At 53.8% G+C, this 57,671-nt stretch carries 50 protein-coding genes and 1 tRNA gene (2 of these 51 only partly in view); 28 read left to right on the top strand and 23 right to left on the bottom strand.

Features of this window, described 5'->3' with window-relative positions; genetic code table 11:
* The 3 genes from OK412_RS15615 to lplT form a co-directional block, all read left to right on the top strand.
* Positions 1–749 carry the 3' portion of an efflux transporter outer membrane subunit gene (locus OK412_RS15615; RefSeq protein ID WP_264353337.1) on the top strand. 637 nt of this gene lie to the left of the window's left edge, so the window shows 749 of its 1,386 coding nt (coding positions 638–1,386); its start codon lies beyond the left edge, outside the window; its stop codon occupies positions 747–749.
* A 90-nt stretch (positions 750–839) separates the two neighbouring features.
* On the top strand, positions 840–2,990 hold the full coding sequence (gene aas, locus OK412_RS15610; RefSeq protein ID WP_010671792.1) for a bifunctional acyl-ACP--phospholipid O-acyltransferase/long-chain-fatty-acid--ACP ligase: 2,151 nt from the start codon (positions 840–842) through the stop codon (positions 2,988–2,990).
* Positions 2,987–4,177, top strand: a complete 1,191-nt coding sequence (gene lplT / locus OK412_RS15605; protein WP_010251689.1) for a lysophospholipid transporter LplT — start codon at positions 2,987–2,989, stop codon at positions 4,175–4,177. Before aas ends, lplT begins: the two co-directional genes overlap by 4 nt.
* Before the next feature lie 76 nt (positions 4,178–4,253).
* On the opposite strand, the gene ridA is transcribed toward lplT, so the two are convergent.
* From ridA to argF, 4 genes are all read right to left on the bottom strand, one after another.
* Complete coding sequence (gene ridA, locus OK412_RS15600) at positions 4,254–4,640, bottom strand: 2-iminobutanoate/2-iminopropanoate deaminase (protein WP_010251687.1); 387 nt, start codon at positions 4,638–4,640, stop codon at positions 4,254–4,256.
* Between the two features lie 72 nt (positions 4,641–4,712).
* Positions 4,713–5,177 carry an aspartate carbamoyltransferase regulatory subunit gene (pyrI, locus tag OK412_RS15595; RefSeq protein ID WP_010251684.1) on the bottom strand — a complete coding sequence of 155 codons (465 nt, stop codon included), beginning with the start codon at positions 5,175–5,177 and terminating at the stop codon, positions 4,713–4,715.
* A gap of 12 nt (positions 5,178–5,189) precedes the next feature.
* Positions 5,190–6,125, bottom strand: coding sequence for an aspartate carbamoyltransferase (gene pyrB / locus OK412_RS15590; RefSeq protein ID WP_010251681.1), 936 nt, complete (start codon positions 6,123–6,125; stop codon positions 5,190–5,192).
* 313 nt (positions 6,126–6,438) lie between these two features.
* Positions 6,439–7,446, bottom strand: a complete 1,008-nt coding sequence (gene argF / locus OK412_RS15585; RefSeq protein WP_264353336.1) for an ornithine carbamoyltransferase — start codon at positions 7,444–7,446, stop codon at positions 6,439–6,441.
* Between the two features lie 160 nt (positions 7,447–7,606).
* Here argF and rraB point away from each other — a divergent pair, with 160 nt between their 5' ends.
* The 4 genes from rraB to OK412_RS15565 all read left to right on the top strand — a co-directional run bounded on the left by rraB (position 7,607) and on the right by OK412_RS15565 (position 11,334).
* A complete protein-coding gene (rraB, locus tag OK412_RS15580; protein WP_010251675.1) occupies positions 7,607–8,023 on the top strand; it encodes a ribonuclease E inhibitor RraB in 417 nt (138 codons plus the stop codon).
* A gap of 54 nt (positions 8,024–8,077) precedes the next feature.
* Entirely contained in the window at positions 8,078–8,839 is a 762-nt protein-coding gene (gene miaE, locus OK412_RS15575) for a tRNA isopentenyl-2-thiomethyl-A-37 hydroxylase MiaE (protein WP_033769520.1), read from the top strand.
* 370 nt (positions 8,840–9,209) lie between these two features.
* Positions 9,210–10,538 (top strand): hypothetical protein, encoded by a 1,329-nt coding sequence (locus OK412_RS15570; protein WP_129062743.1) that lies wholly within the window; start codon positions 9,210–9,212, stop codon positions 10,536–10,538.
* Between the two features lie 10 nt (positions 10,539–10,548).
* Positions 10,549–11,334, top strand: coding sequence for a histidine phosphatase family protein (locus OK412_RS15565; protein WP_010251666.1), 786 nt, complete (start codon positions 10,549–10,551; stop codon positions 11,332–11,334).
* Here the strand turns inward: OK412_RS15565 and OK412_RS15560 are convergent.
* Positions 11,329–11,829: a GNAT family N-acetyltransferase gene (locus tag OK412_RS15560; RefSeq protein WP_010671786.1), complete on the bottom strand. Its 501-nt coding sequence runs from the start codon at positions 11,827–11,829 to the stop codon at positions 11,329–11,331. The two genes, OK412_RS15565 and OK412_RS15560, sit on opposite strands and share 6 nt — an antisense overlap.
* 305 nt (positions 11,830–12,134) lie before the next feature.
* Here OK412_RS15560 and OK412_RS15555 point away from each other — a divergent pair, with 305 nt between their 5' ends.
* Genes OK412_RS15555 through OK412_RS15545 form a run of 3 tightly spaced genes read left to right on the top strand, consistent with a single transcriptional unit; the run spans position 12,135 to position 13,545 of the window.
* A complete protein-coding gene (locus OK412_RS15555) occupies positions 12,135–12,614 on the top strand; it encodes an Hcp family type VI secretion system effector (protein ID WP_264353335.1) in 480 nt (159 codons plus the stop codon).
* Between the two features lie 50 nt (positions 12,615–12,664).
* A complete protein-coding gene (locus OK412_RS15550; RefSeq protein WP_010671784.1) occupies positions 12,665–13,027 on the top strand; it encodes a tlde1 domain-containing protein in 363 nt (120 codons plus the stop codon).
* On the top strand, positions 13,024–13,545 hold the full coding sequence (locus OK412_RS15545; protein ID WP_264353334.1) for a hypothetical protein: 522 nt from the start codon (positions 13,024–13,026) through the stop codon (positions 13,543–13,545). Before OK412_RS15550 ends, OK412_RS15545 begins: the two co-directional genes overlap by 4 nt.
* 51 nt (positions 13,546–13,596) lie before the next feature.
* Here the strand turns inward: OK412_RS15545 and OK412_RS15540 are convergent, their stop codons facing one another.
* The 3 genes from OK412_RS15540 to pepA form a co-directional block, all read right to left on the bottom strand.
* Complete coding sequence (locus tag OK412_RS15540; RefSeq protein ID WP_010671782.1) at positions 13,597–16,452, bottom strand: valine--tRNA ligase; 2,856 nt, start codon at positions 16,450–16,452, stop codon at positions 13,597–13,599.
* 5 nt (positions 16,453–16,457) lie between these two features.
* A complete protein-coding gene (locus OK412_RS15535) occupies positions 16,458–16,916 on the bottom strand; it encodes a DNA polymerase III subunit chi (RefSeq protein ID WP_010251657.1) in 459 nt (152 codons plus the stop codon).
* Positions 16,917–16,981: 65 nt separating this feature from the next.
* Positions 16,982–18,493: a leucyl aminopeptidase gene (gene pepA, locus OK412_RS15530; RefSeq protein ID WP_010251654.1), complete on the bottom strand. Its 1,512-nt coding sequence runs from the start codon at positions 18,491–18,493 to the stop codon at positions 16,982–16,984.
* Between the two features lie 268 nt (positions 18,494–18,761).
* Here pepA and lptF point away from each other — a divergent pair, with 268 nt between their 5' ends.
* Complete coding sequence (gene lptF / locus OK412_RS15525) at positions 18,762–19,862, top strand: LPS export ABC transporter permease LptF (protein WP_264353333.1); 1,101 nt, start codon at positions 18,762–18,764, stop codon at positions 19,860–19,862.
* Complete coding sequence (gene lptG / locus OK412_RS15520; protein ID WP_010251648.1) at positions 19,862–20,938, top strand: LPS export ABC transporter permease LptG; 1,077 nt, start codon at positions 19,862–19,864, stop codon at positions 20,936–20,938. The genes lptF and lptG overlap by 1 nt, the downstream gene beginning before the upstream one ends.
* Before the next feature lie 351 nt (positions 20,939–21,289).
* On the opposite strand, the gene OK412_RS15515 is transcribed toward lptG, so the two are convergent.
* Positions 21,290–21,925, bottom strand: coding sequence for an NADPH-dependent F420 reductase (locus OK412_RS15515; protein ID WP_264353332.1), 636 nt, complete (start codon positions 21,923–21,925; stop codon positions 21,290–21,292).
* Between the two features lie 101 nt (positions 21,926–22,026).
* Here OK412_RS15515 and OK412_RS15510 point away from each other — a divergent pair, with 101 nt between their 5' ends.
* Positions 22,027–22,935 carry a LysR family transcriptional regulator gene (locus OK412_RS15510; RefSeq protein ID WP_033787469.1) on the top strand — a complete coding sequence of 303 codons (909 nt, stop codon included), beginning with the start codon at positions 22,027–22,029 and terminating at the stop codon, positions 22,933–22,935.
* 9 nt (positions 22,936–22,944) lie between these two features.
* Here the strand turns inward: OK412_RS15510 and OK412_RS15505 are convergent, their stop codons facing one another.
* The 3 genes from OK412_RS15505 to OK412_RS15495 all read right to left on the bottom strand — a co-directional run bounded on the left by OK412_RS15505 (position 22,945) and on the right by OK412_RS15495 (position 27,445).
* Entirely contained in the window at positions 22,945–24,225 is a 1,281-nt protein-coding gene (locus tag OK412_RS15505; RefSeq protein WP_132499323.1) for a DUF445 domain-containing protein, read from the bottom strand.
* A 26-nt stretch (positions 24,226–24,251) separates the two neighbouring features.
* Entirely contained in the window at positions 24,252–25,754 is a 1,503-nt protein-coding gene (locus OK412_RS15500; protein ID WP_264353331.1) for a helicase HerA-like C-terminal domain-containing protein, read from the bottom strand.
* A gap of 119 nt (positions 25,755–25,873) precedes the next feature.
* A complete protein-coding gene (locus OK412_RS15495; protein WP_264353330.1) occupies positions 25,874–27,445 on the bottom strand; it encodes an ABC transporter substrate-binding protein in 1,572 nt (523 codons plus the stop codon).
* 689 nt (positions 27,446–28,134) lie between these two features.
* Here OK412_RS15495 and OK412_RS15490 point away from each other — a divergent pair.
* Genes OK412_RS15490 through OK412_RS15480 form a run of 3 tightly spaced genes read left to right on the top strand, consistent with a single transcriptional unit; the run spans position 28,135 to position 31,936 of the window.
* Positions 28,135–28,863: a gluconate 2-dehydrogenase subunit 3 family protein gene (locus OK412_RS15490; RefSeq protein WP_010251628.1), complete on the top strand. Its 729-nt coding sequence runs from the start codon at positions 28,135–28,137 to the stop codon at positions 28,861–28,863.
* Between the two features lie 36 nt (positions 28,864–28,899).
* Positions 28,900–30,669 (top strand): GMC family oxidoreductase, encoded by a 1,770-nt coding sequence (locus OK412_RS15485; protein ID WP_010251625.1) that lies wholly within the window; start codon positions 28,900–28,902, stop codon positions 30,667–30,669.
* A 4-nt stretch (positions 30,670–30,673) separates the two neighbouring features.
* On the top strand, positions 30,674–31,936 hold the full coding sequence (locus OK412_RS15480) for a c-type cytochrome (RefSeq protein WP_264353329.1): 1,263 nt from the start codon (positions 30,674–30,676) through the stop codon (positions 31,934–31,936).
* Positions 31,937–31,985: 49 nt separating this feature from the next.
* Here OK412_RS15480 and OK412_RS15475 read toward each other — a convergent pair whose 3' ends face one another.
* From OK412_RS15475 to OK412_RS15465, 3 genes are all read right to left on the bottom strand, one after another.
* Positions 31,986–32,654, bottom strand: coding sequence for a MarC family NAAT transporter (locus OK412_RS15475; protein ID WP_022625312.1), 669 nt, complete (start codon positions 32,652–32,654; stop codon positions 31,986–31,988).
* Positions 32,655–32,678: 24 nt separating this feature from the next.
* Positions 32,679–33,314 carry a hypothetical protein gene (locus OK412_RS15470; protein WP_010251615.1) on the bottom strand — a complete coding sequence of 212 codons (636 nt, stop codon included), beginning with the start codon at positions 33,312–33,314 and terminating at the stop codon, positions 32,679–32,681.
* 132 nt (positions 33,315–33,446) lie between these two features.
* Complete coding sequence (locus OK412_RS15465; RefSeq protein WP_010251612.1) at positions 33,447–33,956, bottom strand: DUF2501 domain-containing protein; 510 nt, start codon at positions 33,954–33,956, stop codon at positions 33,447–33,449.
* Positions 33,957–34,500: 544 nt separating this feature from the next.
* Here OK412_RS15465 and OK412_RS15460 point away from each other — a divergent pair.
* A complete protein-coding gene (locus OK412_RS15460; protein WP_010251609.1) occupies positions 34,501–34,902 on the top strand; it encodes a DUF2382 domain-containing protein in 402 nt (133 codons plus the stop codon).
* A 16-nt stretch (positions 34,903–34,918) separates the two neighbouring features.
* Positions 34,919–35,914 carry a YsnF/AvaK domain-containing protein gene (locus OK412_RS15455; protein ID WP_264353328.1) on the top strand — a complete coding sequence of 332 codons (996 nt, stop codon included), beginning with the start codon at positions 34,919–34,921 and terminating at the stop codon, positions 35,912–35,914.
* Between the two features lie 301 nt (positions 35,915–36,215).
* Here OK412_RS15455 and rtcR read toward each other — a convergent pair whose 3' ends face one another.
* Positions 36,216–37,796 carry an RNA repair transcriptional activator RtcR gene (gene rtcR / locus OK412_RS15450; protein ID WP_264353327.1) on the bottom strand — a complete coding sequence of 527 codons (1,581 nt, stop codon included), beginning with the start codon at positions 37,794–37,796 and terminating at the stop codon, positions 36,216–36,218.
* 183 nt (positions 37,797–37,979) lie between these two features.
* Between rtcR and OK412_RS15445 the strand changes: the two genes are divergently transcribed.
* Both OK412_RS15445 and OK412_RS15440 read left to right on the top strand, forming a co-directional pair.
* Entirely contained in the window at positions 37,980–39,203 is a 1,224-nt protein-coding gene (locus OK412_RS15445; RefSeq protein ID WP_264353326.1) for an RtcB family protein, read from the top strand.
* Between the two features lie 4 nt (positions 39,204–39,207).
* Positions 39,208–40,029, top strand: a complete 822-nt coding sequence (locus OK412_RS15440) for a nucleotidyltransferase domain-containing protein (RefSeq protein WP_264353325.1) — start codon at positions 39,208–39,210, stop codon at positions 40,027–40,029.
* A 765-nt stretch (positions 40,030–40,794) separates the two neighbouring features.
* Here OK412_RS15440 and OK412_RS15435 read toward each other — a convergent pair.
* Both OK412_RS15435 and OK412_RS15430 read right to left on the bottom strand, forming a co-directional pair.
* Entirely contained in the window at positions 40,795–41,004 is a 210-nt protein-coding gene (locus tag OK412_RS15435; RefSeq protein ID WP_029519648.1) for a hypothetical protein, read from the bottom strand.
* On the bottom strand, positions 40,985–41,572 hold the full coding sequence (locus OK412_RS15430; RefSeq protein ID WP_264353324.1) for a hypothetical protein: 588 nt from the start codon (positions 41,570–41,572) through the stop codon (positions 40,985–40,987). Before OK412_RS15430 ends, OK412_RS15435 begins: the two co-directional genes overlap by 20 nt.
* 184 nt (positions 41,573–41,756) lie before the next feature.
* Between OK412_RS15430 and OK412_RS15425 the strand changes: the two genes are divergently transcribed.
* Positions 41,757–41,888 carry a hypothetical protein gene (locus OK412_RS15425; protein WP_264353323.1) on the top strand — a complete coding sequence of 44 codons (132 nt, stop codon included), beginning with the start codon at positions 41,757–41,759 and terminating at the stop codon, positions 41,886–41,888.
* Positions 41,889–42,029: 141 nt separating this feature from the next.
* Here OK412_RS15425 and OK412_RS15420 read toward each other — a convergent pair whose 3' ends face one another.
* On the bottom strand, positions 42,030–42,707 hold the full coding sequence (locus OK412_RS15420) for a class I SAM-dependent methyltransferase (RefSeq protein WP_264353322.1): 678 nt from the start codon (positions 42,705–42,707) through the stop codon (positions 42,030–42,032).
* Positions 42,704–43,717: an HNH endonuclease domain-containing protein gene (locus OK412_RS15415; RefSeq protein WP_264353321.1), complete on the bottom strand. Its 1,014-nt coding sequence runs from the start codon at positions 43,715–43,717 to the stop codon at positions 42,704–42,706. The genes OK412_RS15420 and OK412_RS15415 overlap by 4 nt, the downstream gene beginning before the upstream one ends.
* A 378-nt stretch (positions 43,718–44,095) precedes the next feature.
* Between OK412_RS15415 and OK412_RS15410 the strand changes: the two genes are divergently transcribed.
* From OK412_RS15410 to dbpB, 7 genes are all read left to right on the top strand, one after another.
* Positions 44,096–44,557 carry a hypothetical protein gene (locus tag OK412_RS15410; protein WP_264353320.1) on the top strand — a complete coding sequence of 154 codons (462 nt, stop codon included), beginning with the start codon at positions 44,096–44,098 and terminating at the stop codon, positions 44,555–44,557.
* A gap of 29 nt (positions 44,558–44,586) precedes the next feature.
* Positions 44,587–44,973 carry a hypothetical protein gene (locus OK412_RS15405; RefSeq protein WP_081273846.1) on the top strand — a complete coding sequence of 129 codons (387 nt, stop codon included), beginning with the start codon at positions 44,587–44,589 and terminating at the stop codon, positions 44,971–44,973.
* Between the two features lie 149 nt (positions 44,974–45,122).
* On the top strand, positions 45,123–46,154 hold the full coding sequence (locus OK412_RS15400; RefSeq protein ID WP_264353357.1) for a DUF1176 domain-containing protein: 1,032 nt from the start codon (positions 45,123–45,125) through the stop codon (positions 46,152–46,154).
* A 211-nt stretch (positions 46,155–46,365) separates the two neighbouring features.
* Positions 46,366–46,450, top strand: a tRNA-Leu gene (locus OK412_RS15395).
* A gap of 981 nt (positions 46,451–47,431) precedes the next feature.
* Positions 47,432–48,256, top strand: coding sequence for a hypothetical protein (locus OK412_RS15390; protein WP_264353319.1), 825 nt, complete (start codon positions 47,432–47,434; stop codon positions 48,254–48,256).
* 71 nt (positions 48,257–48,327) lie between these two features.
* Entirely contained in the window at positions 48,328–49,578 is a 1,251-nt protein-coding gene (gene dpdA, locus OK412_RS15385) for a tRNA-guanine transglycosylase DpdA (RefSeq protein ID WP_264353318.1), read from the top strand.
* On the top strand, positions 49,575–50,702 hold the full coding sequence (dbpB, locus tag OK412_RS15380; RefSeq protein WP_264353317.1) for a DGQHR domain-containing protein DpdB: 1,128 nt from the start codon (positions 49,575–49,577) through the stop codon (positions 50,700–50,702). Before dpdA ends, dbpB begins: the two co-directional genes overlap by 4 nt.
* Before the next feature lie 20 nt (positions 50,703–50,722).
* Here the strand turns inward: dbpB and dpdD are convergent, their stop codons facing one another.
* The 3 genes in view from dpdD to dpdJ are tightly spaced (at most 11 nt apart) and all read right to left on the bottom strand, a layout consistent with a single transcriptional unit that may run on beyond the window.
* The gene (gene dpdD / locus OK412_RS15375; RefSeq protein WP_264353316.1) at positions 50,723–52,903 is read right to left on the bottom strand and encodes a protein DpdD; all 2,181 of its coding nucleotides are present in this window, start codon (positions 52,901–52,903) and stop codon (positions 50,723–50,725) included.
* Positions 52,896–53,426, bottom strand: coding sequence for a phospholipase D-like domain-containing protein DpdK (gene dpdK, locus OK412_RS15370; protein ID WP_264353315.1), 531 nt, complete (start codon positions 53,424–53,426; stop codon positions 52,896–52,898). Before dpdK ends, dpdD begins: the two co-directional genes overlap by 8 nt.
* Positions 53,427–53,437: 11 nt before the next feature.
* Positions 53,438–57,671 carry the 3' portion of a protein DpdJ gene (gene dpdJ, locus OK412_RS15365; RefSeq protein ID WP_264353314.1) on the bottom strand. Its footprint extends 203 nt past the window's final position, so the window shows 4,234 of its 4,437 coding nt (coding positions 204–4,437); its start codon lies beyond the right edge, outside the window; its stop codon occupies positions 53,438–53,440.

Below are 57,671 nucleotides of genomic sequence, written 5' to 3'. Positions count from 1 at the left end.
CCACCCTGGCTCAGGCGCAGCTGCAGCTGGAGAGCGCCAGCGCCTCGGCGCAGGATTATCAGTGGCAGCGCGCGCAGATGGAGCACGCCATTGCGCTGCTGATCGGCAAAGCACCCGCTGAATTCAGCCTGACCGCCGCGCCGCTGACGGCCACGCTGCCCGCGATTCCGGCAGCCCTGCCGGGCGAGCTGTTGCAGCGCCGTCCCGACATTGCTTACGCCGAACGTAACATGGCCGCGGCCAATGCCGCGGTGGGCGTGGCGGTGGCCGGTTACTATCCCGACCTGACCCTGAGCGCCAGCGGTGGCGTCAGTTCTTCCGTGCTGCATTCGCTCTTCTCGCTGCCGAATCGCGTCTGGTCGCTGGGGCCGGAGCTGAGCGGCACGCTGCTGGATTTTGGTGCGACCGCAGCACAGGTCGATCAGGCACGAGCGGGCTGGGATGCCAGCGTTGCGACCTATCGTCAGACGGTGCTGACCGCAATGCAGGAGGTGGAAGATAAGCTGGTGGAGCTGAACACGCTGCAGGGTGAGATCGCCGCGCAGCAGCGCGCCACCGACGCGGCGCAGACCTCTGCGCGGGTAACCCGTTTGCAGTACGAGGCGGGCATGATTACGTATCTGGATGTGGCGACCACCGAAAACAGCCGCCTGAGTGCGCAGCAGAGTTTGCTGACGCTGCAGAGCACGCAGTGGGTCAGCAGTGTGGCGCTGATTGCGGCACTCGGCGGTGGCTGGCAGGCACCCTGAAGGCGGCGTCAGGTTACCGATAATTCTGTTGTCGAACCGCGTCAAATCCTGCATCGTGAGGGGCTATTTTCACAATGCTAAGGAGCCGGCATGGTTTTCACACTATTGCGCCTGATATTTCGCCTGTTATGGCGGGTCGAACTGCGTGGCGACGTCGCCGAACTGCATAAGCAGAAGGTATTGATCACGCCGAACCATATGTCGTTTCTCGACGGCATATTGCTGGCGCTATTTTTGCCGATTAAGCCGGTCTATGCGGTCTATTCGACCATCAGCGAAAGCTGGTTTATGCGGCTGGTTAAACCCTTTATCGACTATGTGCCGCTCGATCCGACCAAACCCATGGCGCTCAAACAGCTGGTCAGGCTGATCGACAGTGGCCGTCCGGTGGTGATCTTCCCGGAAGGACGTATTACCGTCACCGGATCGCTGATGAAGATCTACAGCGGGGCGGGTTTTGTCGCGGCGCGTTCGGGCGCGAATGTGGTGCCGATGCGCATTGAAGGCGCAGAGTACACGCCGTTTGGTCGTCTGGCGGGCGTGTTTAAACGTCGCCTGTTCCCGCGCATCACCCTGACGATTCTGCCCGCCACCCGTATTCCGATGCCGGAGGCGAAACGGGCGCGCGATCGGCGCGTGCTGGCCGGTGAGCATCTGCATCATGTGATGATGGAAGCGCGCATGGCGGTGCGTCCGCGTGAAACCCTGTTTGAGGCGTTTCTGGCGGCGCGTACGCGTTATGGCGCGTTTAAACGCTGCATCGAAGATGTCAATTTCAAACCCGACAGCTACAACGGACTGCTGAAGAAGGCGCTGGGCGTGGGCCGTATTCTGGAGCGCTACAGCCAGCCGCGCGAAGTGGTAGGGTTGCTGCTGCCCAATACCACCGTCACGGCGGCGGCGATTTTCGGGGCATCCCTGCGTGGACGCGTTCCGGCGATGCTCAACTACACGGCGGGCGTGAACGGCATGCGGGCGGCACTGACCGCCGCGCAGATCAAAACGGTCTTCACGTCGCGCCAGTTCCTGGACAAAGGCAACCTGTGGCATCTGCCGCAGGGGCTCGATGATGTGCAGTGGATCTATCTGGAAGATCTGAAAGATACCGTGACCAGTAAAGATAAACTGTGGATCGTCGCCCATCTGCTGATGCCGCATCGCGCGCAGCTGCCCCAGCAGCCGGAAGACGCCGCGATGGTACTGTTTACCTCCGGCTCGGAAGGCAACCCCAAAGGGGTGGTGCATTCGCATAAAAGCCTGCTGGCGAACGTCGAACAGATCCGCACCATCGCCGACTTCACCCCGCGCGACCGCTTTATGTCGGCGCTGCCGCTGTTCCATGCGTTTGGTCTGACCGTCGGGCTGTTTACGCCGCTGATGACCGGCGCGCAGGTGTTCCTCTATCCCAGCCCGCTGCACTATCGCATCGTGCCGGAGCTGGTCTATGACCGCAACTGCACCGTGCTGTTTGGCACCTCGACCTTCCTCGGCAACTACGCGCGCTTTGCCGCGCCCTATGATTTTGCCCGCCTGCGCTATGTGGTGGCGGGGGCGGAGAAGCTGCAGGAGAACACCCGTCAGCTCTACATGGAGAAGTATGGCATTCGCATTCTTGAAGGCTACGGCGTAACCGAATGCGCGCCAGTGGTCGCGATTAACGTGCCGATGGCGGCGAAGGCGCATACCGTCGGACGCATTCTGCCGGGTATGGATTCGCGGCTGATGTCGGTGCCGGGCATTGAGCAGGGCGGACGGCTGCAGCTGCGCGGACCGAACGTGATGAAGGGCTATCTGCGCGTCGAGAATCCAGGCGTGCTGGAAGTGCCGGTCGCCGACGATGGCGAAGGCAATCAGGAAGCGGGCTGGTATGACACGGGTGATATCGTCAGCTTTGATGACGGCGGTTTCTGCCAGATTCAGGGGCGCGCCAAACGCTTCGCGAAGATTGCCGGTGAGATGGTGTCGCTGGAGATCGTCGAGCAGATCGCTCTGAAAGCGTCGCCGGACAAACAACATGCCGCCTCGCTGCGCCCGGATGGTCAGCGTGGTGAGGCGCTGGTGCTGTTCACCACCGACGCTGAACTGGCGCGCGACAGCCTGCAGAAAGCGGCCCGCGAGCTGGGTGCGCCAGAACTGGCGCTTCCGCGTGATATCCGGGTGATGAAGCAGTTGCCGCAGCTGGGCAGCGGTAAACCCGATTACGTTACGCTGAAAAAAATGGCGGAAGAGGAGCAGGCATGAGCCTTGATCGTAATGCGCCGCTGATGTCACGCGGCATGATCGCCGTGATTATCGCCCAGTTCTTTTCGGCCTTCGGCGATAACGCGCTGCTGTTTGCCACGCTGGCCGTGCTGAAAAGCCAGTTCTATCCCGACTGGAGCCAGCCGGTGCTGCAGATGCTCTTTGTCGCGGCTTACATTCTGCTGGCACCCTTTGTCGGTCAGGTCGCGGACAGCATGGCAAAAGGGCGGGTGATGATGCTCGCCAACAGCCTGAAGCTGCTGGGCGCGCTGGTGATCTGCTTCGGCTTCAACCCCTTCCTCGGTTATACCCTGGTGGGCGCGGGCGCAGCCGCTTACTCTCCGGCTAAATATGGCATCCTCGGTGAGATCACCCACGGTGAGAAGCTGGTGAAAGCCAACGGGCTGATGGAGGGATCGACCATCGCCGCCATTCTGCTCGGCTCAGTGGCGGGCGGGATGCTGGCTGACTGGCATCTGCTGGCGGCGCTGGGGATCTGTGCGCTGACCTACGGCATTGCCGTGGTAGCCAACCTGTTCATCCCGAAACTGCAGGCGGCGCGTCCTGGTCAGAGCTGGCAGCTGGGTATGATGGTACGCAGTTTTTTCAGTGCTGCCGCGCTGCTATGGCGTGATGCGGAGACGCGCTTCTCGCTGCTCGGCACCAGCCTGTTCTGGGGCGCAGGCGTGACGCTGCGTTTTCTGCTGGTGCTGTGGGTGCCGGTGGCGCTGGGCATCAGTGACAACACCACACCAACGACCCTGAATGCCATGGTGGCGATCGGGATTGTGATTGGGGCGGCGGCGGCGGCGAAGCTGGTGACGCTTGAAACGGTGCGTCGCTGTATGCCAGCCGGTGTGCTGATTGGTGTGATGGTCGTCGTCTTCGCGCTGCAGCATTCTCTGCTGAATGCCTATCTGGTGCTGATGCTGATTGGCGCGCTGGGCGGTTTCTTTGTGGTGCCGCTGAATGCGCTGTTGCAGGCGCGGGGCAAAGAGAGCGTCGGTTCAGGTAATGCGATTGCGGTGCAGAATCTGGGTGAGAACAGCGCCATGCTGATTATGCTGGGGCTCTATACGCTGGCGATCAAGGCGGGTGCACCTGCGGTGGCGACGGGCGTCGGTTTTGGCGTGCTGTTTGCGCTGGCGATAGCGCTGCTGTGGCTGTGGCGTCCGGCTAAGCGTTAAGCGATTCACCGCCTCTCTCCGGGATAGCCGGAGAGAGGCGGGCGCCCTCGTTAACAATAGATGTTAACAACGTAGATTAGCGACGAAGGGCAATCGCTTCGATTTCGATCTTCACATCTTTTGGCAGACGCGCCACTTCGACACAGGAACGCGCCGGGAAGTGCGCTTCATGCTCGGTGAAAAACGCCTCATAAGCCGCATTGACCGTGGCGAAGTCATTTAAATCCTTTACGAACACCGTGGTCTTCACGATGTCGCCGACCTTCAGACCCGCTGCTTCAACAATCGCCTTCACATTTTCCAGTGACTGACGCGCCTGTGCGGCAACGTCATCCGCCACCTGGCCGGTCGCCGGATCCACCGGGATCTGGCCAGAGGTGATGATCATGCTGCCCAGATCGACACCCTGAACATAGGGGCCGATAGCGGCAGGGGCTTTTTCAGTACTGATTTCACGAGACATCATTGCTCCTTTGATTACGTCGTCAGGCGGCGATGCCGCCGGTGTTGCCCATTATAAGGTCGGGTAGGGCGATTACCAGTGACCCAGCACCACATGGCGGGCGAACTCTTTTTCGCAATATTTGCACTTCAGATGCACATCGTCGGCGCGCTGCTTCACGGCAAAGCTGGAGAAGACCGGCTCGCTGCGGCTGATGCAGTTGCTGTTGGGGCAGGTCAGCACCCGTTCAACGTGGTCCGGCAGCGTCGGGGCGATCTTCGCGACCACTTCATAGTCGTCGATGCGGTTGACCGTAGCATGGGGCGCATAGACCGCCAGCTGATTGACCTGATCGTCGGTGAGAAAGGTATTCTCAATCTTGATCAGATCTTTGCGGCCCATCTCGCCTGAGGGCAGATTCAGGCCAATGGTAATGCGCTGATCGGTTTCGGTCAGCCGGAACAGAGAGAGCAATTTAAAGCCGATCTGCGCCGGAATATGGTCGATGACCGTGCCGCGTTTGATCGCTTCGACCTGCAGTTTGTTGTCCTGCGTCATGGGGGTATCTCCTTACAGGGCGAGTTCGCTGTTTAAAACCAGTGCCAGCAGAGCCTGGCGCGCATAGATGCCGTTACCCGCCTGCTGGAAATACCAGGCATACGGGGTTTTATCGACATCGGTGGTGATTTCGTCGATGCGCGGCAGCGGGTGCAGCACCTTCATATTGTCGCGCGCTGTAGCGAGATCGGCAGCGCGCAGAATGAACTGCGCTTTGACGTTGGCATATTCTGACGGATCGAGCCGCTCTTTCTGCACCCGCGTCATGTAGAGGATATCGAGCTGCGGCATCACCTCTTCAAAGCTGTCGTGACGTGACCAGCTGATATTCTTCTCATCCAGCATATCGGTGATATAGGCCGGCATCGCCAGCGCATCGGGCGCGATAAAGAAGAAGCGGTTGCCGTCAAACTTCGCCAGCGCCTGGGTCAGGGAGTGGACGGTGCGGCCATACTTCAGGTCGCCGACCATCGCCACATTCAGCTGATTAAGACGGCTCTGCGTCTCCTGAATGGTGAAGAGATCAAGCAGCGTCTGGGTCGGATGCTGGTTCGCGCCGTCACCGGCGTTGAGAATCGGGATGCCGCCGGAGAACTCGGTCGCCAGCCGCGCCGCGCCTTCCTGCGGGTGACGCATCACGATCGCATCGACGTAGGTGCTGATCACTGAAATGGTGTCGGCCAGGGTTTCGCCTTTTTTGCCCAGCGACGTATTACTGCCGTCAGCAAAGCCCACCGCTGACGCGCCGAGGCGATGAATGGCGGTTTCAAACGACAGGCGGGTACGGGTAGACGCCTCAAAGAAGCAGCTGGCGATAACCTTGTGCTTCAGCAGTTCCGGCTGCGGATGGGCTTTCAGCTTCGCGGCGGTGTGTAGCGCCAGTTCCAGCTCTTCACGACTGAGGTCGTTGATTGAAATAATGTGCTTGCGATATAGCGGGTTAGCCATAGCTGTCTCCTCTGCGCGGCCGGATTGCGGACAAAAAAAAGCCCCTGCTTAAGGGGCTTTTTTAAGATCGGGTCGATGACCGAAAGAAACAGTAGCACCGCCTGCGGTCAGGCGTGATTGAGCGTCAAATTGTCCGCTGTGCTGTAGCATATTTCCTCCGGCAAATTGGGCCGCATTATACCCGTTCGCGGTGGGGCAGCAAGAGGAAAACGTTTGCGCCTGCTTAGCCGCTCGGAGGCCGGGACAGGTCAGGCGGATGAATCGCTAAGTATCCGCGCTCCCTGGCAGCATTAGCCCGTGTCACATCCGTCGGTCAGCGCTGGCCCAGCGTGGCCACCATCACCGCTTTAATCGTGTGCATCCGGTTCTCAGCCTGGTCGAACACAATGCTGTGTGGTGACTCAAATACCTCGTTACTCACTTCCATACCGTTGGGCAGATCGTACTGTTCCGCCATCTGCTGGCCCAGCGTGGTCTGATCGTCGTGGAAGGCGGGCAGACAGTGCAGAAATTTAACCTGCGGGTTGCCGGTCAGATCGAGCATCGCGCGGTTCACCTGATAGTCACGCAGCAGCGCGATACGCTCGGCCCACACCGCTTTGGCTTCGCCCATCGACACCCAGACATCGGTGTAGATAAAGTCAGCGCCTTTCACGCCGTCGGCAATATGTTCGGTGAGGGTAATTTTCCCGCCGGTCTGCTGCGCGGCTTCACGGCACTGCGCCACCAGTTGCTCCTCTGGCCAGCAGCTCTTTGGTGCCACCAGACGCAGATCCAGCCCCACCTGTGCGGCGGCTTCCAGCATGGTGTTGCCCATGTTGTTGCGCGCATCACCCACATAAACCAGCGTCATCTCGCTGAGTTTTTTGCCCGGCAGATGCTCCTGCATGGTCAGCAGATCGGCCAGCAGCTGGGTCGGATGAAACTCGGTGGTCAGGCCGTTCCACACCGGCACACCGGCATGTTCCGCCAGCGTTTCCACCAGTTCCTGACCGTAACCGCGATACTGAATGCCATCGTACATCCGGCCCAGCACCCGCGCGGTGTCGCGCATCGACTCTTTATGGCCGATCTGGCTGCCACTCGGGCCAAGATAGGTGACGTTCGCACCCTGATCGTAAGCGGCAACTTCGAAAGAGCATCGGGTACGGGTCGAGTCTTTTTCGAAGATGAGCGCGATGTTTTTACCTTTCAGATGCTGTACTTCCTTGGCGCTTTTTTTCGCCCGTTTCAATTCAGCGGAAAGGGTAAGCAGGTGATCAATCTCGGCGGGCGTAAAATCCAGAAGCCTGAGGAAATGGCGCTGATACAGCTGACTCATACAACACTCCGGTAATCATTAAAGTGAATTAAAATTCAATCTAACCGTATGAATATGCATTTTCAAGTGCGGGCCTAATAAACTTTTCGTTTTGTGTAGTGGCGCGACGGGCAGTATGGGAAAATAATTGATTATTGCCGAACTCAGAGAGGATATCGTCATGGCATATGAAGCATTACTGGAAGAGCAGCAGGAAGAGACGCGGCAGATTATCGAAGAGCTGCTGGAGGATGGCAGCGATCCTGATGCGCTCTATACCATCGAGCACCATCTCTCATGCAATAATTTTGATTCGCTGGAAAAAGCGGCCGTTGATGCGTTCAAGCTGGGTTATGAAGTGACCGAGCCGGAAGAGCTGGAGCTGGAAGATGGCACCACCGTGATGTGCGTCGACATCATCAGCGAATCCGCCCTGAAGCCTGAACTGATCGATGTGCAGGTTGAGCAGCTGGTGAACCTGATTGGTAAGTACAACGTCGATTACGACGGCTGGGGCACCTATTTTGAAGATCCCGATGCCGAAGATGAAGATGACGACGCCATCGAAGATGAAGATGATGATGGTATTCGCCACTAAGTAGCCGGGGCGGAGAGTTCTCCGCCTATCACCCCTGCCACCTGTTTTAACATCATGAACTACGCACCCTTACTTGAACCGATCTATCAGTTTCTGCACTGCCGCACGCCACAGGCCTGGATTGATGAGGCGCGCAAGCCGGAAAATCTGACCCTGCTGTTAACCGACCATCTGGTGTGCGAACTGAAAGCCGCGCAGACCGCGGTGTGGTTGATCCGCAAATATGTTGCCGACAAACCCAGCGGCGACGCCATTCTGGCGTGGCTGAAACCTTATGAAGATTTTATCTTCCGCGAAGATGGCGACAGCGACTTTATCAACGCCCATAAGAACCTGACAAAACGTATCATCGTGCGCAATGCGCTGCCGTGGGCGGATGAGCTGGTGGAGAAGATGGTGCTGCTGATTAAAGAGGAGCTGCATCACTTCTATCAGGTGTGGGAAATTATGCAGTCGCGCGGGCTGGTCTATCAGAAGATCACTTCCAGCCGCTATGCCAAATCGCTGCTGCGCGAAGTCACCACCCATGAACCGGAAACGCTGGTGGATAAGCTGATATGCGGCGCTTACATCGAGGCGCGCTCCTGCGAACGTTTCGCCAGTCTGGCTCCTTATCTTGATGACGAACTGGCGAAGTTCTATCTGTCGCTGCTGCGCTCAGAGGCGCGGCATTATCAGGACTATTTAACCCTGGCGGCGCAGATTGCCACCAGAGACATCACGCCGCGGGTGCAGGCGATTGGGGCAACAGAAGGGCGGTTAATTAGCGAACCCGACAACGAATTACGCTTTCACAGCGGCGTACCGGCGTTCTGATTAGAGTAAACGGCGCTCTTACGATGGCCGTTTATTTTTTATATTGAACCGGGTTGATTTTATTAATAATAAAAAGATAAGTATTAACTGTTAATCTAATATGAACGCGTTACCTCCGAAAAATATAATTTGAGTGACCCCTCACAAAATATTTTATCTCTTCTGTTTTTTCTTTGCGGAATAACTATAGTGCTCTTGCCGGATTAGGATTGTTATTTTTCAAGCAAAACCTGATTCATAACGCCTCTTTGCCAGAGAGGGTTGTGAATCAGGTTTTTTTTTGCACCGGGTATAGCCGGGGAAAAGAATCAGCGACTTTTTTTTGGCGTCCAGTTTTGCTAATAAGCATTTAATGGAAGGAGTCATTAACATGAGGGGAAAGCGCGGTATTCCGTTATTTATTTTACTGTTTTTGCAGCCACCTGGCGCATGGGCTGACTTTTCCGACGCATTATCATTCTCTGACAATGCTTTCCTGCGTGATTCGCAACTCGATCTCAGACTGCGTAATCACTGGAAGTATCTCAAGGAAAATGAAGCGCAGCCTGCCACCGTTCATAATGCCTGGGGACAGGCGTCAAGCCTGAATTTTCGTTCCGGCTATCAGTGGGACTGGCTGGGTTTTGATGCAACTTATACCCGAGCGATCAGGCTGGGAGCCAGCGACTACTTTGCCACGCGCGGCCTGCTTTACGACAGCGGCGGTCATCAGCAAAAAGCTGACGCGCACGGCTTCAGCAAGTTTGGTGAACGCTATCTGAAAGTGAAGCTGGGGGACGCGAATGCGGGATTTAAAGGAAAAGCGGGCTGGCAGGAGTTAAAAAACATCGGCGTGCTGACCACCACGGACCGCTTGTCACGCAACAGTTACTCAGGCTATAGCGGCGCGCTGAACGTGCAGAAGATACGGCTGGATTTGGCTTACGTGACCAAAACGCTTCGCCACGACTCGCCGGAGAGTCTTGCCCTGCAAACCCAGGACCGACGAAAAATTAATGCGATCTATACCGGCGCACTGAGCTATACCGGTGATCGCGGACGTCTCGCCTACGCATTTGGCGAAGCGGAAGCCTACCAGCGGCGTCATGTTATCGAAGCGAATTATTCGCTCTCGCCGGACTGGCGCTTGTCCTCTCAAATTTATGGCAGTCAGGGGCTGGAAAATTATAAAAGCATGGCGGCCAGCAAAAGATCGTACGATAACCACGCGTGGCACTATGTCGGTGAAGCAGACTGGATTAACGACAGATGGACACAGAAATTCGCTGCCGCCTGGACTTCGGCACCCAAACATAATGCGGTGGGATATTATGTGCGCCCGCTGACAAAAAATACCCGTGGGCGTTTCAACGCCCTGACCTCTGCCGGAAAAGATTATACCCGTGATAAAGAACTGGCGCTGGTGTCGCAGACGGAATTTGAAATTTCAAAAGGCATTTTTAGCGGATTTCAGATTAACTATGGACAGTTTAATTATCGTAATACGCGTATGCGTTCGGGGGAAGTCGCGCTCATAAACCGCTTCATCGAACCCCATCCGGTCCTGAAGGATTTATCGGTCTTTACGCTATTCGGTTATGGCTGGTCATATAAGAATAATAAAGAAACCCCGGTTTTTAATGCGCAAGGGAAATATATGCGTTCTCCCAGCCTTTCTGCAGAGATCGCGGTTGAATATAAATTAAATCTGTTCAGATAAGGAAAATACGATGAAAAGAATTTTTAAAGCGTTGCTGATTCTTATTGTGGTTGGGGCTGTCGCAGGCGAAGCCTTTGCCGCCGATGTCACTCTCTACGTTACGCGGCATGGTAAAACGATGTTCAACACGGTGCATCGCGCGCAGGGATGGGCAGATACTCCGCTAACGCCAGCGGGGGTAGAGGTGGCGCAAAAGCTGGGACGCGGTCTGCAGACGATCCCGTTTATCGCCGTCTGGTCCAGCGATGCTGGCAGAGCGAGAGAAACCGCGCAGCTTGTGATGCAGGCATGGAAAACGCCGCTGCCGCTGAACGAACGCCGGGAATTGCGGGAAGTGGGCTTTGGCCTGTATGAGGGCGATCTGAATAATAATATGTTGAACGATGCCGCCCATCAGTTGGGATTTGCATCCGATACGGCGCTAATGGAGGCCTATGGCAAAGGCAAGGTTCATGTCGACAGGATCATAGACGCTATCCGGCAGGCGGAAGCGTCAGGCACGCCGGCACTGAGAGGCATTAAATCAGCAGGCATGGCCGAAAGCTATCAGCAGGTTGCGAAGCGAATGGTCGATAGTCTGACTGAGATAGCGCAGCAGGCCCGGCAGCAGGGCGGCGGTAACGTTCTGGTGGTCACGCATGGCCTGGCGATTACAGCGCTACTGCAGGCGCTTGGCGATACGTCGTTAAACCAGACGCTGGACAATGCGAGCGTAACCCGGCTGCGCTATACCGACAGCGGAGAGTTCGTGATTGAATCCATCAACGATATGAGTTACGTAGAGCGCGGCTTATAACTTCCGCAACATACGCACTTCGCAGTCGACATGGCCGGTGCAGCCCATCGCGCTGTCGATATGCTCAAAGCCGAGTGACTCATAAAGTTTAATGGCCCGCGTCAGGCTGGCGGTGGTTTCCAGATAGCAGCGACGGAAACCGTGGCTGCGTGCATGTTCTATCGCCCGCAGCGCCAGTTCGCGTGCCAGACCCTGACCGCGCACCTCCGGCAGAAAGTACATCTTTTGCAGTTCGCAGATATCGGGTGCGCTGCAGGCGAGCGGCGCAACACCGCCGCCGCCGACCACCTTGCCCTGATACTCAACAATCCAGTAGGCGCTCTGTTCGGCACTGTAGAGCTCAAACAGCTGGTCGAGCTGCGGATCGGAAACGGTGTAGCCCTTGTCAGCCGTCAGGCCGAACTCCGCGGAAACGTCGCGGATCACCTGGGCGATATGCGGATTATCGGCGGCAGTAATCGGCCGCACCTGGAGGTGCTGAGAGTCAGAAATCATGTGGGAGTTGAGCTATGTAAATCGGTTAGACATTTACCAGAAGTAACATTATCGTCATGTAAAAGCAATATTCCTGACAATGCAGGGAGGCTTTAAAAGCGTCATGTTTTTTAATGTCACTTGAAAATCTGTTTTATCATTTACACCTTACTATGTTCAGTAATAAGGGATTGTTTCTATCTTCTGGTCTTAATAGTGCTGATTACTTCACAATCAATTTGTTTGTCTTAATTGATGTGAATCAAAAATGCTGACTGCTACTCCTGTAAGTTAATACCTTTAACGCTAATTAAAGGATTAATTTCATGGCAATTCCAGCTTACCTATGGCTGAAAGATGATGGTGGTGCAGATATCAAAGGATCAGTTGACGTCCAACATCGAGAAGGAAGTATTGAAGTACTTAGTTTCATGCATGGGTTGAGCATACCAGTTGATCCTCACACCGGTAAACTCACAGGGACGCGTGTTCATAGTGCATTAGAATTCGAAAAAGAATTCGACTCATCCAGCCCTTATCTTTATAAAGCAGTCTCCTCCGGGCAAACACTCAGGTCAGCTGAAATAAAATGGTACCGTATTAATCACGCTGGCCAGGAAGAGGAGTACTTCAATATGTTCATTGAAGGAGTGAAAGTGGTGTCGGTTAATCCATTCATGCATAACATCAAATCCATTGAAAATATGAACCATCTTGAGTCAGTAACGCTGCGCTACGAAAAAATCACCTGGAAGTACTGTGATGGCAATATTCAGCACTCCGATTCATGGAAGGAACGCACATAATTCAACTATCAATGGTGCAGCAATTCTGTGAGTCATTTTAAGGAGCGTGTATGACATGGGTCTATGACGTCAGAAAGCGATCTTTTACACGAGATGGTGTCTATAAATTCGATGCGTTATATGCCGGGGCTGAAGGATATAAAGACGATCCTGCATTAGCATGTGAGGTGAACAAAGGTCCTTTGCCAGCAGGAAAGTATAAGATTGCCAGTCCTATGGCAAAGCATCCTACAGCCGGACGATTTGTTCTCCGTCTGATACCTTATGCGGGTAACAATATGTGTGGTCGCGCCGGATTTCTTATTCATGGAGATAACGGCTTTGGTACCGCTTCGAATGGCTGTATTGTCGCTTCTTTCAATGTAAGAAAAAGTATTGCGGATAGCGGCGACAGGGAGTTAATAGTGAAATGAAATGGCTCATTATTGTGCTATTAGCATTGTTTTCCGTCTCCTGTTCATCAGGAAGGTTCAATTCTGTAGAACATGTTTTGTCAGATAAAGTGATTACGGCATCCCGCAATAACGACAGCAGTTCACTTTCAGATGCTGATTATGACAAGATAACAGAATATCTTTCTCAGGGCCGGACACGCTGGATTGAACTTTACCCCATTCTTAATCGATCGCCATTCTTAGGCGCAACCTCTTTTCAGGAAGGTCTGGACATCGCGATGGCCTATGCCTTACCTGAAAATCCTGGCGCGGTAATGAAATACGTTAATCAAGGCAATGTTAATAAGCTATGCGGCATGCCATTTATTGAGCCGACTCCGGATGAAACAGATGCGTACTTTTTAAAAGCCCGCACGGCGCTTACTCAGTTAACGTCAGAAAGTGACCGTGAAAAAAGATGCCTGTCTGTATTAGAAAAGAGTCATGATCATCTTGCTGCTGAAACAAGGACGGGAAGGGTGTCATCGAAAAAATGATATAAAAAACCCCGCGCCAGAGCGCGGGGTTTTTTCAGAGCGAGGAATCAATCAGAGCGCCGCAATGACCGCCTGCTGTTCAATCAGTTTTGCTTTTGATTGTTGCAGGTCCGCTACGCGTTCGCGCTCTTTCGCCACCACCGCTTCCGGGGCACGCGAAACAAAGCCTTCGTTCGCCAGCTTGGTCTCGATCTTCTCGATTTCCACATCCAGCTTAACCAGCTCTTTCGCCAGACGCTCCAGTTCGGCGGTTTTATCCACCAGATCCGCCATCGGGATCAACAGCTCTGCGCCTTCAACCAGTTTGGTCACCGACACCGGACCTTTCTCGCCCGCAGGCAGAATGGTCAGGCTTTCCAGACGCGCCAGGCGCGACAGGAAGTTGCGGTTAGCTTCAACGCGACGCAGTGCCGCAGGCGAGCAGTCACGCAGCAGCACATCCAGCGGCTTGCTCAGTGCGATGTTCATCTCGGCACGGATATTACGCACCGCCACGATCGCCTGTTTCATCCACTCGATGTCCGCTTTCGCTTCGGCATCTTCTTTCGCCGCATCGTACTGCGGGAAAGGCTGCAGCATGATGGTGTCGTCGCTGATATTTTTCAGCCCCTTCACGCGCTGCCAGATGGTTTCAGTGATAAACGGAATGATCGGATGCGCCAGACGCAGCAGCGCCTCCAGTACGTGAACCAGCGTATGACGGGTGCCACGCAGTTCAGATTCACTGCCGCTGTTCATGACCGGCTTGGTCAGCTCCAGATACCAGTCGCAGAACTGGTTCCAGGTGAAGTCATACAGCAGGTTAGCCGCGATATCGAAACGGTAGCTATCCAGCGCTTCACGGTACGCTTTCACCGTGTTGTTGAACTCGGTCAGGATCCAGCGATCTGCCAGCGACAGCGTCATTTCGCCGCCATTCTGTCCGCAATCCTGCTCTTCGGTGTTCATCAGCACAAAGCGGCTGGCGTTCCACAGCTTGTTACAGAAGTTGCGATAGCCTTCCAGGCGCTTCATGTCCCAGTTGATGTCGCGACCGGTAGAGGCCAGCGCCGCCAGAGTGAAACGCAGCGCATCGGTGCCTGATGGCTCGATGCCGTCCGGGAACTGCTTCTCGGTACGTTTGCGGATTTTCTCCGCCAGCTGTGGCTGCATCATGTTGCCGGTGCGTTTTTCCAGCAGCGCTTCCAGTGAAATGCCGTCGACCATATCCAGCGGGTCAATCACGTTGCCCTTGGATTTCGACATCTTCTGACCTTCTTCATCACGGATCAGACCGGTCATGTAGACGGTTTTAAACGGTACCTGTGGTTTGCCGTTTTCATCTTTGATGAAGTGCATGGTCAGCATGATCATGCGGGCAATCCAGAAGAAGATGATGTCGAAGCCGCTGACCAGCACGCTGGTCGGATGGAAAGTACGCAGCGCTTCGGTGTTTTCCGGCCAGCCCAGGGTGGAGAAGGTCCACAGACCTGAGGAGAACCAGGTATCCAGCACGTCATCATCCTGACGCAGCGCGACGTCGGCGGCCAGGTTGTTCTCAGCCCGCACTTCGTCTTCGGTGCGGCCGACGTAGACGTTACCGTTGTCGTCATACCACGCCGGGATGCGGTGACCCCACCAGAGCTGACGGGAGATACACCAGTCCTGAATATCGCGCATCCAGGAGAAGTACATGTTTTCGTACTGCTTCGGTACAAACTGGATGTCGCCGTTTTCAACGGCTTCAACCGCGACTTTCGCCAGCGGTGCGGTACGCACATACCACTGGTCAGTCAGCATCGGCTCGATAACCACGCCGCCACGGTCGCCGTAAGGCACGGTCAGATCGTGAGGTTTGATCTCTTCAAGCAGGCCGAGTTCATCGACAGCGGCAACAATCGCTTTACGCGCCGCGAAGCGTTCCATGTTCTGGAAAGCCGCCGGGATCTCATCGGAACAGGCATCGCTGGCTTCGCCATTGGTGTCATACACCTGAGCACGGTCGCGGATATCGCCGTCGAAGGTCAGGATGTTGATCATCGGCAGTTTGTGACGACGGCCGACTTCATAGTCGTTGAAGTCATGCGCCGGGGTGATCTTGACGCAGCCGGTGCCTTTTTCCATGTCGGCATGTTCGTCGCCAACGATAGGGATCAGGCGGCCAACCAGCGGCAGCATCACAAATTTGCCGATCAGATCTTTGTAACGTGGATCTTCCGGGTTAACGGCGACGCCGGTATCGCCCAGCAGGGTTTCCGGACGGGTGGTGGCGACCACCAGATAATCTTTACCGTCGGCGGTTTTTGCGCCGTCAGCCAGAGGATAGCGGATATGCCACATGGAGCCTTTGCTCTCGCGGTTTTCCACTTCCAGATCGGAGATTGCGGTACGCAGTTTTGGATCCCAGTTCACCAGGCGTTTGCCACGGTAGATCAGGTTCTCTTTATAGAGGCGAACAAACACCTCTTTCACGGCGTTGGAAAGGCCATCGTCCATGGTGAAGCGCTCGCGCTCCCAGTCGACGGAGTTGCCCAGACGGCGCATCTGGCGGGTAATGGTGCCGCCGGATTCTGCTTTCCACTGCCAGATTTTGTCGATGAACGCATCACGGCCATAGTCCTGGCGCGTCTTGCCCTCTTCAGCCGCAATTTTGCGCTCAACCACCATCTGCGTGGCGATGCCCGCGTGGTCCGTACCCGCCTGCCACAGGGTATTTTTCCCCTGCATGCGCTGGTAACGGATCATGGTGTCCATGATGGTTTGCTGGAAGGCGTGACCCATGTGCAAGCTACCGGTGACGTTCGGCGGCGGGATCATGATGCAAAAGCTTTCCTGGCTGGTATCGCCATTCGGTTTGAAGTAGCCCTGCTTTTCCCAATGCTCGTAAAGCGGCTGCTCGATATCTTGCGGGTTATATGTCTTTTCCATTTCTGCTATGTCGTTTGCGGCTGTGGTGGCGCTGCCGTATTCAATTGGAATCCAACGCTGCGATACGCTTTATAGCGGTCGCGCGCCAGTTGTTTGAGCGTGTCTTCGTAAGGAACGAAGTCTATCACTTCATGGAAAGCAGTAGCAAAATCTGCGAAGTGGGGCAGCAGGCTAATCAGCAGGTCGCGCGGTGAACTGCCGCGACGCTGTGGCCAGGCCAGCTCAACCGGCGCACCGTAGCGCGGGCCTTCACCCGCCAGGTTGTGTGGCACGAAGGCGTTTGCCGGTCGTTGCCACAGCGCTTCGTCGAGACGAATGGCTTGCTGTTCATCTTCGCAGGCGATCAACACCCGCTTTCCGGCCCGCCAGCGTGTTTCCGCCAGATTGCACACCAGCGCTTCAACGGCGCTAAGGCCATCGCTCGTTGCATCGGTTTCCAGCACGTAGAAGGTTGCGTTTTTCATCGGTTTGCTCATCAGAAGATCAAGGGCGGAATGATATCCGCCCTTGCTGTCAGAAAAGAGGGCGCTTAATCGTCGCCGTTCAATCCTGCCCGATTCAACAGAAATTGCGACAGCATCGGCACCGGACGTCCGGTGGCGCCTTTGGCCTTGCCGGAGCGCCAGGCGGTACCGGCGATATCCAGGTGTGCCCAGTTATATTTGCGGGCAAAGCGTGCCAGGAAGCAGGCGGCGGTAATCGCGCCGCCGGGACGGCCACCAATGTTCGCCATATCGGCAAAGTTGGACTCCAGCTGCTCCTGGAACTCATCCGCCATCGGCAGACGCCAGGCGCGATCGCCTGACTGCTCTGAGGCGCTAATCAGCTCATGCGCCAGCGGATTGTGGTTCGACAGCAGGCCACTGATGTGATGACCCAGCGCAATCACGCAGGCACCGGTCAGCGTCGCCACGTCAATCACCACTTCCGGATCGAAACGTTCAACATAGGTCAGCGCATCGCACAGGACCAGGCGGCCTTCAGCGTCGGTGTTCAGCACCTCAACCGTCTGGCCAGACATGGTGGTCAGCACGTCGCCTGGACGCATCGACCGGCCATCCGGCATGTTTTCACAGCCTGCCAGCACGCCGACTACGTTCAGCGGCAGATTCAGCTCTGCCACCATACGCATCACGCCATAGACGGCGGCCGCGCCGCACATGTCATACTTCATTTCGTCCATGCTGTCGGCAGGCTTGATGGAGATGCCGCCGGAGTCAAAGGTCAGCCCTTTGCCCACCAGCACAATCGGACGTGCTTCCGCATCCGGATTGCCTTTGTATTCAATTACCGACATCAGCGATTCGTTTTGCGATCCGGCCCCGACAGCGAGATAGGCGTTCATGCCCAGCTCTTTCATCTGCTGTTCGCCGATGACGCGGGTGGTGACATTTTTGCTGAAGGCATCCGCCAGCTGACGCGCCTGTGACGCCAGATAGGCGGCGTTACAGATATTAGGTGGCATGTTGCCGAGATCTTTAGCCGCTTTCATACCGGCAGCGACCGCTAATCCATGCTGGATCGCCCGTTCGCCGCTGGTCAGTTCACGGCGGGTCGGTACGTTAAAGACCAGCTTGCGCAGCGGACGACGTGGCTCCGCTTTGTTACTTTTCAGCTGGTCAAAGTTGTAGAGCGCCTCTTTAGAGGTCTCTACTGCCTGGCGCACTTTCCAGTAGGTGTTGCGGCCTTTGACATGCAGTTCGGTCAGGAAGCAGACTGCTTCCATTGAGCCGGTGTCGTTGAGCGTGTTAATGGTTTTCTGAATGACCTGCTTGTACTGGCGTTCATCCAGCTCACGCTCTTTACCGCAGCCAATCAGCAGAATACGCTCGGACAGGATATTTGGCACATGATGCAGCAGCAGTGTCTGGCCCACTTTTCCTTCCAGCTCGCCGCGGCGCAGCAGGGCGCTGATGTAGCCGTCGCTGATTTTATCCAGCTGCTCGGCAATCGGTGACAGACGACGCGGTTCGAAAACGCCAACGACAATGCAGGCACTGCGCTGTTTTTCCGGGCTTCCGCTTTTTACACTGAACTCCATGCACTCTCCTGAATCTTAAAGACAACGGCCGCTGCTGCCGCTAGAATGTAGCGCGCTCATGACCCATTTATTCATCGTCGCAGCATGACATTCTGCTGCTGGAGGTCATAATGAATCAGGGTGACAAGATGTTGTTTTTTCACCACCCGGACGCGTTTTTCATACAAATTTAGCTACGGCGACGGCCATTGATGAAGAAAAATGGCTGATAAGCGTTGAAACTAGCGATTTTCCTGCAAAAAGACAAGTTTTCACAGGCGTACTAAGCGTGATCATCATTAGATATCTGGTTCGGGAAACGCTCAAAAGCCAGCTGGCTATCCTGTTTATCCTGCTACTCATCTTCTTTTGTCAGAAGTTAGTCAGGATCCTGGGTGCCGCGGTGGATGGCGAAGTGCCGACAAACCTCGTTCTGACCTTGTTAGGACTCGGTGTGCCTCAAATGGCACAACTTATACTGCCCTTAAGTCTGTTTCTGGCGATCCTGATGACGCTGGGGCGTCTCTACACGGAAAGTGAAATTACCGTGATGCACGCCTGCGGCCTGAGTAAGGCCGTCCTGGTGAAAGCGGCGATGGTGCTGATGCTGTTTACCTCGATAGTGGCGGCAGTAAACGTCATCTGGCTGGGGCCATGGTCATCCCGCTATCAGGATGAGGTGACACAGAACGCCAAAGCAAACCCGGGTGCGGCGGCAATGGCCGCCGGGCAGTTCCAGACCTCCAGCGACGGCAGCGCCGTGCTGTTTGTCGAGGATGTAAAGGGCAACAACTTTGGTAACGTGTTCCTGGCGCAGTTACGGCCAAAGGGCAACGCGCGGCCTTCAGTGGTGCTGGCTGACAGCGGTCACATGGAGCAGCATAAAGATGGCTCGCAGGTGGTGACGCTGGATAAAGGCACCCGTTTTGAGGGCACCGCTCTGCTGCGTGATTTCCGTATCACCGACTTCACCAATTATCAGGCCATTGTGGGTTATAAAGCGGCAACGCTCGATCCTAACGATGCAGAACAGGCGAGTCTGACTGACCTGTTCGCGAATAAGACACCTGATTTTCAGGCTGAGCTGCACTGGCGTCTGACGCTGGTGTTCGCGGTGCTGGTGATGGCGTTGATGGTGGTGCCGCTCAGCGTGGTGAACCCACGTCAGGGGCGCGTGCTGTCGATGCTGCCCGCCATGATGCTCTATCTGATTTTCTTCCTGTTGCAGAGCTCGCTGAAGTCGAGCGGCGCGAAAGGGCGGCTCGATCCGGCGCTCTGGATGTGGGTGGTGAATATCAGCTATCTGGTGCTGGCGGTGCTCCTTAACCTGTGGGATACGGTGCCGATGCGTCGGATTCGCGCCCGCTTTACCCGCGGAGGGTCGGTCTGATGTTTCGCGTACTTGACCGCTATATCGGTAAAACCATTTTCAATACCATTATGCTGACGCTGTTCATGCTGGTGTCGCTTTCCGGCATCATCAAGTTCGTCGATCAGCTGCGCAAGACCGGCCAGGGCAGCTACAACGCGCTGAGCGCCGGTTACTACACGCTTCTTAGCGTTCCCAAAGATATTGAGATCTTTTTCCCGATGGCGGCCCTGTTGGGCGCACTGCTGGGACTGGGCGCGCTGGCGCAGCGCAGTGAACTGGTGGTGATGCAGGCGGCGGGCTTTACCCGCATGCAGGTTGCGCTGTCAGTGATGAAAACAGCGATTCCGCTGGTGCTGCTGACCATGGCGATTGGCGAGTTTGTTGCGCCGTCGGGCGAGCAGATGGCGCGTAATTACCGGGCGCAGCAGCTTTACGGCGGTGCGCTGGTCTCAACACAGAACGGTCTGTGGGCGAAAGATGGCAATAGCTTTATCTTTATCGAGCGCATTAAAGGCGACAACGAAATTGATGGCGTGAGCATCTACAGTTTTAACGATCAGCGTCGTCTGCAGAGCGTGCGTTACGCGGCGACGGCGACCTGGGATGCGGCTAAGAAGCGCTGGATACTGTCGCAGGTTGATGAGTCTAACCTGACCGATCCGAAGCAGATTACCGGTTCACAGAGCCTGAGTGGCGAGTGGAAAACCAATCTGACGCCGGACAAGCTGGGTGTGGTTGCGCTGGATCCAGACGCGTTATCGATTCGCGGTCTGCATAGCTACAGCAAATATCTGAAGCAGAGCGGCCAGGAATCGGGACGTTATCAGCTGAATATGTGGAGCAAAATCTTCCAGCCGTTGTCGGTGGCGGTGATGATGCTGATGGCGCTGTCGTTTATCTTTGGTCCGCTGCGTAGCGTGTCGATGGGTGTGCGTGTCGTAACCGGTATCAGCTTTGGCTTCCTGTTCTACGTGCTGGACCAGATTTTCGGTCCGCTGAGTCTGGTTTACGGTCTGCCGCCGATTCTGGGAGCGATTCTGCCGAGTTTTGCGTTCTTCGCTATCAGTATGTTTATGTTGATTAAGCGGCGCTAAGCGCAATGAATGCAGTAAAAGAAAAGGCCGCGCAAGCGGCCTTTTTTGTGACCGGTGTTCAGGCTCAGGGCAGGCTCCCATCGCTTTACGTTTTGCAGCCGTGTGGGAGTAACGGTTTCAGCGGCCTGATTGTCTGTACGTAAAGCCGATGGTCTGTTTGAGTGAAGGCTCAGGGAGCATACGCCTTCCACAAAGACGCAAAAGCGCCATCCGTGGCGGCTCAGCGCGGGCCATCCCTGGCCCGCGATGCTTTGCTACAGGCGTATGCTCCCATCGCTTTACGTTTAGCTGTCGTCTGGAAGAGGCGGTTTCAGCGACGGTGAGCGGCTTTATTCTGCGCTGACGGCCTGTTTATGAGGAGTGCCGGGTCGTCTCTTTCAGTGTCCTGATAAGTTGCTCTCTGTTCAGGGCTACGCAATAGGCGGGCGTCCCACGCTCGAAACGCCAGCCTTCCGCTAACGATCCCGCATCCACCGCATCAAATCCAAAGGCCTCATATAAAGCCGTGGCGGTCGCTTTCCCTTCGCTATCATCCCCCGCCAGCGGTAACGCCTGCCGGTTGGCATCGCCCGGCGGCAGGCCCTGCGTTTCAAGATCGGTCATGCGGATGGCATTGAATGCCTTGGTGACGCGGCTGTCAGGAAGCAGGCGGGCAAGCCGTTCACTGGTGCTGATGCGGCCATTGAGCAGCTCTTCAATTTCGCCATCGCGGTCGGGATAGTAATTGACCGCATCAAGTACGATTTTTCCCCGCAATTCTGTGGCCGGAAGTTGTTCCGTTGCCGTGAGCGGCACGGCAATCACCACCACGTCACCGAACTCTGCGGCCTCGGTGGCGGTGCCGGTTTCACAGCCAATCATCGGCTTCAGGCTGAACAGCGTTCGTGGATCGCGCGAGTTGCTGAGCATCACCTGATGTCCCGCCTGAATCGCCAGTTTTGCAATCGCCCGGCCAACAAAGCCTGCGCCAATAATGCCTATTTTCATACGTTTCTCCTCGATGAGTTTCACGCACTGACCTTAATTAAAAACAGGAGGTGAATAAATCGACAAACAGACGCAATATAAACAACCAACAGGAGGGAATCATGGATCGGCTTACCAGCATGAACGTGTTTGTTACCGTCGCGGAATCGGGCTCGTTTGCCGCCGCAGCCGGGCATTTGCAAATCTCACCGCAGATGGTGGCGAAGCATATCGCCATGCTGGAGAAGCATCTCGGTACGCTGCTTCTGCATCGCACCACCCGACGACAAAGTCTGACGGATGTGGGCCGCAACTATTTCGAACGCTGCAAAATCGTGCTGGCAGAGGTGCAGGAAGCGGATGCGATCGCGCTGGATATGCAGCAGCGGCCGTCCGGTACGCTGAAGGTCAGCGCCCCGGTCACGTTTGGTTCTTTTAGCCTGGCGCCGTTTGTGACCCGCTATCTTGACCGGTTTCCGGAAACGCAGGTCGATCTTGAACTCAGCGATCGGCTGGTCGATCCGTTTGAAGAGGGTTATGAGGTGGTGATCCGGATTGGTGCGCTGGCGGACAGTTCGATCATCGCCCATCCACTGCAGCCCTACCGGCTGATAGCCTGCGCGTCACCAGCCTATCTGGCGCGGCACGGTGTGCCCGCCACGCCAGCGGAGCTGGTGAACCACGCCTGTCTCGTTTATGGCATCTGGTCGCCCTCAAAACCCTGCCGCTGGGTATTCAGCCAGGCCGGTAAGGTTGAAGAGGTGCATCCGCAGGGGCGCATGCGATCGAATGACTGGAAAGCGCTGCTGCATGCGGCGCTGGAGGGTTATGGCATTACCCTGGGACCGGCCACCATTCTCTCTGAAGAGATCAGACAGGGCCGGCTGGTCCAGGTGCTGCCCGATTATGCCGGGCCAGCACGACCCATGCATGTGCTGATCCCGGCGGGCCGCCGCCAGACGGTGAAAATCCGCAGCTTTGTTAGCGCCATTATCACCGAGTTTGGGCTCTATCCACCCCAATCCGGCTAAACCAGGTGGTTATCGGCTCAGCAGCGGCAGTAACTGGGGCAACTGCGACAGCAGGTAGAGAATCAGCCCGATGGTGCCGCCAACCAGCGTGCCGTTGATGCGGATAAACTGCAGGTCTTTACCGATATTGAGTTCGATCTGCTGCGACATGTCGCGTGCATCCCAGCTCTTCACGGTGTCGCTGATGTGACGCGTCAGGAAGCCAGCAAACTCTGGCGCAACGCTGCGTGCGGCCTGTTCCAGATGCTGATTCATCGAGTCACGCAGCGCCGGGTCGGCCGCCAGGGTTTCGCCCAGCCACAATGCTGCACCACGCACTTTCTCCTGCACCCGTGAGTCATCACTGCTGAGATCCGCCTTAAGCCAGTTGCGCATATCATTCCACAGCTCGCCGATGTAACGATTGAATGAGGCATCTTCTTTCAGCCAGCCTTTGATCTCTTCGGCACGCTCTGCCATTTCCGGGTCGTTCTGCAGTTTAACGATCAGTTTGTCGACCGCCCGATTGAAGCCGAGGCGCAGCTCATGCCCCTGATCCAGCGCCACATCATCCAGCAGTGAATCGACCGCGTTTGCCACCAGTTCGGCGCTGTGCTCGCCCAGCCATTCGGTCGGCAACATTTTGGCTTTGATCGGATGCTCGCGTTTGAGCCAGCGCACCAGCTGCATGGCAATAAACTCGCGGGTACTGGGCTTGTGCAGCAGCTTCAGCAGCTGTTCGATTGCCGCGTCCAGCAGCGCCTGATGACGGTTGTTTTTCGTCAGGCTCTCCAGCAGCAGGGCGCTGGTCTGGCTGAGATCGACCTTGTCGATGGCGCGATGTACTGCGCGGCGCATGAAATTCTGGATCCGTGTGTCATCGGTCAGATCAAGGAAGCCGCGCATGACCTGCAGCAGATGGCGGCCAATGCGGTCAGCATTGCCCGGCGCATTCAGCCATTGCGCCAGCAGGTTGGAAGGATCGTGACGGCGAATAAGATTCAGCAGCGAGTCGGTATCAAGAAACTTCTCCTGCACAAAGCGACCGAGGTTTTCACCGATACGATCTTTGTTGCGCGGAATGATGGCGGTATGACGCGAGATAAAGGGCACCGGCACGCGCCGGAACAGTGCGACCACCGCGAACCAGTCCGCCAGCGCGCCGACCATCGCAGCTTCCGCAATCGCTTTTATGCCGCTGACCCAGAAGCCGGGCGGCAGAAAAAGCGTAACGATAAAGGTAATTGCAGCCAGCAGTAACAGCAGCAGCGCCAGACGTTTCGTCCGTTTCAGTTCGTGTTGTTTATCCATATCCTGATCTTAGCAGAGAGCCGGTTTCATCGGCGACGACCACCCAGCAGGCTGCCGAGTACGCCGCGGATGATCTGATTGGTAATCTGGCGCGTGGCGCTTTTCGCCATGGTCTGTACCACGCCATCGTGCTTGCCGCCGCGCGGGCCGGTTCGGCCAAACAGGATCTCTTTCAGCCCGCCGAGAATGCCGTTATCTACCGCGACGTCGTCGCCTTTCGCCGGAGGCGCACTGGCCTGATCGCTGGCGGCCTGAAACCCTTTTTGCAGCTTCTCAAATGCCGATTCGCGATCAACTTCGCTGTCATATTTGCCATAGAGCGGTGAATGATTGATCAGGCCGTTGCGCTCATCGCCTGTGACCGGACCCATACGTGAGCCGGGGGCGATCACCATGGCCCGTTCCACCACCGACGGACTGCCTTTGGTATCCAGGAAGGAGATCAAGGCTTCGCCGGTGCCCAGCGCCTGAATCGCCTCGACGCTGTCAAACGCCGGATTGGCGCGCAGGGTATCGGCGGCGGTTTTTACCGCTTTCTGATCTTTAGGGGTGAAGGCGCGCAGGGCGTGCTGAACGCGGTTGCCGAGCTGGCCCAGCACCCGATCGGGAATATCTGCCGGGTTCTGGGTGACGAACCAGACGCCGACCCCTTTGGAGCGGATCAGCCGCATGACCTGTTCTATTTTCTCCAGCAGCACCGGCGGCGCGTCGGTAAACAGCAGGTGCGCCTCATCAAAGAAGAACACCAGCTTTGGCTGATCGAGATCGCCCGCTTCCGGCAGATGCTCATAAAGCTCCGACAGCAGCCACAGCAGGCTGGTGGCGTAGAGTTTCGGCATCTGATAGAGCTTTTCGGCAGAGAGGATGTTGATGACGCCTTTGCCGTTGCTGTCGACGCGCATCCAGTCGGCGATATCCAGCATCGGTTCACCAAAGAAGTGCTCCGCGCCCTGTTGCTCCAGCGTCAGTAACCCGCGCTGGATGGCGCCGACCGAGGCGCTGTTGATGTTGCCGTAGTGGGTCTGGAAGCTTTTGGCGTTGTCACCGATGTACTGGGTCATGGCGCGCAGATCTTTGAAGTCCAGCAGCAGCAAACCCTGGTCATCGGCGATGCGGAAAATAATCTGCAATACGCCGCTCTGCACCTCATTCAGATTCAGCAGTCGCGCCAGCAGCAGCGGCCCGAGATCGGAGACGGTAGCGCGAACCGGATGGCCTTTCTCGCCGAAGATATCCCACAGCACCACCGGATTACTCTGCGGCTGCCAGTCGGTGACGCCGATTTTCTCCAGCCTCTCCTGCAGTTTTTCGCTGGACTGGCCAGCCATCGCCACGCCGGTCAAATCGCCTTTAACGTCAGCCATAAAGACCGGCACGCCGCTGGCGGAGAACGATTCAGCCAGTTTCTGCAGCGTAACGGTTTTACCGGTGCCGGTCGCGCCGGTGATCAGGCCATGGCGGTTGGTCATTTGCGGCAACAGATGAAGTTCGACGTCTGGCGTACGGGCAATCAGTAGCGGGGAAGTCATGATTTCCACTCTCAGGCATTGGGTTATGCCTGAAGGATAGCAAGCCGGAGCGGCACAGGAGGAGAACTATTCACCAAAAAAAGGCCGCTGCCCGGGGAGCAGCGGCCTGCAACAGTGGTTTACTTCTGCACCTCTTCAAAATTGAGCAGGCTGACCCCGATGCCCTGCTGCAGGTGACTGAGGTTGCTGCGCACCGCCACCTGGGTTGCGCCCTGTAACAGCATGACAAACGGCGAATCCTGCTGGATGCGGGTTTGCAGCCCGGTGTAGAGGTTGCGACGTTTCACCGCATCGCTCTCTCCTGCGGCGGCGCGGGTCTGTGCACTCAGCTCCGGAATCGTCCAGCCGACGCGCCACGCCAGGGTTTTGCCGCCGCCCGGCACGTTATAGGCAAAGGTGCTGGCATTGGTGTTGGGATCGATGTAGTCCGCGCCCCAGTAAGTAAAGATGGCCTGGAAGTCACGGCTGCGCATTTTGCTCCACAGCTCCGATTCCGCCACCGGCTGGATATCAAGCTGCACATCCGCTTTGGCAAAACTGGCCTGCAGTGCCTGCGCCACGTCAATGTAAGGCGGCTGGTTCACCACCGTCAGCGCGATATGGGTGCCAGGTTTAATGCCGCCTTTTTGCAGAATCGCCTGTGCCTTTTTCAGATCGTAATGGAACGGTGTCGTGTTCAGCGCACCATCGAAGCCATCCGGCAGGAAGCTCTGATGAATGCGGTACTGACCTTTCAGCAGCTGGTTCGCCAGGCTGTCATAGTCAACCAGCCAGCGTGCCGCCTGCCACAGCGCCGGATTCCCCAGCGCCGGTTGCTGCGGGCTTTGGGTGTTAAAGCCGATGTAATAAACCAGGCTGGACGGGAAAGCATCAATACGCACATTGGCGGTGTTCTTCAGCGCGGTAATCTGATCCGGACCGAGCTGATAGGCGACATCCACATCGCCCTGCTGGATCAGCAGACGGCGGCTGCCCGGATCGGCCACACCTTTCAGCAATACCCGCTTCAGATGCGGCTTCCGGATGCTATTGGGATTGGCTTCCAGCACCAGCGCCTGCAGCGGCACAAACTGTTTTATGGCATAGGCGGCGCTACCGGCGGAGTGCACCTTCAGCCAGCTATTGCCGTAATCGTTGTTGCTGGCGTGCTCTTGTGCCAGTTTGCTGTCGACGATGGAGGAGACTGGCGCGGTCAGCAGGCGCAGCGCCAGATCGCTGCCGATCTCCGCTGGCCAGCGCAGTTCAAGCTGGTGGTCATTAATTACCGTGAACTGCTGATCGATGTTTTCTGGCGTCCAGCCAAATTCACCCAGAATAAAAGAGGGCGCTTTATTGAGTTTTACTGCACGGGTTAATGAGAAGACCACATCCTGTGCGGTCACGGGATGACCACTGGCGAAGCGGGCCTGCGGATTAAGATCAAACACCAGGCTGTGAGGCGTTTTGCCTGCCTGCCAGCGCGTGGCCGCCAGCGGCGAGAGCTGCTGCGGATTCTGATGGTCCGGCTCCAGCAGCGTCTGGTAGATATTGCGCAGGCTGCTGTTGCTGACGGTCTCAAAACTTTCAGCCGGGTCGAAACTGATGATGCCATCAAGCGGAACGGCAATCACCAGGGTGTCGTCAGGCGTGGCGGCGTGTGCCGGGTGAACCAGTGCCAGAGCCGTAAACAGGGACAAGAGTGTTTTTCGCATGGAGGGTTATCCTGAGTCGTTGATAGCTCTACTCTATCGGGCGCCGGATAATCTCCAAATGCGGGTTTCTTATGAGCTTTGCACAATTATTAGCGTAGTCGTTCAGGCAAAGAGACAAAATAAGATAATGACGGTCAGTAATTATTTCGTTGTCATTTTACAGCGGGCGGAATAAAGCCGGTTTTACTCCGGCGATCACAAATTGCGCACAGTCTGATTGTATGACTATCAAAGTCACTATAGTGTTAACGATGAGAATCATTCTCTTGTATGGAAGTATGATATTTTTTTATCGGTTATTTGGCGTGATGATGTCAGGGCGAAAATAATAACCCTCATTCCTGCGTTAAAAGAGTTAAATACCCGATGTTTATGCGGTTTTACCCCCGATTTCCGCGCTGTAAATCTTTTACCTCTCCGCAACCCTTTCGCAACACCATGATAAACTTTCACTAAGACACATCTTAAATTCAATTTTTACATTCAGACATATCTATATCCCTAAGATTGCCAGGTTATTAACCGATAAGTTCCGTTAGTCACCGAACCATAATTCTACCTGCCCTTGTCTGTTCTGCCGTCGTCTGTGCCGCGTGCGTTGATCTCTGCGGGGAGTTTTCCGCCTGCACTCAGCCTTTCAGCTTCATAACAAATAAAGCGGGTATTTAGCAGATGAGAGTCGTGCGGATATGCTTTTAGAAAAACCCACCACCAGGCGTAAATTTTTGCTCGGTTCACTGCTGGCGTTGCCATTAAGTGAACTGGTCTTCAAAGGCATTACTGCGGCACAGGCGGCAGAGATGGCCGCACCGGAGTTAGCCGATTACAAACCGATCTTTTTTAGTGCCGATGAGTGGCAGTTTATCCTGGCCGCCACTGACCGTTTGATTCCGGCAGGCGGCAAAGGCAAAGCGCCGGGCGCGCTGGAAACTAACGTGCCGATCTTTATCGATCAGCAGCTGCACAGCGAAGCGTTTGGCAGCGAAATCTACATGCAGGGGCCGTTCAATACGCAGGCGCCCGCAACCATGGGTTACCAGATCCCGTTCCGCCCACAGCAGATGTATCAGACCGGTATCCGGCTGATTAATCAGTGGTCGCAGAACACCCATCAGAAAGCGTTTCATGCGCTGACGCTGGAAGAGAAAGATGCGGTACTGACCCAGGTAAACAAAAACGAGATCGACTTTGCTGCACTGGGCGAAGCCGATCTTAAGCCTGCGCATTTTTTCAGCCAGCTGCTTTCCGATACCAAGCATGGCTACCTTGCTGACCCGATGTACGGCGGTAATAAAGGCATGAAAGCCTGGATCGCCATCGGCTTCCCCGGCGCGCGTGCCAGCTTCACCGAATGGGTGAAACAGCACAACGTTCCTTATCCGCTGGGTCCGGTCAGTGTGAAGGGCGAACGCGCGTAGGGCGCGTCCACATCAGGTATTTGAAACAGGATTATCATGGCACAGGTTACTAAAAAAGAAGTCGACGTCGTGGTCTGCGGCCTCGGCTGGGCAGGCTCGCTGATGAGCATCGAGCTGGCACTGGCAGGTCTGGACGTACGCGCCCTTGAGCGCGGCGGCGATCGCGATTATGACGAGTTCGCCTACCCGAAACCGGCGGATGAATACGCCTATGCGGTGCGCAATAAAGTGTTTGCCACCCCCGCCGAAGTGGCGGTCACCGTCCGCTACAACAGCAGCCAGACGGCATTGCCAACCCGTAAATGGGGTGCGTTTGCACCGGGCACCGGCGTAGGCGGTTCCGGCCTGCACTGGACCGCAGTACTGATCCGTCCGACACCGACTGATATCAAACTGAAGACTTATGTCGATGAGGCTTACAAGCCGGGCATTCTGCAGGATGATATGCGGGTGATGGACTTCCCGTTCAGCTGGGAAGAGATCGAGCCTTACTACTATAAATTCGAACTGATTTGCGGCCAGTCGGGCAACACCGGCAACCTGCGCGGCAAAATTCTGGAAGGTGGCGATCCGTTTGAAGGCCCGCGTTCTGAGCCTTATCCGCTGCCTGCGCTGGATGACACGCTGAACAACGTGATGTTCAAAGAGGTGGCGACCAAACTCGGTTACCATCCGTTCCCGAACCCGTCGGCCTGTGTGTCGCGTGCGTGGAAAAACCCGTACGGCAACCAGATCGCGCCGTGCAACTACTGCGGCTACTGCAGTAAATATCCCTGCCTGAACTACTCCAAAGCGTCGCCGCAGACCGCCGTAATGGATTCACTGAAGCGTATGCCGAACTTCTCCTATGAAGTGAATGCGGAAGTGATCAAGGTCGTGCTGAACGATGATAAGAAAACCGCTAAAGGCGTGATCTACATCGATGCACAGGGCAACGAGTGTTTCCAGCCAGCGAAAATCGTGGTGCTGAGCAGCTTCCAGCTCTACAACGTGCGACTGATGCTGCTCTCCGGCATCGGCAAGCCTTACAACCCGATTACCGAAGAGGGTGTGGTAGGGCGTAACTACGCGTTCCTGTCCAACGGCGGCGCGACGCTGTTCTTCAAAGATAAAAACTTCAATCCGTACGCTACGGCGGGCGCGACCGGCCAGATGTTCAACGATATCTCGCCAGGCAACTTCGACGGCCCATCCCTCGGCTTCCTCGGCGGCGCGAAGATCCACAGCTCACAGGCGACCGGTACGCCGATCAGCACCGCGCTGCCAAAAGGCACGCCGACCTGGGGCATGGGATACAAGGAAGGTCTGGAGGAGTGGTACGGTCATTCGATGAAGATCAGCATCACCACCACCTGTCAGTCTTACCGCGATATCTATCTGGATCTCGATCCGAACTACAACGATCACCGTGGCCTGCCACTGCTGCGCATGACCTTCAACTGGAAAGAGAATGAGCTGAAGCTGCAGCAGCACCTGAAAGGCATCGTCGGCAATATCGCGAAAGAGCTGAACCCTGACAGCATGAGCATGAGCTTCCTGCCAATGGGCGCGGATTTCGATCTGACCAAATATGTCTCTACCCACAACGTGGGCGGTGCCGTAATGGGCGATAACCCGAAAACCTCGGCGCTGAACAAGTATCTGCAGAGCTGGGACGTGCATAACGTCTTTGTGCCGGGCGGCAACGCTTTCCCGCAGAACTTCCAGGCGAACCCGACCGATACCATCGGTGCGATCACCCTGATGGCGGCTCAGGCGATCAAAGATCAGTATCTGAAAAATCCCGGCCCACTGGTACAGGCATAAGCGCATGAATAAGCTGAAACTGAAATCTTTTATCTTTGCCAACGCGGTGCTGTTAGCCAGCGGATTTGCGCTGCCGGTTCACGCCGAAGATGAAGCGCAACTGATCAAGCAGGGCGAATATCTCTCGCGGCTGGGCGACTGCATGGCGTGCCACTCACTGCCTGGCAAGCCTGACTATTCGGGCGGGCTGGCGATTGAGTCGAACCTTGGCACCATCTTCTCCACCAACATCACGCCCGATAAGCAGCACGGTATTGGCAACTACAGCGAGCAGCAGTTCTCGGACGCGGTGCGCAAAGGGGTATTACCGGACGGTTCGCATCTCTATCCGGCGATGCCTTATCCTGATTACGCCAAAATCAGTGATGCCGACATCCACGCGCTTTACGTCTACTTCATGAAAGGCGTGCAGCCAAGCGCAGAACAGCCGCCGGAAACCGATCTGAGCTTCCCGTTCAGCCAGCGCTGGGGCATGCGTTTCTGGAACTGGGCGTTCGCCTCGGATAAGCCGTTCCAGCCGATTGGTGGAGCTTCTGAAGAGGTCAACCGCGGTGCCTATATCGTGGAGAGTCTGGGCCACTGCGGCAGCTGCCATACGCCGCGCGGTCTGGGCATGAACGAGAAAGCGCTGGATAGCGGTGACGATAAATTCCTGGCAGGCGGCAGCCTGAATAACTGGGATGTGCCGTCACTGCGTGGCCTGCCACGCTGGAGCGAGCAGGAAGTGGTGGACTACCTGCAGACCGGCCGTAACGATAAAGCGGCGGTGGGCGGCGAGATGACCTCGGTGATTGAGCACAGCAGCTCACACATGACCGACGCCGATCTGAAAGCCATCGCGGCCTACCTGAAGTTCCTGGGCGGCAACCCGCCATTGCAGGCGTACAACGTGCAGGCGCAGCAGGCAACGGAAGCGAAACTCACTGCCGCGAAGAACCTGAGCGAAGGCGAGCGTCTCTATCTGGATAACTGCGGTGCCTGTCACTTCGTGACCGGCAAAGGCGCCCCGGGGATCTTCCCGGAGCTGGATCAGGCGACGATCGTCAATGCCAAAGATCCAACCGGTCTGATCCACACCATCCTGGCCGGCGCACAGCAGCCTTCCACCGCGAAGGCCCCGTCGAAACTGGCGATGCCAGGCTTTGGCCAGCGTCTGAATGATGAAGAGGTGGCGCAGCTGGCGACCTTTATTCGCCAGGGCTGGAGCAACACCGCGCCAGCGGTGAGCAAAGATCAGGTTGCTGAAGTGCGTAAAACGTTGAAGTAATCGGTCCTGAGTTTTCCCCTCTGCCCGTCAGGAGAGGGGAAATCCCGGATTAGTGAAAGGTGCGCACCACTTCCAGCACGCCGTTAATGATAAACTGCACGCCCATACAGACCAGTAAAAATCCCATCAGGCGCGATATCGCCTCAATGCCGCTTTTACCCACCAGCTTCATGATGGCACCCGAGCTGCGCAGTGAAACCCACAGAATCAGACTCACCAGCAGGAAGATTAGCACTGGCGCGACGGTGATGACCCAGGCCGGAAAGTCGACGCCGCTTCTTACCGTCGAGGCGGAAGAGATGATCATCGCAATGGTACCCGGCCCCGCCGTGCTCGGCATCGCCAGCGGCACAAAGGCGATATTCACCGGCTCTTTGGCTTCATCCAGCTCATCCAGTTTCTGCTTTGCTTCGACAGAATGGCCGGCAGGTTTAGCCGGGAACAGCATCCGAAAACCGATAAAAGCAACGATCAGGCCGCCCGCCATGCGCAGGCCAGGAATGGAGATGCCGAAAGTATTCAGCACCGCGCTGCCCGCATACCATGCCACCATCATGATGGCGAAGACATAGATAGAAGCCTGGCGCGCCTGTCGGTTGCGCTCCTGGAAGTTCATCTCACCCGCCAGCCCCAGAAACAGCGCCACGGTGGTGAGTGGATTGGCGAGCGGCAGGATCACCACCAGCCCCAGACTGACTGCTTTAATTAACTCCAGCATGACAAATCGCCTTTTCCGTGGTGATTAGTGCTTCGGACGCTCCAGCGCCTCAAGCAGTTCCGGGAAGAAGTCCTGCAGGATTTCAGGCGTCATCAGTTCGGGATACTGCATTAGATGCTCGCGGATACGCTCATTGATGTCCGGCAGCAGACGCTGGGCCGCGGCGCTGGCGGTGATTTTGTGCTTCTTCATGGCGCGCAGCAGATCGCCCGGCAGCGCGTCTTCGTCGTCGGCGTCATCCACCATCTCCAGCGCGTCCAGCTCGTCGAACATCTCCATCAGCGCTTCGGTCTGTGGCGTGCGCGACTCATATTCACGCGGATGTTCATCTTCCAGGAAACGCAGCATAGCGCGCATCGGCGTGCCGTCTGGCGTGGAAGGCGGCTCGGTAGCGAACCAGCTCAGCAGCTGATGCATGGTGACCTGATGGACGCGAAAGCCGCTGTCGACCAGCTCATCGGCCAGCAGCTCGGCGGTTTCGTTTTCAATCACGCAGATGTGGGTACGTTTGGGTTCGTACTGCTCCAGCCACTGGTAGATCTCTTCAATCACGCCATCGTCATACTCGAATTTTTTGGTGACATAGCTGTCGTCCTGTTCGTGAACGCAGGCCTGAATCTGATCGGGGTCGAAGTAAAGTGCGATGTTGATGCCTTTCATGCGTGCTGTCCTGTAGAAATCAAAACAACACTATAGCGCTCAACCCCAGGTTAAGGGAATGTCAGGCGTCACAGCATGGGGGGCGTTTAACGCTCCCCTCAGAGCAGAGAGGGGAGAGAGAAGGGAAGGAGATCAGGAGATAAAGTTTTTGCCCTGCTTCAGCACCACATCACAGGCTTTGGTTTTCAGCTTCTCACCCATCGGCGAGTTGCTCAGGCTTTGCAGATTCAACTGCTGGCCATTACCGGTATTCAGCAGACCGGCCACGCCCTGGGTGTAATCGGTTTTCTGTTCCTGCGCGGTGGTGGTGTTCAGACCGAGCTTGCTCAGCACCTGGTCTTTGACCGACTGCACATTGTTTTTCACCACGTTATGTTCGACACAGTACTGCATCACACCAGCGGCGTTGGTCATGCTGTTGGCACTGACCGCTTTATCGCCGCCGCCCAGCATGCTGGTAATGGTAGAAAGCGACATGCCGCCATTCTGCTGCGTGGTGCCGGTGGTGCTGCCGTTGTTCTGCTGGCTGAGCTGCGATGCTGCACTGCTCAGCTGATCCTGCCAGCTTGCCGCTGATGCACTGCCTGCGACCAGAAGTGCCGCCAGTCCCCATCCCCACGCACTGCGTTGTGCTTGCTTCATTTCAACCTCGGTATGTGCTTATTCAGTTTTCCTAAGAAAGGCTGATGGGCAGAAAGTTCCTGACTTCCTTTTATAAAAAGCGTCTTAAATAGCACTTTGGGAATCTTCTGTAATAAGAGCGATAAAATATTCAGATGCTTGTGGGTGTTATTATTCTGTGAAGTGATTAACTGAAGGCAGTAATAAGCACATCCCGCGGAAACATTATTTAATATCCTCACGATGTTTATCAGGAATCGTCCTGGTTTAAATTAAAGTTACCGCTTTGCTTATAGCGCGTTTTCTAAGCGCTTGCGTCTGGTCTGGTAATATTTACCTGCGAAATCATCTTAATATAACTTCATGTACTTTAGTTGTTTTTCATTTTTAGCGTAGCGGCTATTTAAGCCGTACCGCTGGTTTTTGATGCGATTTTATGTGCCGTAATTAAATCGAGTTAGCGGAGTTTTTTATTATTCCGGCTTGCGAAATCAGCCAGAGTGTTCATGCTTAATCACTGTGTCAGGCAGTTGTGGCAGATATTTAATTTAACGGGAGCGATATTATGGCTGGACAGCCAGAGCACAATAATAATGCAGAGGTCACGCTTAAACTCGCTGAAGAGCAAATAGCCCTGACGAAGCAAAAGATTGTGGATGGACATGTCCGTGTTACCCGTTCCACAACTGAGCATGACGAGGTCATCAGTACACTGCTTAACCGGGAGAAGGTTGAGGTTGAGCATGTAGCGAAAGCGCAACCCGTTGAAACGATGCCCGAAATCAGGGAAGAGAACGGTGTACTGATTGTCCCGGTAGTAGAGGAAGAAATCCAAATCGTCAGAAAGCTGGTGCTTAAAGAGGAGATCCACATCCGAAAAGTGCAGGAGAATGTTCCTTTTCAGGAAGTGGTGACCCGACGTGAGCAGCAGGTGAACGTTGAAAGAGATGACGATCAAATTAGCTAACAGAGAGGAACCTATCATGGCACATGAAAAAATCGTAACACTGTTCGATTCTGCAATTCAGGCAGAGGCCGCGAAAAGAAATCTCGTGAAAGCAGGCTTTTCTGATCGGGACATCAGTCTTATCAGTGGAGAACGTTTGCAGGAGGAAGGACACTCTATCCGCCATCCAAGTATCTGGCAGCGTCTGTTTGGTCACTCCGTTGATAAAGAGCAGGCCGATGTTTACACCAGAGCGATGGACAAGGGCGGCGTAGTGCTGACTATCCGCACCGAGGAGGAGAAGCTGGCTCGCGCCATGACCATTCTCCATTCTCATGACTCGGTGGACGTTCCGTCACGTATGCAAAGCTCGGTTGAGAATGGCACCATCGCGCCGGGCATCAACCCGACGACGGCCGGTAAGCAGTTTGCCGGTGAGACCAACGACCGCCAGGTTGAACCGCGACGCACCTCACTGACCGGTGATGAGAGCGAAGCTGATATTCTGCGTCTGGCCGAAGAGCAGGTAGAAGTGGGTAAACGTCTGGTGAGCGAAGGTTCCACCCGCGTACGCCGCTATACCGTGACCGATACCGTATCTGAAGATATCTCGCTGCATGAGCAGCACGCCGACATCTTCCGCCGTTCGGTGAATGAACCCGCGCTGGCCGGTGAAGTGGACTGGTCCGAGAAAACCGTAGAAGTTGCTGAGACGCATGAGCAGCCGGTGATCAACAAAACGACCCACGTGAAAGAAGAAGTGGTGGTCCGTACCGACGGCAGCGATCGTACCGAGACGATTAACGACACGGTGCGTCGTCAGGAAGTGGATATCGACCATGCACGAGGTGGTCTGGAGCGCGAACTTCCAGGGACGAATGCAGGGGTAAAACCTGCGACCGCCGCCGCAGGCACGCAGTCACCAGGTGCACATAACCGTGACCACAAAGAGAGCCTGACTGAGAAGGTGAGTGAGAAAGCCAGCGAAGTGAAGGATAAGGTCGGGAACAAACTGCACGATCACTCGCATTGAGGCGCTTATCCTGACAACAACAGGCGCTAATGGGCACAGCTGAAGCCCGATGCTGAGCATGCAAGATGCAAGAAGGGGCCAACTGTGAGGTTGGCTCTTTTGCGTTTGTGGGGGAACAGGATGGTGTTTAGGGAGGAGTCGACAGGCAACAGATTGGCAATGTAATGCTGCTCAAAAATAGAGATAACTATTATTGAGGCAATGCCAGAAATGGCGACAAAGCTCTGGCGCGACCTGGAAATTAATGGCCAGCGTTATCTGGTGCAGTGCAGTATTACAACTACGAAGGCCAACAAGCGCTTTATCTTTTAACCTCTTCCCAGCTCAGCCCAAACCGTGCCAGATACTTACGCAGGCGATCGGCATCGTTGGGCTGTTTTTTCCCCTGGCGGGAGACGGCAAACAGGCGTCGCCCCGCTTCGGAAAGCGAATCTGCCGCGCGGCAGACGCTTAACACCGTCTGTAGCTGGCACTCATCAAACAGATCGTACTGCGCTAAAGGGGGATCTGGCTGGGCAGCCAGCACAACCGGAGAGCACCAGTTGGTGCGCAGCCGGGCAATCTCTTCTTCTACCAGTTCCAGAGAAATCCTTCCCTGTTCCGCCAGGGTCGCCATACGTGTGACGGAAGCGCTTAGTTCGCGGAAATTGCCTCGCCAGCTGGCTTCTGCCGAGCAGGCGAAACGCAGAAAGTGACTTCTCGCTTCTTTATCAAATCGCACCTGCGTTTGCTGTTCACGTGTGTAACGCGCCAGTTCAAAATCCAGATTGGGTTCAATATCTTCGCGGCGTTCGGCCAGTCCCGGCAGTTGAAACGTCCACATGTTGATGCGGGCAAAAAGATCTTCGCGAAAGCGGCCTTCGGCAATCCACTGTTGCATGTCCCGGTGCGTGCCGGCGACCAGCTGGAAATCGCTGCTGACTTCTTTATCTGAGCCATAAGGGAAAAAGCGTTTCTCTTCGATGGCACGCAGTAACATCGCTTGCTCATCCAGCCCCAGTTCGGCGATCTCGTCCAGAAACAGCATGCCGCCATCGGCTTCCCGCAGCAGGCCGCCACGTGCCTGCTGTGCACCTGTAAAAGCCCCTTTGACATGGCCGAACAGCGTGGACATCGCATTGTCACCGCGCAGAGTAGCGCAGTTAACCGCCACGAATTTACCCGCTAGCCGGTGGCGGGCATGGCGCAGTTGATAGATGCGCTCCGCAAGGAAAGATTTGCCTGCGCCGGTTGGGCCGGTCAGCAGCATCGGAGAGTCGGAGCGGAGCGCCACGCGTTCAATCTGCTCGATCAGTCTGTTAAACGTAGGGTTTCGCGTCTCAATGCCAGATTTTAAAAAGGAGGTGGAGTGCTGCTGTTCGCGCTGAAAACGGCTGGTCAGTGTGGCGTATCGGTTCAGATCGAGATCGATAATGGAGTAGTGGCCGAGTGCGGTTGGCGTCTCAGATCCCTTGCTGGCTGGGGAAGTCTGCAAAAGGCGCGCGGGCAGATAGCGAGCTTCGGTCAGTAAAAACCAGCAGATTTGTGCCACGTGGGTGCCGGTAGTGATATGCACCAGGTATTCTTCGGTGTCGGTATTGAAAGGATAGCGACTGACAAAATCGAGCAAGCTGCCGTAAACCTCTTCAAAATCCCAGGGATCTTCCAGCTTAATGCTGTGCAGCACCACTTCGGTGGCGGGTGATGCCTGCGTGATATCTTCAGCCACCCGCTGCGCCATACTGATATCACGCGGTTGGTGAAGGAGTTCCAGCCGATCAATGCGGAGATCGTCCTGCTGGCAAAGCGCGACGGTTGGCCGCCATTTGCTCCAGCGATTTTCCCGCTTGCCACGCCTGTCCAGCACCGTGCCCAGCACACCTATCACAACGTTAGCTTTCATGTTTATCCCATAAGATAAATAACTTATCCAATAAGATAATTTTCCTTACCGGTTATAGCAATGTGCAGATGCGGAGTGATCATAAATGATGTTAGTAATCAAACTGATAAATTTTATTCTGCGACTGAGAGCTTTCTGGCACGGCATTCGCAATTGCTAAGTCACAGCAATGAGGAGAACGAAATGAAAAATAGCTATCAGACCCTCCAGCAGGAAAAGGGCGTGCCGATAAAAATGTGGACCAATGGCGTGCCGGTTGAGCCAGAAGCGCGCGAGCAGCTGCTGAACACGGCGAAAATGCCGTTTATCTTTCGCCATCTGGCGGTGATGCCGGACGTGCATCTGGGCAAAGGCTCCACCATCGGCAGCGTGATCCCGACCAAAGGCGCGATTATCCCGGCGGCGGTCGGCGTGGATATCGGCTGCGGCATGATTGCGGTGCGCACCTCGCTGATGGCCAGCGATCTGCCGGACAATCTGTCGGGCATACGTAGCGCCATCGAACAGGCAGTCCCGCATGGCCGCACGAATACCCGCTCCCGTCGTGATAAGGGGGCCTGGCAGACGCCACCACAGGAAGTGGATCGTCACTGGGCTGAACTGGCACCAGGATTTAAGACGCTGACGCAAAAGCATCCGATGTTGTTTAAAACCAACAACTATCAGCATCTGGGAACGCTGGGAACGGGCAATCACTTTATTGAAGTCTGCCTGGATGAGTGCCAGCAGGTATGGGTGATGCTGCACAGCGGATCGCGCGGGGTAGGGAATGCCATCGGTAACCTGTTTATCGCACTGGCGCAAAAGGACATGCAGCGCCATATCGCTAATCTGCCGGATCGTAACCTCGCTTATTTTGAGGAGGGCAGCAGGCATTTTAACGACTATGTGGAAGCGGTGAGCTGGGCACAGGATTTCGCCCGCCATAATCGCGAAGCCATGATGGAGCGTGTGCTGGCGGCGATGTCACGTGTCATCAGTAAGCCTTTTAGCACGCATCTGGAAGCGGTGAACTGCCACCACAACTATGTGGAGCAGGAAACGCATTTTGGCAAGTCGGTGCTGGTGACGCGTAAAGGCGCGGTTTCGGCGCAAAAAGGACAGATGGGCATTATCCCCGGCTCAATGGGCGCGAAGAGCTTTATCGTGCGCGGCCTGGGTAACGAAGAGAGCTTCTGCTCCTGTAGCCACGGCGCGGGGCGCATCATGAGCCGCACGGCGGCAAAAGCCCGTTTTACCGTGGAAGATCAGCGACGTGCTACGGCGCATGTGGAGTGCCGAAAAGATAAAGAGGTTATCGACGAAATCCCTATGGCTTATAAAGATATTGATGCCGTAATGGCCGCCCAGTCTTCGCTGGTGGAAGTGGTGCATACGCTGTCACAGGTTGTTTGCGTAAAAGGATAAAAAAATGAGAACAGGATTGCATGGAGTGGATAGCGCAATGCGCGAGCGCGTACGTGGCGTGCTGCGTCAGGTAGAAGAGGAGCACGCAGTCAAAGTGCTGTATGCCTGCGAGTCGGGCAGTCGCGGCTGGGGCTTTGCCTCACCGGACAGTGATTACGATGTGCGTTTTCTCTATGTGCATAAACCGGAGTGGTATCTGCGTGTAGAGCCGCCGCGCGACGTCATCGAGCTACCGATCGACGATACGCTGGATGTCTGCGGCTGGGAGTGGCGAAAAGCGCTGGGTCTGTTAAAGCGAGCTAACCCTACACTGATCGAATGGCTGGATTCGCCCGTGGTCTATCAGCAGGAAGCGGCTATCGTTGCTGATTTACGGGAAAGAATACCGGACTGGTTTTCACCATTACGGGCGCGCTGGCACTATCTCTCAATGGCGAAAAAGAACTTTCGGGGATATCTGCAGGGCGACAGCGTGCGGCTGAAAAAGTACTTCTACGTGTTGCGCCCACTGCTGGCGGTGCAGTGGATAGAGGCCGGAAAAGGTGTGCCGCCTATGCGTTTTGAAGATCTGCTGGCAGGGACGGTAACGGATCCCGCTCTGCTGGCCGAAATCGAACAGCTGCTTGCGCGCAAGCAGCGTGCAGGCGAAGCGGAATATGGTGAGCGTATGGATCGTATCCATGCTTTCATCCACCAGTGTCTGGATGAAGGGCGCGTCAGTGAAACGCTGCCGGATAGCGAGCGGCGCGACTGCCGCGATCTGGATGCGTTGCTGATGAGAACCGTGCTGAGCAGATCTGTGCCTTATCCGAGTGGCCCGCGCTGATTGAGGCCAGGTTGCATGCTGGTAATTGAAGAGAGCGACATGCCGCCATTCTGCTGCGTGGTGCCGGTGGTGCTGCCGTTATTTGCTGGCTGAGCAGCGACGCTGCACTGCTCAGCTGATCCTGCCAGCTTGCCGCTGATGCACTGCCTGCTACCAGACGTGCCGCCAGTCCCCATCCCTACGCACTGCGTTGTGCTTGTTTCATCTCAACCTCGGTATGTGCTTATTCAGTTTTCCTAAGAAAGGCTGAGGAGTAGAAATCTCCTGACTTTATTCAATAAGTAGCGCTTTGGGAATCTTCTGTAATAAAAGTGATAAAATATTCAGATTCTTGTGGTTATTATTATTTTGTGAAATAATTTTTTTAAGTCAGTAATAAGCACGTTCCGCTGAAACATTATTTAATATCCTTGCTGATTTTATCATGAACTGTCCTGGTTTAAATTAAAGTTTCCGCTTTGTTTATAGCGCATTTTATAAGCGGCTTTATCGGGTTGGGTGATATTTATCTTTGAGGTTGTATTTGTCGAGTCGTCCTTTTTGTTTTTTCTTTTATTGTTACTGGAGTAATAGGCGCGCTGATAAATTTAATGCCGTAATTAAATTGAGGCTGAAAGATTTTTTATTATCCTGCTTTACTAAAATCGCTATATTCACCTCCAGACTGACATATTCCGCAGGAGGCAAGGACAGCGTGTTCGTTAGATATCTGGTCTGAACTCATGACGACTTACGCTTGTTGTCCGGGCTTTAGTCAGTACAGGGTTAACGACGGTCTGGCTTTTCAGCAATCAGCCAGGTCAGGCCGTAAACAACCAGGCCCACAACAAGAACGAGCAGCGGAGCAATTATGCGCATGGCGCCCTCATTCAGCGTGGCTGCCAAAAAAATGCCCACCACCATAGCCATTAATACCAGACCGCCAGACACTTCGGCGATGAGCTTACGAAGAAGTCTAATAAGTTTCGATAGCATTAATAAATTCTCTGGAGGCTGAGGGGTTTTTACGTAACATTTCACCCATTTTGATGAAGTTTTGCAGGGGTTCTTCGAACATGAAATAGAGCATGTCGTAGTCGTTAATCCGCAGTTTTCGCCACAGTTCAGGGTTTTGTATCTGAAGTCGTCTGGAGGCTTCACAGGCGCGGGAAATCACGCCCTGAGCGATGACGCCGCCAGTCAGGCCACCGGTCAGTCCCCGGAGTGCCACGCGGGAAATGAATGACAGCATGACACCACTGATGACCTTTGATCCCAGGTAAGAAGACAATGTAAGTTGCGTAGCCGTCCGGCTGGTCATTGACGTTGCGTTGCCTATCAGCTTGTCATAAACCTTACGCAGTGCAGGTTCGGGAAGGTACTGCAGCGAATCATCAATGATGATATTAACGATTTTCGCTATCTTATTTCTGTCCCTGAAGGCCTGATAGACAGCCCGGCCAACGCGGACGTCGTCATGCATATTGCGTGACTGAATGCCTCTGCCGCCATCAGAAAGGTTTAAATCCTGAAAGGTTCGCTCCAGTCCCAGATAAAAATCCATCGGTACTGAAACTACGCCCGATAAGACTGAACTGGCGAGCATTGTTGCGTCCATTGCTTTTCCTCGGAAACCGTGTCCATTGATGAATTAACATTAAAATATTGTAACTGTCATGGCAATCTTTTGAGGGGCCTGACCGCGCCAAAATGACAGCTGTTTAAGATTTTATGTAAAAAAACTTTCCTTGAAGTTTCAACGTGCACCCGGCGCGTATAACCGCGACCACAAAGAGAGCCTGACTGAGAAGGTGAAAGATAAAGCCGGCGAAGTGAAGAATGAGGTCGAAAACAAGCTGCATCATGACCATACGCATTGAGGCGCTCATCCTGACAACAACAGGCGCTGATGGGCACTGATAATGCCTGATGCTGAGCATGTGATATGCAAGAAAGAGCCAACCGCGAGGTTGGCTCTTTTGCGTTTGTGGGGGAGGAGCCAGGGCCTTTTTACAGGCCAGCTAGAAGATTAAACTTTTCCTGATAATCGCATTCAGCCAGACTTCGTCGCCGCGTCCGATACGAACATCACCGGTCTGCCAGATTTTATCTATTTCAAGAGCAAATCTCTTTACCGCTGTGTCCTCAGAGCCAGCCTCACTTTTTATCTCCATCGTATTTTTAGTCAGGAGGCTGCCGCCGGGAGTATTAATCCTCTCGATCAGTTTCTGTAACCCAGCCCTATCCATATCCGTAAATCTGCGCCCATCCTTTTCCCGTTCGCCGTGGCCATGTTTAAAAGAGAGATACACTACGCCGCCAGGCTTCAGCGCCATGGCCAGTTTTGTCATGACGCCGGGTAGTTCAGCTTTGGAAACATGCAGCAGCGAGGCGCAGCACCAGATACCGTCATATCTTTCAACCGCATCCACATCCTGAAAGCGCATCTGCGCTACAGGCTTTCCGGATAACTGGCGGGCCAGCGCAACCAGCTCCGCCGAGGCATCAAAGGCTTCGACGATAAAACCCATTTCGCTGAAGGCTTTAACGTCACGGCCTGAACCGCAGCCTGCATCCAGAATGCGAGCACCCGGTGGCAGGCAGTCAATAAAAGGCGGGTAAAGCGCAGACATATCCACGCTTGCCGTATTGGTAAAAAACCGCTGAGCATTCTGCCGGTAATAATCTTCGTTGTTCAAAACAGGCTGTCTCCCTGTGCCGCTGGCTGCCACTCGTGGAGCAGAGAAAATTTTGCCGTATCCCAGCTGTTTTGCAGGAAACTGTGCCGCAGCATCGGCGTTGCGCCGGTCTGGCGGATTAACGTCTCCCGCAGTGGCAGATGACTGTTAATAAAGTATTCGTTTCGATCATGCAGTCGCTGCAAAAGTGTTATCGAGGGAATGCGCGCAAACTTACCCTGAGCGCCGCGATTACAGGTCTGGCAGGCCAGCACCAGATTCCAGACGCCGTTGAGGTTGCCGATTTGCTCGCTGAGCATCAGCGGCAGAAAGTGATCGACATCCGCCAGGTTCTCTTCGCCACCCGTCACGCCAATGGCACGGAAGCAATAAAAGCACCGGCCTTTCTGGTAGCCATTCAGGCTGCTGCGGCAGCTAGTAATGGTGACGCGGCGACCGCTCTGACGGGTGAAAAGCATCTTGTCATTATCGTCATAATCAACCGCAATCAGGTTGCGTGAAACGTTCATCGCCCAGGCTTCTTCTACCAGCCGCCATCTGGCATCCGTTTCCGCTTTCAGACTGGCGAACTGTTCGTTTTCCGTCAGCTGATAAAAGTTCTCCGTCAGCCGGATGCCTTTATGGCTTCGCCGTTCATCCAGGAAAAAGCGTTTGTCGATCTCGGCGTGATTCACATTATGAAAAGCATCGATGACGTTAGCGAACCCGCGCTTAACGGTAATAGCAATTAACTGCTCTTCGCTGATTTCGCCTGCGTTGAATTCTCTGCATGCCTCCAGAAACTCGCTGCTTTTGCTGGTGATCTGCTTTGGCGCATGACGCAGGTGGGCACATAAATGCCGCACAAAAGGCACGGCCAGCGCTTCCAGCGTAATTAAATCGTTATCCGGCTGCTTCAGATCGTACAGCGCATGGGCAAGGGCAAATTTATAAGAGGCGACGTTTTTGCCAAAAAGGATAACGCCGCGCCAGTAGTTTTCAAGGCGGGGATCGGCCTGGTAAAAGCGCATGCAGGATCCTGTTTTGAGAGACAGCTCGAGGAATTCACGTAACAGGATCACATAACAAATGCAGGTAAATGTAAACCGTAAAGGTGGGGAGGCGTTTGGAGCGTTTCTAAGGGCGAACAGGCGCTGTAAGGCAATCAAGACAACATCAGCGTGAGAGGTTAGTAGAGGGAGGATGCTCAGGCTAAAACGTTGGGCCATAGCCGGATTTATTCAGGCAACTCAGTTGTGCGGCAGGTGCGCAGCAATGTCTGTCGCTGGTACGCGTCAGACGGATCGTAGTGCACTGAAAGATGAGCGGGCAGGGCAGTAAAAACGGATAACGGCGTCATACCTTCTTCGATATAATCAGGAGCTATCCGAACAGGTCGGGTCATTTAAATGCATCAGATTTTTTCGTTTATTATTTCACTGCTGTCGTTAGTGTTCATCATTTTGCTCATCTGGTCTTTCTTCAGGCCTTTGCCCCTTAAAAAATGGCCTCCTCCTTCTCCAGGGGAGATGAAAAAGATATCGGCTAACACTCCGATATTGAAAAAATTGGGAATGAACACGGAAGATTATTACTATGACAGCGACTTCCTGTATCAGCAGCGTGACGGCGAAACGCTTTGCAAAGTTCCGCTGGAAAATATTATCAGGATAAAAGTCACCGGAACTGAAGTCAGCAGTCGCCGGGTATGGCTGGTTCGTTATGTCACCGGGTCTTATAGCACCGAAAGGGAGTTCCGGGTCCTGAACAACTACACCCTTTTTAATCGGGATTTTGCCGGTTTTCTTGCCGCCGTGAAAGAGGCTAATCCAGCGGCTGAGGTGCAGGAAATGACCTTAGGACGACTGTAAAATGACAGGATAGCGCGGAGCGCTTTAGCATGAGCAATGATATGGAACCCTCAATGGCGGACGTTATCGCTTTTGTCCGCGATTTTGCAGGATGCAGACGTGAAATAATCGATGAAAATACCTGGCTGGAAAAGGATTTGGGGATTACCGGCGATGATGGTGTTGAATTGCTGGAGGAGGCCGAAAAAGTTTTCGGCGTGAGCTTTTCTGCAGAAGAAGGTGGTTTCAGGAAGGCGTTCTCTCTGAAAGAAAACGAATATCTTTTCCATAGTGAAGGCATCGATTTTTTTGGCATTGTTTATCTCTGCAGACGACTGCGCGGTATTCCTGTGTCTGTCATCCGCGATCTCTCTGTCGGCCAGCTGCATAGCGTGCTGGTTGAAGCGCTTAACAAAAAAGAGAGAGTTACCCGATAGGCGCATCGCCCAGGACGGGGCGTAACCTTTTTTCAAAGCCTGGCGGCGATTAACAATGGCTTTGGGTTCCCTCACACCGATGGTGAAAGAGTGATACCTGTGCTGATATCAGAAATACAACCTGAGGGACTAAAGTGAACTGTAAACCGATGCTTTTCGTACTGGCGGCATTATCCCTGTCGGCTCAGGCCGCCCAGAGCGGAAAAACGCTTGAGCACAAAGACTGGGAAGTTGTCTGTGATAACACTCGGACCTGTCGCATTGCGGGTTATGCCAAAGAAGAGGATCCGTCTGGCTCGATCCTGCTCACCCGTGCCGCTGGACCGGGAACGGAGCCAGTGGGAGAAGTGACGCTGGGCGACACCGAAGATGACAGCAAACCGGCGGAAAAGCTGACGCTGTGGATCAACGGAAAATCAGCTGGCGATCTGGTGGCGGCTGATGACAATTGGCGAATGTCGGCCAGCCAGACCTCTGCGGTAATCAGCGCCGTCAAAGGCAGCGGTAAAGTCGAATTTAAAGGTGGCACAAAGCCTTTCCTGCTTTCTGGCGATGGCGCTTATGCCGTGCTGCTGAAAGCGGACGACGTGCAGGGCCGTATCGGCACGCCAGGTGCGCTCACCAAAAAGGGCAATAAGCCCGAGAGCAGCGTGGCTAAGGCTGTGCCCGCACCGGTTATTCAGGCGGCAAAAACCCTTGGCGGCGAACCCCGTCTGCTGACCGCATCAGAAATGGACGCGCTGAAAACCCGACTGCTTTCTACGGTCAATCACAATGACGATGACACGTGCGACAGCCTGTATTCACCTGCAGAAAACAGCGATCCGGAAACCGACGGACTGACTCTTACGCCGCTGGATGACACACACGCTTTGCTTTCGGCGCTCTGCTGGCGTGCTGCTTACAACGAAGGATATGGCTATTGGGTCATTGATAACCAGCTTAAAGGCACGCCAGTGCTCGTGACCATTTCCGGGTCGGATTACGACAAGGGCGAAATTACCAGTGTGCAGAAAGGCCGCGGTATTGGTGACTGTATGAGTCAGGAAAGCTGGGTATGGGACGGTCAGGCCTTCCGCAAAAGCTATGACGGCGGGACTGGTATGTGCCGTTATATCCATGCGGGCGGCACCTGGGATCTGCCGACACTGGTAACGGATGTGAAGCCTGTTTCGGGTTAGAGCTATTGTTTTGCTAATGAAACATGAGTTCTGAAGCGACTGCTTTACGTCGGGCGAGGGTGAGTGAAGAATTTCTGACAAGGATGTCACGCAGTGTCCCGGAGAACCCAAAAGATGGTTTTTTCAGCAGTTGCACCTTAGCCTGCGGATAAGGGTTGCGGAAACAGGGGGTAACGGTATAATCCTCAACGTTTTCCGCATACCCTTCAGTGCCGAAGTGGCGAAATCGGTAGACGCAGTTGATTCAAAATCAACCGCCGCGAGGCGTGCCGGTTCGATTCCGGCCTTCGGCACCAAGTATGCAAATTAAAGTCGCTCAAGGGCGGCTTTTTTTGTGTCTGGGATTCCGGTTTGCTCAAGCCCTGCCACGCTTTATCACCCACCCTATGTTCATCCTGATACGATCTGGACCAATGGTATAAGGCAAATGCCGTTGCGGATATATCCCGCTTGATACCTAATTCCCACACAAAAACCTCATAAAGGGCTTAACACGGCTCTGAAAGATATGGAAGTCTTGACAAGCTAAGCCTCAAGAAAAGGTTTAGCATTTTACTTATGATCTGAACTTTGAAGCCTGTCCTGGTCATATAAGCTGGTTGAAGTTAGTGTTGCTTAACTAATTGAATGTTATATGTTTATTTTAATTTTTGAATTGGTTTTTAAATCGAAAATTGTTTAAGTAAGGTTCTTGCCAGGTTGCACTAAGATGTTAGTGTTGTAAGTATGGGATAAGATGAATTGGAAAGGTATCCTTGAATCGAAACCAATAATTTTTATAAATTTACTATGCGTACTACTCAAAGGGGGCATTATGAAGGCTTTCGATACCCAACTTGCTATGAGCATTATATCGCACTCTACTGGTGGCTTTAGCTACGATACCCTTGCCAGGGCACTGATAACAAATGATAAAAGTGAAGAGCCTAAGGTACTTCTTGAGACATGTAGAACTTTTTGTCTCTCTTTGGAGAAGAAAGGGATTCTTAGGAGGTGTCAGGATTGCTCAAGCTCTCAGGATGAATACTTTGAATATATCCCTCACTGAGAACTGCCCCTGAAGATTTTCTCAGGGGCATCAATTCGTTTCTTGCAACGTCCCTTTTTCTGAGGTAGCTTTGCTACAAATTTTTGGGAGGGCGCTTGTGAGTAATATCAATTTAATAACAACATGCACAAACGGCAAGAATAGTGGTGGCAAAGCGATATTGAGCTTAAGTCAGTTTTCATCAGGCCGCACTCCTTCATGTGTACTAGTAAATTCGTGGTGTAACGCTATGAGTGAGGCTATTTCTGAAAAAGAAACTTTACTCACTGAGGATCTTTATAAAGGAGGGCATTGGGCGATTGCTAAAGCTACTCTTAGTCAGTATCCCGTTGATCTATGGGTTCTTTCTGCAGGTCTAGGCCTGTTGCATCATAAGGACAAAATCGTACCCTATAAAGCTACGTTTGCAGCAGGCTATGACGAATCTATACCATTGTATTCAAATGAGTTTTTTGGTAAAACTTTTCATAGAACATGGTGGAAAGAGATAACTGAAAGATCTTTTTTCAAAAAAGATCACCCTACATCTATTACTGAGTTGATGAAAAAAAAGCGCACAGATTATTTTATAATTTGTGGATCTCCTGATTACATCAATGCTATTGAACTTGATGTTATTAATGGGCTTAATTATCTTGTTGATTCAAATAAGCAGTTAGTAATTATAACCTCGAAAAAAGTCACGCAAAGACTGGACTGTTATTTATTAAAGAGCAATCAAAATATGGCTGGCTTTTTAAATTGCAATATGATTTCACTTAATATTAGTCTTGCTCGCTATATAGTAAAGGAGTTCACAGAGAGACAATGTAATGATTTAAATAAACTCTCACGACAATTATCAGAAAAGCTAAACGGATTACCTGAGCGTCAGCCTAAGAAAGGAACTCGACGTACCGCTCAAGAAGTGAATCACTACATTGTGAAGCTTATGAGTCAGCAGCCTGGTTTGAGTGCTACGCATGCTCTTCGGGCTTTCCGTGATGAAGGGAATTCCTTTGAGGAGAAGCGGTTCCGCGCTGTGTTCAAGGCCATAAGTGAGAGCAAACCTTAATGCTACCAGATGTGATTTCATGATATAATTGCTTGTTTTTTTAGATCTTGTAGTGGCGTCAGGAGAGTAAGTTGTCGAAGCTAAAGTATTTTTTTCCGGATAGTCAGGATTTTATCGATCCAAGTTTCGACTTCTTCCGCGAAACGCGTAACGAACATCGAGTTCGTCAGCGCGACGATCATTATCCGCATGAGGTTTTTCCTCACCCCTACGACGGTATGCTGGTTTCTAAAGCAGTGGTCGATGGTCTTGGTGGTGGTGAAAGTAAATATACCCGAGCTCAACGTTTACGGTACTTCCGTAATGGTATGAAGCACTTTTTCCGCTTGCCCGACAATATGGAAACGATGGGAGATTGTGGCGCATTCACATATGTTAATCAGGATGTGCCGCCATATCGAGTAGAGGAGGTCATTGAATTTTATGAAACCTCCCGTTTCAATTATGGCGTATCCCTTGATCATATCGTATTTGGTTATGAGAAACCTGGAGAGGTATTCGGCGGTGAAGTTTTGGCCGAATGTCGTCGTCGTCAGGATATCACGCTAACTCTGGCTCAGGAGTTTCTTAACAAGTCGCACAAAAGCTGCTTTACCCCATTTGGTGTCGCACATGGTTGGAGCAAGGATTCCTATCGCCAGTCCGTAGAGGCACTTCTGGCTATGGGATACAAAAACATCACGATGGGGGGAATGGTGCCTTTAAAAACGGTGCAGATCCTTGAGACTCTGGAAGAGATCAAGCCACGTCTTAAAAGCGATACGCAAGTGCACCTACTTGGTATTGCTCGTCCAGAGAGTTTTGTAGATTTTATTAAGTTTGGAGTCACCAGCATCGACTCCACAACTCCATTGCAGCAAGCCTTTAAAGATCGGAAAAATAATTATCACTCTCTTGCTGGCCCAGCCTATACCGCTGTGCGTGTACCTCAATTTGACGCGAACCCAAGCTTGAGCCGGAAAATTAAGTCTGGAATTATTGATCAGGATATTGCACGTCATCTGGAAAAAGATGCCATGAATGCCCTCTTTGAATTCGACAACGACTCGATGTCCCTAATGCAGACATTAGAAGCAGTTTTAGCCTATGAACGCTTTCATTCCGGTGAAAAAGAGGCGGATAAAATCCGCGCAGATTACTACCGTACTTTAAGTGAGCGTCCGTGGAAACAGTGCCATTGCAATATCTGCAAGTCTATTGGCATCAATGCCATCATTTTCCGCGGCGCAGAACGTAACCGTCGCCGTGGTTTCCACAACATTCAGGTGTTGTACAGTCGCTTACAACAGACTTTGTCCCAGCGCCCAGAGGAATTGTCATGAGTGAATATCGTGTTCCTGCCTTGAGAATCAGGCAAGGAGAAAACAGGCAACTTTATAGCCTCGCGATAGAAGGCAAACAGATAAGTAAAATCGCCGCGATATCTCGTATTCGTCGTGGCGAAGAGAGTTTGATTGGTTATCAACGGCCAGAGGTTCGCAATCATATTCGTGAAATCCAGCGGTATATCGAAAGCGTGAACCCAATGATCCCAAACCCTGTGATTATTGCTTTCGATCAGCGTGTACGCTTTGAGCCGCTATCAGATAATGGTGATATGGGGCATCTGGTAATTCCCTTCTCTGAAGACAAGGATTTTGAGAAGCCTGGCTTTATTGTTGATGGACAACAACGTACAGCAGCACTTCGGGATGCCGAGATAGACTCGTTTATGATGCCGGTATCAGCATTTATCGCCAATGATGCCGAAGAACAACGTGAACAATTTATGCTTGTGAACTCGACCAAACCGCTGCCTAAGACGTTGTTATACGAATTGGCTCCGCATACTCATGGTCGACTTCCATCCGATCTGCAGATGCGTAAATTTCCATCGCTTCTGACTCAGAGGCTTAACTTTGGTGAAGGTCCTCTGGCCGGCCGCATTAAGACTGCGACGAACCCGGATGGAGTGATTGCCGACAACTCAATGATCAAGATGATCGATTCCAGCCTGCGTGATGGGGCGTTGTATCGCTTCCGTGACCCAGCTACTGGATTAGGGGATGAAGGTAAAATGGTTAAGCTGTTAAATAACTTCTGGTCAGCGGTGGAGACTGTTTTTACTGATGACTGGGATAAAAAGCCTCGCTATTCCCGCTTGTTACACGGCGTTGGCATCCTTGCGCTGGGCAGCTTGATGGATGAAATCGATCACGTGCATCAGGAATACAAAGGTGAAAACGGCTGGACCGATATCCCTTCCTATATCCGCTTCGTTGAAGAGTTAAATCGAATCAAGCCGCTATGCGCATGGAGTAACGGGACGTGGGACTTTGGGACTGACATCGATGGTCAGCGTATTGTTCGTAAGTGGAATGAGTTGCAGAATCTGTCAAAAGATATTTCGTTAGTGACAGATTATCTGGTCACGAGTTATATCAAAGCAGCGAACGACAATATATAAAAAAGGGGCATTTGCCCCTTTTAATGCCACTTCTGCTGAACGTGCGCAATAAACGCGTTCAGCATTGACCCCGCACCTTTACCTGTCGGATAGATTAAATCTCTGCGCTGCGATGAGACTGCGTAGAAGGCCTGATGAGTGGCGCTGCCTGCCGAAAAGATGAAGTAATCAGCCTGTTTCGCTTGATTAACTAGCTTATCGGTTGCCGTGTGTGCATGACAGATCTCCACTCTGATCCCGGCGAACAGCGTTTCCAGCATCTGTTTCGCGCGCCTCGCCGCACCTTCTGTCAGGCTATAAATCGCTACTCTGGCTCCGGATAAGTCCGGCAACTCATCTTCTGCATCTGCCGTACCGCTATCCTTCTCAGCCGGAAATACGCTCTCTGCACCTTCCCCTAGCACGCCTGTCGCCAAGTTACGCATAACGGTACGAGTAGTTGGATCCAGTCGCTCCCATATTCCGCCCACAAAAGACTGAACTCTGAGCCAAAGCGAGGTGAGTGTCGCCAGATCCTGCACTGGAGCATCAAGGAAGAGTTCGATTAACTCGCACAACGCAGACAGGTTGCGGAAAGAACTGGCTCGTTCTACGATCAATTCCAGCATGGCACCGGACTGTTGATATGCATCCTGGCTAACGGAGCCTTGTAGGAACCGGTCCGTCGCCATCGCGGCCAGCTTAATGTCCGCCTGACTGACGCTTTGCTCCATCGCAAGAACATCCAGCCACTTCAGCCACGTCGTGCTACTCAGACTGAGTTGATGACGTTCAAGCCATTCAATAAAGGCTGGCATCACGTTACGCAGGATCGGGAACGCGTCTGGTGGAACCTGACTTGATAGTAACTGGAGCATCGTCGTTTCATGAAACGAATCGGCGGGCCAGTTTTCACTTTCTAGCGCGACCAGCTGCACCAGGCTGTTACTGTCGACTTCTGACTGACACAGTCGGGAGAAACAGATATCCCAGCCCACGATTTGCGGATTGCTCAGATGGCGGATTTCCTCAATGAGTATTCTCAGCAGCGGTACCGCCATCGCCTGCTCCATCAACTTCTGATCCAGCGTGCGGAGTGTTTGCGCGTAGCTGGTAATCTCTTCTTGCGTAGCTGTCAGGGAGGCTTGCAGATATGCGGCAATCTGTTGCAGTGTATCCGGAACCGACGCCGTCGCTGTCGCTGTCGTCTCTGACGGACTCACAACGTTGAACGGTCTACTGGCCCAAGTGTGTAATCCACTCAGCCAGTCGGTTTTCAGACGTTCTGGCAACGCGTTGAGCAGGTCGACCTCTCCAATAAGCATCACACCGGTGGCCCAACTTTTCCACGCAGCTGTGTCAGCGTCATCCTGGGATAAGAAAGGCATCTGCATAAACAGAGGATGTAGTGCCAGACATTGCGGGCGAAGATCCGTCGGGGAGGCCTGCGGATACCCGTAGCTGTCGGGCGTAAAATATACCTGCTGGTATGCTTTCAGCAGCATCCTCATCAGAGTTGTGGGAATGCGTCCCCGCACCAAATCCGCAAGCGAATCGTGATTCAGCAGCGTGTCCCACCTCTCCAACTTACCCGCCTGCTGGAGTTCGAGCAGCATAAGGTTGCGCCGCGAAAGCGCGCCGTTGTTTTTCAGTTCCTGTAGTAAAGCGTCGCTTGTGGCTTCTTCTTTTTGGCTATTTGCCAGAATAAAATCACTTAAGATCCGCCCAAAGGGGCGCTTGACCGTACGAACCATTGATGGTCTGTCACGAAACAGGGTGATAACGTCTTTGAGCGCTGCGAAGATCCGCTCTTTTGCCGGTTTATCTTTCTGTTTTGTGGGAAGTAATTCGATTCGTATAAATCCTGCCGGACAGTGTGTCAGCAGAGCCGTTTCAGACAGCGACGTCGCTCCCTGCGCCGGGACTAAAGTCACCTTTCTATCGGCAATAACATCGGCAGAGCCCAGCCTGGCATTCAGCACATTGCTGAGCTCCAGCGTGGTGCGATCCGTTTCTGCTGCGGCAAAAAATACCCAGCGATGGGCATCGCACCAGGGCAGAATAATCGGCCACTGAGCGTCAGTCGCGCTCTCGTAGAGCGGCAGTAAGACGGCTTTTAAGTCCGCAGGGTAGGCGTTTTCAACGTTTTCCAGCAGCCTGTCCAGCTTCAGTAAATTTCCGTGGCCAAAGAAGTCACACAGCCATTGAGAAGTATCAGTCATGGGTGTCTCCTAAGGTGTACTGGCCGCTAAATTCAATCAACGCATCTGAAATAACCGTATTATTGGTTGAAAACAGCAGATGCTCATCGTTCAGGTTTGCACCGCTCCAAGTGTAATTCATGGAGCCTTTCAGAAAGAAGTGTTTGGTCAGCATCCCTTTGGCGTGCAGGTTCTCGTGATATATATATTGCATGTCGTGATCGGGAGATAAGCGCGCCAGTAGTCGCTCGATAAAGACCACGCTGCGCGTGTCTTCACGTGTCACGATGCGTAGCGGACAGCCATTGTTGACGGCGGTAGCGAGTAATTCCTGGAAGCTGATCATTCGGGCCCCCCAAGAAGGATCAAGAAAACTCCACTGACCGCCTCGATTATCAATCACGTCGAAGTCGCTTATCCACGGCGAGATCAGCCAGATCAGTTCCGGATAGAGGATTAGACCACTAAACTGCGCGCTGAGAATTTCCCGCAAATGTCGCTGGCCCAGTGGGCCATGCAGGAAAATTTGTCGTTGTTCTTCCATTTCTGCGTTCCTTACAGCAGCGCTTCGGCCAGTTCAATACGTAACACCAGATTGCCACCCTGATAGTCGACGGCGGACTCCCGGGGGTAGAGATGCAAACCAAAGTACTCAATCGGGGTCACCTGCACCAGAGAGATCACTTCGACAATTCGATGGCGAGCCTCTCGCGGTATATGCAATTCTGCAAAGCCGTGTTGGGTAATAGCGTGATGTAACTGTGCTAACCAGTCGCTCTCACTGATGCTGATGCTGCACACCGTTTGTTGAAACAGTGAGCTTAGCAGCAGTCGTTCAGTCAGGTTGTTACCGGACTTAAAGGGGTTGTAATAGCTGAGAACCGACTGACGGATGGCATTACCGCGCTGCCAGAGCATTCCCTGAATTTTGCAAAAACGCTCAAAAACATTAGTCACACTGGCGCCAGGCAGTTCTTGCGTCGCCTGGGTATGGGCAAAAATATTCAGAGCAATTTCGTATCCGGCTTTGTTTTCCAGTTCCCGCCATGCGTTGAGATATGTCAGCATCTGCGCATCATGTGACGCCTGGCTGCCCGGGCGTAGGATCCGCGTGTGCAGCACCGACATAAAACTGTGACTGAGTGCAAATCCTTGCGCCTTCAGCAGCGTTCGGAGGCGGGCGTTAGCCTCACGGCGCTGCGAATGGTTGCTGGCCTTACGTATAGAGTTCAAGGCTTCCTGCAGTTCGCTTGAAGAGGGAAGTCGCGAAAGCATCTCAAACAGGTCGTAGTCGATCTGCTCGTAATCGCTGGCGGCAAAACTACGCATAAACAGATTCAGTACGGAGACTGGATCCTGATGAAAAACGTCTTCCAGACGGGTAATGATGCCACAACCTCCGGGTTCTGATTCGGTCAGCCAGACGTCCAGTACCTCGTCGTTGAGTTCGGTATCCACCACCAGGCCGCGTTCATCAACATCCGGCAGTAACAGGTGGCTGGTTTGTTTGACCGCTCCGGCAAAGGTCGTTGTCAGCAGACACTGTAACCAGTTCTGGAAATCGACATCATCACTGAGATCATGAGTCAAGATCGCGCTGTGCTTGTCCACCATGTCAAGGATGTCGGTCTCTTTAAACAAGCTGCGTAAATGTTGCTGCAATTCCTGGCTTTCGGCGTCGTCTTCACCATCCTCGCTATTTTCAAAGATATTTTCTGCCTGGAAGAGAGAGTCCGCGATATCAGCCAGTCTACGTTGGCCGTCCGGGGTTTTTAATTCCGCGATGGCGTCAGCCAGAGACGACTGCGTGACCAATTCCCGCGTGACCGCAGCCAGGTAGCACTCATAGATCCAGTCAGCGGTGAACGTGTCATATTCGAAACGTGGTTCATATTTGATCCGATGTTGGAAATAGAGAGTTCGTAGTGCGCGCTGAATGGCCGGGTCATGTCGGAGGCGTTGCAGCAGAGTGGGCGGAAGCGTAAATCTGAGCCGGACGCCATCCACCCACTGCCGTACGCCAACCCCGACAGGCTCGCCATGTTCGACCCACCTGAAGTTCACATGCGCCTGTTGCTTTGTTTTATTGCGTAACGAGGCCGTTGCGTGGGTGGCGTAACGCGTGACGTCGAGAGGTGTCATATTCTGGTGGGTAAAGAATGTCATGGAGCGGAGGATGTCCATCCACGGGCCTGCAGGAATGGGGAGCGGATCGGCCTGATCGTCAGGATTAAACCGGGTATGCCAGCACAGTTGCGAGTTGCTTTTCTCGGTGAGATTTTGCTCGAATTGCAACGCGCGTGTAAGCACTTGCATCGGGCGAATGACCCTAATAGGAGGCTGACCTTCACACTCGATGACACACTCTGGCTGCCAGGTATCGCCGAAAGCCTGTTCAATTTCAAAATCAACATCTGAAACGCAGTTCATTGCCGGAACAAATTTGTCCGGTATCAGCCAGTCAACTTCATTGTCGGAATAAACGGCATAGCGTTTAGAAATGCGTCCTGGCGCAAACTCTTTCAGACCCTGAATAAAGGGCAAATGTTCACGCTTCTTGAACTTCCGCTCAAGATGGATCTCCAGTTCTGGCAGATTGAGTTCGCTGAATAGCGCTGAAGGAATAAAGGCCGGAAGCGGGGAACGTCCCGTCGAACGGTCTGCTTCAGGTTGGCCCATCCGCGACCATTGGGTGGTGAGTTGTCGTTTTAATGTCGGCAGCAACTCCATCATGATCGAACGGGGAGGCGACCACAGTACGCGCTGAAGTTGCTCGTCAGTGATGCGCAGCGCATAGAACAGATACTTCTCAAACTCCTGCTGCCATGCATGTTGTTCGCTCACGGCGGTAATCAGGTGGAGCATACGATCAAGATGGTCGAGAGACTCTCGCTTTGCCTGCGGTTTATTCAGCAATGACCAGATATTACTTCCAGGAATCTTCATGCTCAACCAGTCAAGTGTCGCCATTGCTGCCTGCATTTTCTGGATATGAATGTTGCCCATCGGCAACGACTGCCCTTTTATCTCTGGATTAATGAGTTCTTCATAGCGTTGATAAACGACGCGGTCTCGGCCAAATTCGGACAGGACTGCGACCATCCATGGACGCATGGTTCTTGAACGACCGGCACGCCCTTTACGCTGCAAATAGGAGGCAACGTTACGTGGCGCTTTATGCTGAATAACCATGCCAACGGAGGGATCGTTAAAGCCCACCTCCAGAGACGCGGTTGCAATCACTATTTCCGCTCTAGGATCGACCCCGACGTCCTGACTGGATGTTCGGGCGACGATGGCCCGGTCATTTTCGTCAAGTGGGTGACCAATATCCTGCGCGATACGCCAGTTCTGTCCTGCTTGAGTCAGCGCATGGCTGTTTTGCGGTGTTTCCAGACGCTGAGCGGCCAGCGGCGGTTTCGCAACGAATAAATATTGACCGCGCGACCGCCAACCTTCGGCGTCACACAATTGATAATAAAGTCGGTTATTGACATCCAGATCGTCGGTGAAGACGAAGGTTTTTTGCCCCCATGTCCCGCGCGATTTTTTCCTTTTCGTATCCAGAATACGTCGGGCGAGCATGCTGGTCTGTATAGTCGTAGAGAGGAGGGCGGTTTGTGAAACCGGATCGCCGCGTAATGCCAGCAGATATTCAGCCCCTTCATCTTCCATTTCGTGGATCTTCGGTTCGATAAGAGCTACATGTTTTTTATGCGCGCCTACCAGGTCAGCGAAGAAACGTTCGGCGTCACTCAGCGTTGCCGACAGCCCGACAAAATGGGGGCGACTGCGTGCAAGTTGCATCCAGCGTCGCAGCAGATAGGCCGTCTGTGCACCAGTATTCCCCACATAGGTGTGTACTTCATCCAGCAGGACTACCGGCGGCGGCGTTACGCCGATGCCAATGCCAAATAGTTGATTCGCTTGGTTGTTCCCAAGGTGCTGATTGAGCATTTCGGTGGTGGTAAACAGGATGTCAGGCGGGGTTTTCATTAACGAGACGCGGGTCAGGATCACTTCATCACTGTCTACGCTATGATCGCAGTGGCTACAACGAAGAATCTCTCTTTTCGCTTTGATATCTTCTGCTTTCCAGTGCATTTGCCCCGGACATTTTGGCGTGGGGCAACGGAGTAAATCAAAGGGCATATCCTTGTCTTTATCTTTTGTTGCGTATTGATGGCTGAACGGGGTGTCACCAAAAAAAGAGCCAATACGGATCTTGCGTCCTGCCTGTGTCATGGCCTGACTGTCGAGCTCACGACATTTGCCCCAGGTTTCCATGAACTGATCTTTAAGCAGTTCTTTACGTGGATACAGTGCCAGCGTCCTGACTCGCTGTGCATTGTCGCGCTGAATATCATTAAGGAGCGAAGTGAGTGCCGGGAGATAGAACGCCAGCGTTTTACCACTCCCCGTACCTGCACAGACAATAGTCCCGGTGGCTTCTTTCGCGTGAGCATGATTGCTATGAAAGTGCCAGGCGCGCAAAATACGTTCGGTTGAACGTTCCTGAAAACCGGCAATAGAAAAGTCACCGATCAGTCGGGAAAGTGCTTGGTGTTTAATTTCGTTCATCCATGGAACGTCGACCCATTTGTTCAGCACTGTTTGCGCCGGAAGTTCCCTTTTCGGATAGTTGCGCGGGCGACGGACGAAACGGTAGTCGGCGACCAGCGTCCGGGCTCGCTGAAGCGGTTGATCACGGAACCATTGACGCTGGTGTCGGAACAAGTGGACCGATTCCGCCATACGCGTGCGGTAGCGCGCCTCCCCTTTGCTGGTC

It is taken from the genome of Pantoea sp. JV6, assembly GCF_025910055.1.
Lineage (GTDB): Bacteria > Pseudomonadota > Gammaproteobacteria > Enterobacterales > Enterobacteriaceae > Pantoea > Pantoea agglomerans.
The sequence above is the reverse complement of the archived record's forward strand: the minus strand, read 5'-3'. Positions and strand labels throughout refer to the sequence as shown.

Bases quoted from the DNA above. Each gene is read 5' to 3' on its own strand.
- OK412_RS15455 (WP_264353328.1), top strand. From the start codon at position 34,919: ATGGCACATGAAAAAATCGTAACACTGTTCGATTCTGCAATTCAGGCA.
- OK412_RS15460 (WP_010251609.1), top strand. From the start codon at position 34,501: ATGGCTGGACAGCCAGAGCACAATAATAATGCAGAGGTCACGCTTAAA.
- argF (WP_264353336.1), bottom strand. From the start codon at position 7,446: ATGAGTCAGCTGTATCAGCGCCATTTCCTCAGGCTTCTGGATTTTACG.
- pyrB (WP_010251681.1), bottom strand. From the start codon at position 6,125: ATGGCTAACCCGCTATATCGCAAGCACATTATTTCAATCAACGACCTC.
- miaE (WP_033769520.1), top strand. From the start codon at position 8,078: ATGAACTACGCACCCTTACTTGAACCGATCTATCAGTTTCTGCACTGC.
- pepA (WP_010251654.1), bottom strand. From the start codon at position 18,493: ATGGAGTTCAGTGTAAAAAGCGGAAGCCCGGAAAAACAGCGCAGTGCC.
- OK412_RS15540 (WP_010671782.1), bottom strand. From the start codon at position 16,452: ATGGAAAAGACATATAACCCGCAAGATATCGAGCAGCCGCTTTACGAG.
- OK412_RS15475 (WP_022625312.1), bottom strand. From the start codon at position 32,654: ATGCTGGAGTTAATTAAAGCAGTCAGTCTGGGGCTGGTGGTGATCCTG.
- ridA (WP_010251687.1), bottom strand. From the start codon at position 4,640: ATGTCTCGTGAAATCAGTACTGAAAAAGCCCCTGCCGCTATCGGCCCC.
- dpdD (WP_264353316.1), bottom strand. From the start codon at position 52,903: ATGACTGATACTTCTCAATGGCTGTGTGACTTCTTTGGCCACGGAAAT.
- lptG (WP_010251648.1), top strand. From the start codon at position 19,862: ATGTTTCGCGTACTTGACCGCTATATCGGTAAAACCATTTTCAATACC.
- OK412_RS15555 (WP_264353335.1), top strand. From the start codon at position 12,135: ATGGCAATTCCAGCTTACCTATGGCTGAAAGATGATGGTGGTGCAGAT.
- OK412_RS15495 (WP_264353330.1), bottom strand. From the start codon at position 27,445: ATGCGAAAAACACTCTTGTCCCTGTTTACGGCTCTGGCACTGGTTCAC.
- pyrI (WP_010251684.1), bottom strand. From the start codon at position 5,177: ATGACGCAGGACAACAAACTGCAGGTCGAAGCGATCAAACGCGGCACG.
- OK412_RS15570 (WP_129062743.1), top strand. From the start codon at position 9,210: ATGAGGGGAAAGCGCGGTATTCCGTTATTTATTTTACTGTTTTTGCAG.
- OK412_RS15560 (WP_010671786.1), bottom strand. From the start codon at position 11,829: ATGATTTCTGACTCTCAGCACCTCCAGGTGCGGCCGATTACTGCCGCC.
- OK412_RS15550 (WP_010671784.1), top strand. From the start codon at position 12,665: ATGACATGGGTCTATGACGTCAGAAAGCGATCTTTTACACGAGATGGT.
- aas (WP_010671792.1), top strand. From the start codon at position 840: ATGGTTTTCACACTATTGCGCCTGATATTTCGCCTGTTATGGCGGGTC.
- OK412_RS15390 (WP_264353319.1), top strand. From the start codon at position 47,432: ATGAGTGAGGCTATTTCTGAAAAAGAAACTTTACTCACTGAGGATCTT.
- OK412_RS15405 (WP_081273846.1), top strand. From the start codon at position 44,587: ATGAGCAATGATATGGAACCCTCAATGGCGGACGTTATCGCTTTTGTC.
- OK412_RS15485 (WP_010251625.1), top strand. From the start codon at position 28,900: ATGGCACAGGTTACTAAAAAAGAAGTCGACGTCGTGGTCTGCGGCCTC.
- OK412_RS15515 (WP_264353332.1), bottom strand. From the start codon at position 21,925: ATGAAAATAGGCATTATTGGCGCAGGCTTTGTTGGCCGGGCGATTGCA.
- OK412_RS15445 (WP_264353326.1), top strand. From the start codon at position 37,980: ATGAAAAATAGCTATCAGACCCTCCAGCAGGAAAAGGGCGTGCCGATA.
- OK412_RS15435 (WP_029519648.1), bottom strand. From the start codon at position 41,004: ATGCTATCGAAACTTATTAGACTTCTTCGTAAGCTCATCGCCGAAGTG.
- OK412_RS15535 (WP_010251657.1), bottom strand. From the start codon at position 16,916: ATGAAAAACGCAACCTTCTACGTGCTGGAAACCGATGCAACGAGCGAT.
- rraB (WP_010251675.1), top strand. From the start codon at position 7,607: ATGGCATATGAAGCATTACTGGAAGAGCAGCAGGAAGAGACGCGGCAG.
- OK412_RS15440 (WP_264353325.1), top strand. From the start codon at position 39,208: ATGAGAACAGGATTGCATGGAGTGGATAGCGCAATGCGCGAGCGCGTA.
- OK412_RS15470 (WP_010251615.1), bottom strand. From the start codon at position 33,314: ATGAAAGGCATCAACATCGCACTTTACTTCGACCCCGATCAGATTCAG.
- rtcR (WP_264353327.1), bottom strand. From the start codon at position 37,796: ATGAAAGCTAACGTTGTGATAGGTGTGCTGGGCACGGTGCTGGACAGG.
- OK412_RS15410 (WP_264353320.1), top strand. From the start codon at position 44,096: ATGCATCAGATTTTTTCGTTTATTATTTCACTGCTGTCGTTAGTGTTC.
- OK412_RS15490 (WP_010251628.1), top strand. From the start codon at position 28,135: ATGCTTTTAGAAAAACCCACCACCAGGCGTAAATTTTTGCTCGGTTCA.
- OK412_RS15465 (WP_010251612.1), bottom strand. From the start codon at position 33,956: ATGAAGCAAGCACAACGCAGTGCGTGGGGATGGGGACTGGCGGCACTT.
- OK412_RS15400 (WP_264353357.1), top strand. From the start codon at position 45,123: ATGCTTTTCGTACTGGCGGCATTATCCCTGTCGGCTCAGGCCGCCCAG.
- dpdK (WP_264353315.1), bottom strand. From the start codon at position 53,426: ATGGAAGAACAACGACAAATTTTCCTGCATGGCCCACTGGGCCAGCGA.
- dbpB (WP_264353317.1), top strand. From the start codon at position 49,575: ATGAGTGAATATCGTGTTCCTGCCTTGAGAATCAGGCAAGGAGAAAAC.
- OK412_RS15415 (WP_264353321.1), bottom strand. From the start codon at position 43,717: ATGCGCTTTTACCAGGCCGATCCCCGCCTTGAAAACTACTGGCGCGGC.
- OK412_RS15480 (WP_264353329.1), top strand. From the start codon at position 30,674: ATGAATAAGCTGAAACTGAAATCTTTTATCTTTGCCAACGCGGTGCTG.
- OK412_RS15505 (WP_132499323.1), bottom strand. From the start codon at position 24,225: ATGGATAAACAACACGAACTGAAACGGACGAAACGTCTGGCGCTGCTG.
- OK412_RS15500 (WP_264353331.1), bottom strand. From the start codon at position 25,754: ATGACTTCCCCGCTACTGATTGCCCGTACGCCAGACGTCGAACTTCAT.
- OK412_RS15430 (WP_264353324.1), bottom strand. From the start codon at position 41,572: ATGGATTTTTATCTGGGACTGGAGCGAACCTTTCAGGATTTAAACCTT.
- OK412_RS15510 (WP_033787469.1), top strand. From the start codon at position 22,027: ATGGATCGGCTTACCAGCATGAACGTGTTTGTTACCGTCGCGGAATCG.
- OK412_RS15545 (WP_264353334.1), top strand. From the start codon at position 13,024: ATGAAATGGCTCATTATTGTGCTATTAGCATTGTTTTCCGTCTCCTGT.
- OK412_RS15565 (WP_010251666.1), top strand. From the start codon at position 10,549: ATGAAAAGAATTTTTAAAGCGTTGCTGATTCTTATTGTGGTTGGGGCT.
- lplT (WP_010251689.1), top strand. From the start codon at position 2,987: ATGAGCCTTGATCGTAATGCGCCGCTGATGTCACGCGGCATGATCGCC.